Source organism: Rhizobium sp. BK316 (assembly GCF_014193695.1).
Classification (GTDB): Bacteria; Pseudomonadota; Alphaproteobacteria; order Rhizobiales; family Rhizobiaceae; genus Rhizobium.
Genome location: NZ_JACHZR010000008.1, coordinates 1 through 55,947 on the forward strand (window position 1 = coordinate 1; position 55,947 = coordinate 55,947).

55 protein-coding genes, 1 tRNA gene and 1 pseudogene (1 of these 57 only partly in view) are annotated in these 55,947 nt (G+C 60.6%); 29 read left to right on the forward strand and 28 right to left on the reverse strand.

The features are described 5' to 3' along the window. The coding region (locus FHT87_RS31050; RefSeq protein WP_210277928.1) for a hypothetical protein at positions 1–240 on the forward strand (240 nt) is incomplete at its 5' end. Positions 241–474: 234 nt separating this feature from the next. Further along, positions 475–2,418 (forward strand): M23 family metallopeptidase, encoded by a 1,944-nt coding sequence (locus FHT87_RS28290; RefSeq protein WP_183805975.1) that lies wholly within the window; start codon positions 475–477, stop codon positions 2,416–2,418. A 69-nt stretch (positions 2,419–2,487) separates the two neighbouring features. Here the strand turns inward: FHT87_RS28290 and clpB are convergent, their stop codons facing one another. The 7 genes and pseudogenes from clpB to FHT87_RS28325 all read right to left on the reverse strand — a co-directional run bounded on the left by clpB (position 2,488) and on the right by FHT87_RS28325 (position 12,188). Beyond that, on the reverse strand, positions 2,488–5,091 hold the full coding sequence (gene clpB / locus FHT87_RS28295; RefSeq protein ID WP_183734222.1) for an ATP-dependent chaperone ClpB: 2,604 nt from the start codon (positions 5,089–5,091) through the stop codon (positions 2,488–2,490). Between the two features lie 200 nt (positions 5,092–5,291). Beyond that, positions 5,292–5,461 (reverse strand): annotated as a pseudogene (locus FHT87_RS28300) (DUF1214 domain-containing protein); the annotation flags it as partial. Between the two features lie 84 nt (positions 5,462–5,545). Continuing rightward, the gene (locus FHT87_RS28305; RefSeq protein WP_183734224.1) at positions 5,546–6,235 is read right to left on the reverse strand and encodes a DUF4167 domain-containing protein; all 690 of its coding nucleotides are present in this window, start codon (positions 6,233–6,235) and stop codon (positions 5,546–5,548) included. Positions 6,236–6,581: 346 nt separating this feature from the next. Beyond that, positions 6,582–7,451 (reverse strand): peptide chain release factor N(5)-glutamine methyltransferase, encoded by an 870-nt coding sequence (prmC, locus tag FHT87_RS28310; RefSeq protein ID WP_183805977.1) that lies wholly within the window; start codon positions 7,449–7,451, stop codon positions 6,582–6,584. After that, the gene (gene prfA, locus FHT87_RS28315) at positions 7,448–8,527 is read right to left on the reverse strand and encodes a peptide chain release factor 1 (RefSeq protein WP_183805979.1); all 1,080 of its coding nucleotides are present in this window, start codon (positions 8,525–8,527) and stop codon (positions 7,448–7,450) included. Before prfA ends, prmC begins: the two co-directional genes overlap by 4 nt. 28 nt (positions 8,528–8,555) lie before the next feature. Continuing rightward, positions 8,556–10,823, reverse strand: coding sequence for a phosphoenolpyruvate--protein phosphotransferase (gene ptsP, locus FHT87_RS28320; protein ID WP_183734229.1), 2,268 nt, complete (start codon positions 10,821–10,823; stop codon positions 8,556–8,558). A 90-nt stretch (positions 10,824–10,913) separates the two neighbouring features. Continuing rightward, positions 10,914–12,188: an aspartate kinase gene (locus tag FHT87_RS28325; protein WP_183734231.1), complete on the reverse strand. Its 1,275-nt coding sequence runs from the start codon at positions 12,186–12,188 to the stop codon at positions 10,914–10,916. Between the two features lie 410 nt (positions 12,189–12,598). Here FHT87_RS28325 and FHT87_RS28330 point away from each other — a divergent pair, with 410 nt between their 5' ends. Continuing rightward, complete coding sequence (locus FHT87_RS28330; RefSeq protein ID WP_183734233.1) at positions 12,599–13,075, forward strand: BA14K family protein; 477 nt, start codon at positions 12,599–12,601, stop codon at positions 13,073–13,075. A gap of 168 nt (positions 13,076–13,243) precedes the next feature. Continuing rightward, positions 13,244–13,990 (forward strand): bifunctional 2-polyprenyl-6-hydroxyphenol methylase/3-demethylubiquinol 3-O-methyltransferase UbiG, encoded by a 747-nt coding sequence (ubiG, locus tag FHT87_RS28335; RefSeq protein ID WP_183805981.1) that lies wholly within the window; start codon positions 13,244–13,246, stop codon positions 13,988–13,990. 47 nt (positions 13,991–14,037) lie between these two features. Here ubiG and FHT87_RS28340 read toward each other — a convergent pair whose 3' ends face one another. Genes FHT87_RS28340 through FHT87_RS28355 form a run of 4 tightly spaced genes read right to left on the reverse strand, consistent with a single transcriptional unit; the run spans position 14,038 to position 16,397 of the window. Next, on the reverse strand, positions 14,038–14,466 hold the full coding sequence (locus FHT87_RS28340; protein WP_183805982.1) for a DUF1178 family protein: 429 nt from the start codon (positions 14,464–14,466) through the stop codon (positions 14,038–14,040). After that, positions 14,463–15,320 (reverse strand): carbon-nitrogen hydrolase family protein, encoded by an 858-nt coding sequence (locus tag FHT87_RS28345; RefSeq protein ID WP_183734239.1) that lies wholly within the window; start codon positions 15,318–15,320, stop codon positions 14,463–14,465. The genes FHT87_RS28340 and FHT87_RS28345 overlap by 4 nt, the downstream gene beginning before the upstream one ends. Before the next feature lie 9 nt (positions 15,321–15,329). Beyond that, complete coding sequence (gene grxC, locus FHT87_RS28350) at positions 15,330–15,587, reverse strand: glutaredoxin 3 (RefSeq protein WP_183734241.1); 258 nt, start codon at positions 15,585–15,587, stop codon at positions 15,330–15,332. A gap of 33 nt (positions 15,588–15,620) precedes the next feature. Next, positions 15,621–16,397 (reverse strand): ComF family protein, encoded by a 777-nt coding sequence (locus FHT87_RS28355; RefSeq protein ID WP_183805983.1) that lies wholly within the window; start codon positions 16,395–16,397, stop codon positions 15,621–15,623. 77 nt (positions 16,398–16,474) lie between these two features. Between FHT87_RS28355 and FHT87_RS28360 the strand changes: the two genes are divergently transcribed. Continuing rightward, the gene (locus FHT87_RS28360; protein ID WP_183734642.1) at positions 16,475–17,359 is read left to right on the forward strand and encodes a methyltransferase domain-containing protein; all 885 of its coding nucleotides are present in this window, start codon (positions 16,475–16,477) and stop codon (positions 17,357–17,359) included. Between the two features lie 15 nt (positions 17,360–17,374). Here the strand turns inward: FHT87_RS28360 and FHT87_RS28365 are convergent, their stop codons facing one another. From FHT87_RS28365 to FHT87_RS28390, 6 genes are all read right to left on the reverse strand, one after another. After that, positions 17,375–17,542 carry a Flp family type IVb pilin gene (locus FHT87_RS28365; protein ID WP_183734245.1) on the reverse strand — a complete coding sequence of 56 codons (168 nt, stop codon included), beginning with the start codon at positions 17,540–17,542 and terminating at the stop codon, positions 17,375–17,377. A gap of 66 nt (positions 17,543–17,608) precedes the next feature. Beyond that, positions 17,609–17,947 carry a hypothetical protein gene (locus FHT87_RS28370; RefSeq protein ID WP_183734247.1) on the reverse strand — a complete coding sequence of 113 codons (339 nt, stop codon included), beginning with the start codon at positions 17,945–17,947 and terminating at the stop codon, positions 17,609–17,611. A gap of 125 nt (positions 17,948–18,072) precedes the next feature. Next, complete coding sequence (gene mutT / locus FHT87_RS28375) at positions 18,073–18,486, reverse strand: 8-oxo-dGTP diphosphatase MutT (RefSeq protein WP_183805984.1); 414 nt, start codon at positions 18,484–18,486, stop codon at positions 18,073–18,075. After that, positions 18,483–19,289: a GNAT family N-acetyltransferase gene (locus FHT87_RS28380; RefSeq protein ID WP_183734250.1), complete on the reverse strand. Its 807-nt coding sequence runs from the start codon at positions 19,287–19,289 to the stop codon at positions 18,483–18,485. Before FHT87_RS28380 ends, mutT begins: the two co-directional genes overlap by 4 nt. Further along, the gene (argJ, locus tag FHT87_RS28385; protein ID WP_183734252.1) at positions 19,270–20,511 is read right to left on the reverse strand and encodes a bifunctional glutamate N-acetyltransferase/amino-acid acetyltransferase ArgJ; all 1,242 of its coding nucleotides are present in this window, start codon (positions 20,509–20,511) and stop codon (positions 19,270–19,272) included. Before argJ ends, FHT87_RS28380 begins: the two co-directional genes overlap by 20 nt. A 117-nt stretch (positions 20,512–20,628) precedes the next feature. Continuing rightward, the gene (locus tag FHT87_RS28390) at positions 20,629–21,513 is read right to left on the reverse strand and encodes a peptidylprolyl isomerase (protein WP_183805985.1); all 885 of its coding nucleotides are present in this window, start codon (positions 21,511–21,513) and stop codon (positions 20,629–20,631) included. A 248-nt stretch (positions 21,514–21,761) separates the two neighbouring features. On the opposite strand from FHT87_RS28390, the gene secA reads away from it, so the two are divergent. The 3 genes from secA to FHT87_RS28405 all read left to right on the forward strand — a co-directional run bounded on the left by secA (position 21,762) and on the right by FHT87_RS28405 (position 27,329). After that, a complete protein-coding gene (gene secA, locus FHT87_RS28395; protein ID WP_183805986.1) occupies positions 21,762–24,479 on the forward strand; it encodes a preprotein translocase subunit SecA in 2,718 nt (905 codons plus the stop codon). A gap of 156 nt (positions 24,480–24,635) precedes the next feature. Beyond that, positions 24,636–26,051: an oligosaccharide flippase family protein gene (locus FHT87_RS28400; protein ID WP_183805987.1), complete on the forward strand. Its 1,416-nt coding sequence runs from the start codon at positions 24,636–24,638 to the stop codon at positions 26,049–26,051. Then, positions 26,052–27,329, forward strand: coding sequence for a GNAT family N-acetyltransferase (locus tag FHT87_RS28405; protein ID WP_183734260.1), 1,278 nt, complete (start codon positions 26,052–26,054; stop codon positions 27,327–27,329). Here FHT87_RS28405 and FHT87_RS28410 read toward each other — a convergent pair. Then, positions 27,326–28,957, reverse strand: coding sequence for an AMP-binding protein (locus tag FHT87_RS28410; protein ID WP_183805989.1), 1,632 nt, complete (start codon positions 28,955–28,957; stop codon positions 27,326–27,328). The genes FHT87_RS28405 and FHT87_RS28410 overlap by 4 nt on opposite strands. A gap of 222 nt (positions 28,958–29,179) precedes the next feature. Here FHT87_RS28410 and FHT87_RS28415 point away from each other — a divergent pair, with 222 nt between their 5' ends. Continuing rightward, positions 29,180–30,160, forward strand: coding sequence for an aldo/keto reductase (locus tag FHT87_RS28415; protein WP_183805991.1), 981 nt, complete (start codon positions 29,180–29,182; stop codon positions 30,158–30,160). 117 nt (positions 30,161–30,277) lie between these two features. On the opposite strand, the gene FHT87_RS28420 is transcribed toward FHT87_RS28415, so the two are convergent. Next, positions 30,278–30,856, reverse strand: coding sequence for a TetR/AcrR family transcriptional regulator (locus FHT87_RS28420; protein WP_183805993.1), 579 nt, complete (start codon positions 30,854–30,856; stop codon positions 30,278–30,280). Between the two features lie 124 nt (positions 30,857–30,980). Here FHT87_RS28420 and FHT87_RS28425 point away from each other — a divergent pair, with 124 nt between their 5' ends. After that, positions 30,981–32,276, forward strand: coding sequence for an MFS transporter (locus FHT87_RS28425; protein ID WP_183805995.1), 1,296 nt, complete (start codon positions 30,981–30,983; stop codon positions 32,274–32,276). An 85-nt stretch (positions 32,277–32,361) separates the two neighbouring features. Continuing rightward, a tRNA-Leu gene (locus FHT87_RS28430) sits at positions 32,362–32,446 on the forward strand. Between the two features lie 115 nt (positions 32,447–32,561). On the opposite strand, the gene FHT87_RS28435 is transcribed toward FHT87_RS28430, so the two are convergent. Continuing rightward, a complete protein-coding gene (locus tag FHT87_RS28435) occupies positions 32,562–32,867 on the reverse strand; it encodes a hypothetical protein (protein WP_183805997.1) in 306 nt (101 codons plus the stop codon). A gap of 158 nt (positions 32,868–33,025) precedes the next feature. Between FHT87_RS28435 and FHT87_RS28440 the strand changes: the two genes are divergently transcribed. Then, positions 33,026–34,771, forward strand: a complete 1,746-nt coding sequence (locus FHT87_RS28440; RefSeq protein ID WP_183734270.1) for a cation:proton antiporter — start codon at positions 33,026–33,028, stop codon at positions 34,769–34,771. A gap of 132 nt (positions 34,772–34,903) precedes the next feature. Here FHT87_RS28440 and FHT87_RS28445 read toward each other — a convergent pair whose 3' ends face one another. Beyond that, on the reverse strand, positions 34,904–35,206 hold the full coding sequence (locus FHT87_RS28445; RefSeq protein WP_183805999.1) for a hypothetical protein: 303 nt from the start codon (positions 35,204–35,206) through the stop codon (positions 34,904–34,906). A gap of 200 nt (positions 35,207–35,406) precedes the next feature. Between FHT87_RS28445 and FHT87_RS28450 the strand changes: the two genes are divergently transcribed. Together FHT87_RS28450 and FHT87_RS28455 are read left to right on the forward strand one after the other, a co-directional pair. Next, positions 35,407–35,997, forward strand: coding sequence for a YqaA family protein (locus FHT87_RS28450; protein ID WP_183806001.1), 591 nt, complete (start codon positions 35,407–35,409; stop codon positions 35,995–35,997). 22 nt (positions 35,998–36,019) lie between these two features. Beyond that, positions 36,020–36,535, forward strand: a complete 516-nt coding sequence (locus FHT87_RS28455; RefSeq protein WP_183734274.1) for a disulfide bond formation protein B — start codon at positions 36,020–36,022, stop codon at positions 36,533–36,535. A 72-nt stretch (positions 36,536–36,607) separates the two neighbouring features. Here the strand turns inward: FHT87_RS28455 and FHT87_RS28460 are convergent, their stop codons facing one another. Together FHT87_RS28460 and FHT87_RS28465 are read right to left on the reverse strand one after the other, a co-directional pair. After that, entirely contained in the window at positions 36,608–37,165 is a 558-nt protein-coding gene (locus FHT87_RS28460; protein ID WP_113299070.1) for an HNH endonuclease, read from the reverse strand. Positions 37,166–37,505: 340 nt separating this feature from the next. Continuing rightward, on the reverse strand, positions 37,506–38,192 hold the full coding sequence (locus FHT87_RS28465; protein WP_183734275.1) for a DNA-3-methyladenine glycosylase 2 family protein: 687 nt from the start codon (positions 38,190–38,192) through the stop codon (positions 37,506–37,508). Between FHT87_RS28465 and gluQRS the strand changes: the two genes are divergently transcribed. Beyond that, positions 38,191–39,072 (forward strand): tRNA glutamyl-Q(34) synthetase GluQRS, encoded by an 882-nt coding sequence (gluQRS, locus tag FHT87_RS28470; protein WP_183806003.1) that lies wholly within the window; start codon positions 38,191–38,193, stop codon positions 39,070–39,072. The two genes, FHT87_RS28465 and gluQRS, sit on opposite strands and share 2 nt — an antisense overlap. On the opposite strand, the gene FHT87_RS28475 is transcribed toward gluQRS, so the two are convergent. After that, positions 39,037–40,008 carry a YihY/virulence factor BrkB family protein gene (locus FHT87_RS28475; protein ID WP_183806005.1) on the reverse strand — a complete coding sequence of 324 codons (972 nt, stop codon included), beginning with the start codon at positions 40,006–40,008 and terminating at the stop codon, positions 39,037–39,039. The two genes, gluQRS and FHT87_RS28475, sit on opposite strands and share 36 nt — an antisense overlap. Before the next feature lie 68 nt (positions 40,009–40,076). On the opposite strand from FHT87_RS28475, the gene FHT87_RS28480 reads away from it, so the two are divergent. The 7 genes from FHT87_RS28480 (at position 40,077) to FHT87_RS28510 (ending at position 45,462) form a co-directional block, all read left to right on the forward strand. Next, positions 40,077–40,910: an SDR family oxidoreductase gene (locus FHT87_RS28480; RefSeq protein ID WP_183806007.1), complete on the forward strand. Its 834-nt coding sequence runs from the start codon at positions 40,077–40,079 to the stop codon at positions 40,908–40,910. Positions 40,911–40,928: 18 nt separating this feature from the next. Then, the gene (locus tag FHT87_RS28485; RefSeq protein WP_007825545.1) at positions 40,929–41,132 is read left to right on the forward strand and encodes a twin transmembrane helix small protein; all 204 of its coding nucleotides are present in this window, start codon (positions 40,929–40,931) and stop codon (positions 41,130–41,132) included. Between the two features lie 14 nt (positions 41,133–41,146). Continuing rightward, the gene (locus FHT87_RS28490; RefSeq protein WP_183734280.1) at positions 41,147–41,725 is read left to right on the forward strand and encodes a cob(I)yrinic acid a,c-diamide adenosyltransferase; all 579 of its coding nucleotides are present in this window, start codon (positions 41,147–41,149) and stop codon (positions 41,723–41,725) included. 37 nt (positions 41,726–41,762) lie between these two features. Continuing rightward, positions 41,763–42,548, forward strand: coding sequence for a rhomboid family intramembrane serine protease (locus FHT87_RS28495; protein WP_183806009.1), 786 nt, complete (start codon positions 41,763–41,765; stop codon positions 42,546–42,548). A gap of 183 nt (positions 42,549–42,731) precedes the next feature. Then, positions 42,732–43,481 carry an electron transfer flavoprotein subunit beta/FixA family protein gene (locus tag FHT87_RS28500; RefSeq protein ID WP_183806010.1) on the forward strand — a complete coding sequence of 250 codons (750 nt, stop codon included), beginning with the start codon at positions 42,732–42,734 and terminating at the stop codon, positions 43,479–43,481. A 23-nt stretch (positions 43,482–43,504) separates the two neighbouring features. Continuing rightward, positions 43,505–44,434 (forward strand): electron transfer flavoprotein subunit alpha/FixB family protein, encoded by a 930-nt coding sequence (locus FHT87_RS28505; RefSeq protein WP_183734283.1) that lies wholly within the window; start codon positions 43,505–43,507, stop codon positions 44,432–44,434. 146 nt (positions 44,435–44,580) lie between these two features. Continuing rightward, positions 44,581–45,462, forward strand: a complete 882-nt coding sequence (locus FHT87_RS28510) for a 3-hydroxybutyryl-CoA dehydrogenase (protein ID WP_183734284.1) — start codon at positions 44,581–44,583, stop codon at positions 45,460–45,462. 180 nt (positions 45,463–45,642) lie between these two features. On the opposite strand, the gene FHT87_RS28515 is transcribed toward FHT87_RS28510, so the two are convergent. Continuing rightward, the gene (locus FHT87_RS28515) at positions 45,643–46,305 is read right to left on the reverse strand and encodes a TlpA disulfide reductase family protein (protein WP_183734285.1); all 663 of its coding nucleotides are present in this window, start codon (positions 46,303–46,305) and stop codon (positions 45,643–45,645) included. Positions 46,306–46,331: 26 nt separating this feature from the next. Here FHT87_RS28515 and argH point away from each other — a divergent pair, with 26 nt between their 5' ends. The 4 genes from argH to FHT87_RS28535 all read left to right on the forward strand — a co-directional run bounded on the left by argH (position 46,332) and on the right by FHT87_RS28535 (position 52,138). Continuing rightward, entirely contained in the window at positions 46,332–47,735 is a 1,404-nt protein-coding gene (gene argH, locus FHT87_RS28520) for an argininosuccinate lyase (RefSeq protein WP_183734286.1), read from the forward strand. Between the two features lie 134 nt (positions 47,736–47,869). After that, complete coding sequence (locus FHT87_RS28525; protein ID WP_183734287.1) at positions 47,870–48,064, forward strand: lipoprotein; 195 nt, start codon at positions 47,870–47,872, stop codon at positions 48,062–48,064. A gap of 12 nt (positions 48,065–48,076) precedes the next feature. After that, positions 48,077–49,345, forward strand: coding sequence for a diaminopimelate decarboxylase (gene lysA / locus FHT87_RS28530; RefSeq protein ID WP_183734288.1), 1,269 nt, complete (start codon positions 48,077–48,079; stop codon positions 49,343–49,345). A 168-nt stretch (positions 49,346–49,513) separates the two neighbouring features. Next, positions 49,514–52,138: a TIGR02302 family protein gene (locus FHT87_RS28535; protein ID WP_183806011.1), complete on the forward strand. Its 2,625-nt coding sequence runs from the start codon at positions 49,514–49,516 to the stop codon at positions 52,136–52,138. A gap of 57 nt (positions 52,139–52,195) precedes the next feature. Here FHT87_RS28535 and FHT87_RS28540 read toward each other — a convergent pair whose 3' ends face one another. The 3 genes from FHT87_RS28540 to FHT87_RS28550 all read right to left on the reverse strand — a co-directional run bounded on the left by FHT87_RS28540 (position 52,196) and on the right by FHT87_RS28550 (position 53,992). Next, positions 52,196–52,555: a response regulator gene (locus tag FHT87_RS28540; RefSeq protein ID WP_112545534.1), complete on the reverse strand. Its 360-nt coding sequence runs from the start codon at positions 52,553–52,555 to the stop codon at positions 52,196–52,198. Positions 52,556–52,674: 119 nt separating this feature from the next. After that, positions 52,675–53,217, reverse strand: coding sequence for a hypoxanthine phosphoribosyltransferase (gene hpt, locus FHT87_RS28545; protein WP_007825075.1), 543 nt, complete (start codon positions 53,215–53,217; stop codon positions 52,675–52,677). Positions 53,218–53,329: 112 nt separating this feature from the next. Then, positions 53,330–53,992: a hypothetical protein gene (locus tag FHT87_RS28550; RefSeq protein WP_183734290.1), complete on the reverse strand. Its 663-nt coding sequence runs from the start codon at positions 53,990–53,992 to the stop codon at positions 53,330–53,332. Positions 53,993–54,197: 205 nt separating this feature from the next. Here FHT87_RS28550 and ftsE point away from each other — a divergent pair, with 205 nt between their 5' ends. The 3 genes from ftsE to FHT87_RS28565 all read left to right on the forward strand — a co-directional run. Beyond that, on the forward strand, positions 54,198–54,857 hold the full coding sequence (gene ftsE, locus FHT87_RS28555) for a cell division ATP-binding protein FtsE (protein ID WP_007825071.1): 660 nt from the start codon (positions 54,198–54,200) through the stop codon (positions 54,855–54,857). Next, entirely contained in the window at positions 54,850–55,869 is a 1,020-nt protein-coding gene (locus FHT87_RS28560; RefSeq protein WP_183806012.1) for an ABC transporter permease, read from the forward strand. Before ftsE ends, FHT87_RS28560 begins: the two co-directional genes overlap by 8 nt. 66 nt (positions 55,870–55,935) lie before the next feature. Beyond that, positions 55,936–55,947 carry the 5' end (the start) of a YdcF family protein gene (locus FHT87_RS28565; RefSeq protein ID WP_183734292.1) on the forward strand. 702 nt of this gene lie beyond the right edge of the window, so only the first 12 of its 714 coding nucleotides appear in the window; it begins with the start codon at positions 55,936–55,938; its stop codon lies off the right edge, out of view.

Genomic DNA, 55,947 nt, shown 5'->3' on the forward strand with positions numbered 1-55,947 from the left:
AACCAGCTACCCGCCAATCCGCTTGATTTCTTCAGAACGAGGAACTTCGTCGCCAGCAGCGCCGCCGCCCTCGTCAGTGACTGGGCTTATAATCCTCACACATCGAAACAGTCAACAGGCGTTTTCAGAAAAAATCATCTTTCTTGTATCCAATTGTTTTTTCAGAGAAATTTACATGGGTCCTCAAACCTCGCTTGTTTTCCGGATTCCGATCGCCGCGGAGAGCCCAGGGAAACGTGACTGTCGTTCAGTTTTCTTGTGGAAGATACGATTTTGATCATATTCGCCCCGACATCATCACATTCTGCTGGTCATGAGGAAACACGCACGATTCACGCAGGCATGCGCACGTAAGGTGCCCATTCCGGTGTGATTTGACTTCAGTGCCCAAAATATGCACATCTTTCGCCCCAGCCAGGATGGCCCGCGGATGCTCAGAACGACATCGAATGTAAGGATGCGAACTCCACTGCCATGATGACGGAGAAAATGATGATCCGCTCGCTCGGCAGCGAGCCTCCGCTTCTGGCAGACGGGCGACGCGCACCCGACCGGCGCGAGGTTTCGCTGCGCTGGCTTTCGGGCACGTTCCTCACTGGCATCACTTCTTCGATCCTTATGGGTGTTGCGCTTTTTGCCGCCCTGGACGGCCGTCAGCAGCTGGCAATCCCCGCGGAAGCCTATGCGAGCGCCTCCGCCGACGCGCATCAGGATACGTCTGTTACCCGCGGCGGCCGTCTGATCGCCCCCGTCATCGCAGCCAAACCATCCGACCGCGCCGTCATGGAAGTCTCGACCGTCGTGCATGACGGCGAGAAGGAAGTCGTACGCCGCCAGCCCTTCTCCCATGTGAAGATGATGTTGGCTGCCAATCACGTCGCGACCGAGGATTATCCAGACTTCGATCCGCTGGCGATCTTCTCGGCCGACGAACCCCAGCCGGCACCGCAAAGCCGCACCGGCGCAATTTACGGCTCCGATGTCGAATCCGAAGTGGCGCTGAAGACCGTTCCCTTCCCGACCAACAAATCCGACCTGAACATGGCCCCCGGCCTGTCGCTTGACGAAGTCGAGGAAAATGTCCGCTCCAACGGCTCCGTTCTGACGGACGGAAATGCTCAGCTTGCCGCTCTCTATTATGTCGATCCGCGCCGCTTCTCCACCGAGGACAACGACGTCGATCTGACCGCCGGCCTCGCGGCGCGCGTGCTTGAGCAGAATATGACGGTCTCGGCGCCTGAATCCATCACGCCACAGACCGAGGAATTCGCCGACGACATTCTGCCGGTGCGCCAGGATACGACGATCGCCAAGGCACTCACCGATTCCGGCTATCCGCAGCCGCAGGCAGACGGCATGTCCGGTTACATCGCCCCGCTGCTCGGAACCGATAAGCTTTCGAAGGGTGACGTCCTGCGTATCGGCATCATTCAGAAGGGCGAACAGGCGAAGATCATCCGCGCCAGCGTCTATCGCAGCACCCGCCATCTCATCACCGTCGCGCTCGACGACAGGGGCCGTTTCGTTGCCGGCAGCGAGCCGCCGATGCTGGATGCGATAGCCACCGCCTTCGAAGATAATTCCTTCGCTCCTCCTGCCGGCCAAAATCTGCCGCGCGTCTATGACGGCATTTACCGCGCATCTCTTTCCTATGGCATGACCAAGGACATGACAGCGCTGATCATCAAGCTGCTCGCCAGCAATGTCGACTTCCAGGCGCAATTGAAACCGTCGGATTACCTCGAAGCCTTCTTCTCCGTCGCCGACAGCAACGGCCAGGCGACCGAGGATTCCGAGCTTCTTTACGTCAACGCCCGCTTCGGCGATACGCTGACCCGTTTCTATCGCTTCCAGGACCCGGAAGACGGCACGATCGATTACTTCGACCAGGACGGAAAGAGCATCCGTCAGTTCCTGCTGCGCAACCCTGTTCCGAACGGCATCTTCAAGTCCGGCTTCGGCATGCGCCGTCACCCGATCCTCGGCTTCGCGCGCATGCACACCGGCGTCGATTGGGCAGCCCCGCGCGGCACCGCGATCATCGCCGCCGGTAATGGTACGGTCGAAAAGGCCGGCTGGGATTCCGGCGGTTACGGCAACCAGACGATCATCCGCCATGCCAACGGCTATGAATCCTCCTACAACCACCAGAGCGCCATCGCTAAGGGCATCGTGCCAGGCGCCAAGGTACGACAGGGCCAGGTGATCGGCTGGGTAGGAACGACAGGCGAATCAACAGGCCCGCACCTTCACTACGAACTGATCGTCAACGGCACCAAGGTCGACCCGCTGCGTATCCGGCTGCCCGGTGGCAAATCGCTGCAGGGTGATGCGCTCGCCAAGTTCGAGGACGAGCGCAAGCGCATCGACACACTGCTGAACAACCAGCCGGCCTCAGACCAGGTCGCAAGCAAATAATTCTCGCATACCGCGGAAACAAAAACGGCGGCCCGAGAGCCGCCATTTTCAATTCTCGTCTGTGCAGCCTTACGCTGCTTCACTGACCGGCTGTTTCGTCCGGAACAGCAACCGGTCCGAACCACTGGCGATCTTCACCAGTGATCCATCCGGCACCTGCCCCGACAGGATCTGTTCGGCAAGCGGATCCTGGACGAATTTCTGGATAACCCGCTTCAGCGGACGGGCACCATAGACTGGATCATAGCCCTTGTTGGCCAGCCAGTCGCGGGCTTCCTCGTCGAGATCGAGCGTGATCTTGCGTTCGGACAGCAGCGACAACAGCCGCTTGAGCTGGATATCGACGATCGCCCCCATTTCCTCGCGCTTCAGGCGGTGGAAGAGGATGATCTCGTCGATACGGTTCAGGAATTCCGGCCGGAAGTGACCGCGAACCACATCCATCACCTGCTCTCGAACCATCTCGCTGTCGTCGCCCTCACGCAATTGCGTAAGGTATTCGGCACCAAGGTTCGACGTCATGATGATCATCGTGTTGCGGAAGTCGACCGTCCTGCCCTGGCCGTCGGTCAGGCGACCGTCATCCAGCACCTGCAACAGGATGTTGAAGACATCGGGATGCGCCTTCTCAATCTCGTCGAACAGCACGACCTGATAGGGCCGGCGGCGAACGGCTTCCGTCAACGCGCCACCTTCATCATAACCGACATAGCCCGGAGGGGCACCGATCATCCGGGCCACGGAGTGCTTCTCCATGTACTCCGACATGTCCATGCGCACCATCGCCGACTCGTCGTCGAAGAGGAAGCGGGCGAGCGCCTTGGTGAGCTCCGTCTTGCCGACGCCGGTCGGGCCGAGGAAGATGAACGAGCCGATCGGCCGGTTCGGATCCTGAAGACCGGCACGCGCACGGCGCACGGCGCGGGATACGGCCTGAACCGCATCGCCCTGGCCGATCACCGACTTCGCCAGCTCGTCTTCCATCCGGAGCAGCTTGTCACGTTCGCCTTCCAGCATCTTATCGACGGGAATGCCGGTCCAGCGGGAGACGACGTGGGCGATATTGTCGGGGGTCACGACCTCCTGCACCATCGCGTTTCGGCTGTTGTCCTCCTTGTTTTCGGCGTCGGCCAGCTGCTTTTCGAGACCCGGGATCACGCCATAGGCGAGCTCGCCGGCGCGCTGAAATTCGCCTTTGCGCTGGGCGATCGCCAGTTCGTTGCGGGCGTCGTCAAGCTGCTTCTTGAGGTCAGCAGCAAGGCCGAGTTTCTGCTTTTCCGCCTGCCAGCGGGCCGTCAGCGCATCAGCCTCTTCCTCGAAAGAAGCAAGCTCACCTTCCAACCGCTTTAGCCGGTCGGCGGATGCCACGTCGGTTTCCTTCTTTAGTGCCTCGCGTTCGATCTTCAGCTGGATGATGCGGCGGTCGAGTTCGTCGAGCTCTTCCGGCTTCGAGTCCACCTGCATGCGCAGGCGGGCAGCGGCCTCATCCATCAGGTCGATTGCCTTATCCGGCAGGAAGCGGTCGGTGATGTAACGGTTCGAAAGCGTTGCAGCGGCAACCAGCGCGGCATCGGCGATGCGCACCTTGTGATGCTGCTCGTACTTTTCCTTCAGACCGCGCAGGATCGAAATCGTATCCTCCACCGTCGGTTCCTCGACCATGACCGGCTGGAAACGGCGGGCAAGGGCTGGATCCTTTTCGACATGTTTGCGGTACTCATCGAGCGTGGTCGCGCCGACACAGTGCAGCTCGCCACGGGCAAGGGCAGGCTTCAGCAGGTTGGAGGCGTCCATCGCTCCATCCGCCTTGCCGGCGCCGACCAGCGTATGCATTTCGTCAATGAAGAGGATGATTTCGCCGTTCTCGGACTGAACTTCGTTCAGCACGGCCTTCAAGCGCTCTTCGAATTCGCCGCGAAATTTTGCACCGGCAATCAAGGCACCCATGTCGAGCGCCATCAACTTCTTGTCCTTCAGGCTTTCCGGCACGTCGCCATTGACGATGCGTAGCGCAAGACCCTCAACGATCGCCGTCTTGCCCACACCCGGCTCACCGATCAGAACAGGATTGTTCTTGGTGCGGCGTGAGAGAACCTGGATCGTCCGGCGAATTTCGTCGTCGCGACCGATGACCGGATCGAGCTTGCCTTCGCGGGCATCACTCGTCAGGTCGCGCGCATATTTCTTCAGGCTGTCAAAGCCCTGCTCGGCGCTCGCCGTGTCGGCAGTGCGGCCCTTGCGGATGTCGTTGATGACCTGATTGAGCGCCTGCGCGGTCACGCCGGCATTCTTCAACGACTGATAGGTCGAGGCAGAGGTTTCGATCGCCAGCGCCTGCAACAGACGCTCGACCGTCACGAAACTATCGCCAGCCTTCTTTGCAGCCTCTTCGGCAGTGGAGAAGACCTTGGCGAGCGGCTGGGCGAGATAGATGTTGCCGTTACCGCCGGAAATCTTCGGCAGCTTGGCAAGAGCGGCGTCATTGGCAAGCCGCGCGGCTTTGGCGTCACCGCCGGCGCGCTCGATCAGCGACGCAGCCATGCCCTGATCGTCGTCGAGCAGGACCTTGAGAACATGTTCTGCGGTGAACTGCTGGTGTCCCTGCGCCAACGCATAGGTCTGGGCAGACTGAACGAAACCGCGCACCCGCTCGGAGTATTTTTCGATATTCATACGTTACCTCCATGAATCGCCCCGCCCTTCATAAGGCACAGACCGATGATTGAGATTGAGCTCCCTCAATAGGCAAGCCCCGTTTGTCGCCATTGAGATTTGCAGCAAACCAAACTGTGCAGGATATGGTGGAGAATCCCAGGAGTTTAAAGGGGTGAGACACGCGAAAACTGTCGCCCGCGCCTCATCCTTCGCAGCCGCTATTTGCCCATCAACACAACGTCCGGCAACACCCGCTTCTTGTCGAAAAATCCTTGGTCGGGCCGTTGGCACGAAACATTAGCTCGAACTGCCGCTTGGGGTCCGTCGGCAGCCAGTTGGCTTCCTCGCCCCTGGGGGCTTTCGGTCCGAAAGAAAGGTCGATGGAGCCGCCGCAGTCGGCCGACGGGGCTTCACAAATGGAAAAGGCCGCCTGGTGAGGGCGGCCTTTCAAATCACGCATTCGAAGACGTGCTTATTCGGAAGCGGCTTCTGCCAGAACCGGCGCCTCAGCGGAAGCACCGTCCTCACCGGCTGCCTCGCCTTCAGCGCCGCGACGCGGACGGCGCGGGCGACTGCCGGCGTTGCGGCGGCGGGGCTGACGCTCGCGCTGCGGTGCAGCTGAGCCTTCCTCTTCCATCACAACTTCAGCCGGAATGCCTTCGATTTCCGGCTGCGGGCCGGTTCCGTCAATTGCTTCCGCCTGCTGCACGGGCGCTGCCGGAGCGGCCTGCTGCTGTTCGCGCTGCTGCTGGCGAGGCGGCTGAACGATGACGACGTCGTCATTATCTGCCGTATCCAGTTCGTCACCATCGCGGTCCGCATTGTCACGATCATTGTAATCGCTGCGGTCATCGCGCTGGAAGCGTTCCTGCATCTGCGCCTGTGCGGCCGCAATGATGCGGTTGTAGTGTTCGGCGTGCTGCAGATAATTCTCAGCTATGACGCGGTCACCGGAACTCTGTGCGTCACGGGCGAGCTGCGCATATTTTTCAGCTATGTGCTGAGCAGTACCGCGGATTTTCACATCGGGGCCGGAACTGTCGTAGGTCCGGGTCAGCGGGTTTCCACCCTTGCGGTTGAAATTGTTGTTATTGTTGTTTCCACCGCCGCCATTGTTATTGCCACGCCCTCGACCGCGCTTGTTCTGCTGTCCTGGCCTCATCGATCGTTCACCTGAATTCTTCTGTTTGTGATTGGATACATGGCACCAATCGCCAAGACCGGTTCATCCGGATCAGGGCCTTCGTGCCGCAAGCATAGTGCGCCTTCGCGCCGACCTGCCGCTTGTCTTCAAGTCAGTTTGACTGATTCACGCATTGGGTCGTGTTCAACCTTTGAAACTCTCGTCTAAAAGAGCAGACCCCCGAGGCTGAGCAAGTACCGAACGAATCTCGTTCATTCCTATGCGCCCAACGCGTAAGGGCAACCTATATTGCTTCCTCAGGAAATCCAAGCCTTTTCTTCGCAATAGCAACAATGTCCAGTTCGATGCTGCAATTTGTCGCCGGTCATGCCGGCGAGAACACGAGCACTCTGTCATTCTGACCATAATCTCTCACGGATTTGAGGCACTTGAAGCCTTGCGCTTCAAAGATCGCCGTCACATCGTTTCGCTGATCGTAGCCGATTTCTAGTCCGACGACTCCATTTGGCCGTACGAACCTCGCCGCATCCTTTGCTATGGCTTTGTAAGCGTCAAGCCCATCCGAGCCACCGTCCAGAGCTGCAGCCGGATCAAATTTCGTCACTTCGGGAGCGAGATCGTGAATGATACTGGAAGCAATATAGGGCGGATTTGAGACAATCGCATGAAACGTCCCGCGGATGTTCTCGAACCAGCTCGATCGAATGGTCGTGAATCGATCCTGCAATCCGTTTCTTTCTGCGTTTGATCTTGCCGTCTCAAGTGCATCGGTCGAAATGTCGCTGCCGATGCCTGATGCTTCCGGACATTCGCTGAGGAGCGCAAGGCAAATCGCTCCGGTCCCAGTTCCTACATCGAGGATATGGAGATTGCCCTCCGTCTTTGCAAGATCGCGCAAATAAGGAATGATCGTATCGACGAGAATTTCCGTATCTGGCCGCGGCTCAAGCGTGCCGGCGGAAAGCCAAAGCGGCAGGCCGTAGAACTCCCGCTCTCCAAGAATGCGGTGTACCGGTTCGTGATTCAATCGCCTTTCGATGGCCCGACCGATACTGCCTGCCTGCTCTTCCGACACCGGCTCGTGTCCGGCTGTCAGCATCTCGGTCGGCGAAAGCTTCAGAAGTCCCGAAATCAGCAGCCGCGCATCGGTCTGCGGATCGTCGATGCCCGCTTCCGTGAAGCGACGCCGGGCCTCGGCAAAGATCTCTGAAACCGTCGGCCCGGATAGGATCATTGCTGTTCGCCAAGCTGTGCGAGCTGGCTCGCCTGATAGTCGGCAAGCAGTGCATCCACCACTTCGTCGATCTCGCCGACCATCATTCGGTCGAGCTTGTAGAGTGTCAGGTTGATGCGGTGGTCGGTTACGCGCCCCTGCGGAAAGTTATAGGTGCGGATGCGCTCGGAGCGGTCGCCCGAGCCGACCTGGCTCTTGCGGTCGGCAGAACGTTCGCTGTCGGCCCTCTGCCGCTCGGCATCGTAAAGTCGCGAACGCAGCACCTGCATGGCCTTGGCGCGGTTCTGGTGCTGTGACTTTTCCGAGCTGGTCACGACGATACCCGTCGGCAGGTGGGTGATGCGCACCGCCGAGTCCGTCGTATTGACGTGCTGGCCGCCCGCACCCGAGGAGCGCATCGTATCGATGCGGATATCCTCTGGCCGTATTTCGATATCGATCTCCTCGGCTTCCGGCAGAACGGCAACGGTCGCCGCCGAGGTATGAATACGCCCGCCCGCTTCCGTCTCCGGCACACGCTGCACGCGGTGCACGCCGGATTCGAACTTCAACTTGGCGAAGACGCCCTTGCCGGTGATCGTCGCGATGATTTCCTTGTAGCCTCCAGCTTCCCCATCGCTCGCCGACAACACTTCGACCTTCCAGCCGTGTGCGGCCGCATAACGCTCATACATGCGGAAGAGGTCGCCGGCGAAAAGGGCCGCCTCATTGCCGCCGGTGCCGGCGCGGATTTCCAGGATCGCGCTTTTCTCGTCGGCTGCATCCTTCGGCAGCAGCAGGACCTGGATTTCATTCTCCAGCGCCTCGATCCGTTCTTTCACGTCAGGCAGTTCGAGCTCGGCAAGGTCGCGCATTTCGCGGTCGACGGATTTGTCCTCGAGCAGGATCTCCAGATCGGCAAGCTCGTCCACAGCCCTTTGATAGGCGCGGATCTTGGTCACCACCGGCTGCAGTTCGGAATATTCGGATGCGAGCTTTACATAGACATCGGCCGACGGGCCGGCCGACATGCGCGCCTCGATCTCGCCGAAGCGGCGCTCAAGCTCGCGCATCTTTTCAATGGGAAGCTTCGCCACCCCTTGCTCCTGTTCTTCTAATATACGTCTAAAGGGGAATATTGTGGCTCTCGGCGAAGCGGGCAAGCACTTCGCGCATCGGCGTCGTTGCATGCCGGTCGTCCAGCGCCTCATTGACCGCCGCCGCCAGCGCCCCGACATCAAGCCCAAGAAGCATCGCCTTGACCGGTCCGATCGAGGCCGGCGACATGGAGATGGAGCGGAAGCCGACGCCGAGCAACGCCATAGCCGAGAGCGGCTTGCCGGCCAGCTCACCGCATAGCGTCACCGGCGTCTTGTTGCGGTCCGCACCACGCACAATGTCACGCAGGATGCGCAGGAACGGCCGCTCCAGCGGATCGAAGCGCTCGGAAACCCGCGCATTGCCGCGGTCGACCGCCATCGCGAACTGAAAGAGGTCGTTGGATCCGACAGAGACGAAGTCGACCGCATCCATCAGCTCGTCGAGCTGCCAAAGCAGGGCCGGCACTTCCAGCATCGCGCCGAACTGCAACTTGCGCGGAAGGCCATGGCCGAAGCGCGACAAATGCTGCACTTCCTTTTGCAGCAGTTCACGCACTTGCCGGAGTTCCGAAACCTCAGTCACCATCGGTACCATCAGCTTCAACTCGGCGCCGGCAGCAGCCTTCAGCAAAGCGCGCAACTGCGTGCGCAAGAGCCCCGGCCGGTCGAGCGAAAGGCGGATCGCCCGCCAGCCGAGCGCCGGGTTTTCCTCCTCGTGACCGCGGAAATAAGGCACCACCTTGTCGCCGCCGATATCGAGCGTGCGGAAGGTTACGACGCGACCGCCCGCCTGCTTCAGCACATTGCGGTAGAACATCTCCTGCTCTTCCGCTTTCGGCATAGTGGAGGCGATCATGAATTGCAGCTCGGTGCGGAAAAGCCCGATGCCCTCGGCTCCCGATTCTGCCAGCTGCGGCAGGTCGACCAGCAGCCCTGCATTCATCTGAAGCTGTATGCGCTGCCCATCCCGGGTAACCGGTTCGACGGACCGTAAAGCCCGGAACTGCTCCTGCCGCCTTGCACGGAAACGAACCTTTTCTTCGTAGGAGCGCTGGTGCTCCGGCATCGGCCGGATATGCACATGACCCTCGTCACCATCGATGATGACGGCATCGCCGTTTTCCGCCAGTGCCACGACACCCGCTGCCTGGCCGATGACCGGAATGCCCATGGCGCGCGCGACGATCACCACATGGCTCGTCACCGCCCCCTCTTCCAGCACCAGACCGCGAACATTGGCACGCGGATAGTCGAGGAGCTCCGCCGCGCCCATGGCGCGCGCCAGGATGATTGCATCGTTCGGAAAGCCCTCCGCGGTCGTGCGGCCGGTATAGCCGGTCAACACGCGCAGCAGCCGGTTCGCCAGATCCTCGAAATCATGCATCCGCTCGCGCAGATAAGGGTCCGTCAGGCGCATCATGCGCGCCTTGGTGTCGCTCTGGACCTTCTCGACCGCCGCTTCCGCCGTCAGGCCGTTGCGGATCGCCTCCTCCAGCTTGCGCACCCAGCCCTGATCGTGGGCGAACATGCGGTAGGTTTCCAGCACCTCGCGATGCTCGCCTTCCATGGAAACGTCACGCCGCGACAGCATGTCGTCGATGGAGATCCTGAGCGAACCCATGGCTTCCGCCAGCCGCCGGATTTCCTTCTCCGCATCCTCGTTCAGCAGATTGGTAACAACGATACGCGGCTCGTGCAGCACGACGTAGCCGAGGCCGATCCCGTCATTATACGTATCGCCGTCGACCGTGACCGAGCGGGTGAGGTCGAGTTCGAGGCCCGGCTTGGCGATCTTCTTGAGTTCGCCGGTGGCGATCATCTCGGCGAGAACCATCGCCGTCGTCTCGAGCGCTTCCAGCTCCTCTTCGCGATAATTGCGGCTCGCCTTGTTCTGCACGACAAGAACGCCTAGCGAGCGGCCCGTGCGCAGGATCGGCACGCCGAGGAAGGAATGATAGATTTCTTCGCCCGTTTCCGGCAGGTAACGGAAAGCCGGATGCGACTGTGCGTCGGAAAGATTGAGCGGCTGAGCCGATGCGGCGATCGTGCCGACGAGGCCCTGTCCCATCTTCAGCTGCGAGAGGTGGACGGCTTCCTTTTTGAGACCTTCGGTAGCATAGAGCTCAAGAACGCCATCGGCGCGCAGCACATAGACGGAGCAGACCTCCGCCACCATGTTGCTGGCGATCTGGCGCACGATCCGGTCGAGTCGCTCCTGCGGCTCCAGCGGCTCCGCCATCAATTCGCGCAGCCGCTTGAGCAGCACGCGCGGACCGCCGGAAAGGTCTCTCATTGCGTCTCAAGCTCCCCGAAATAAACGCTTAGTGCGGCCAGAAGGACCGGCCGCATCTTCAACCTGAAGGGGCAGACCGCCCGCTGGGAATCAATTCTTATCCAGACCGTAGCAGGAATGCAAAGTTCTGACAGCGAGTTCTGCATAAGGACCATCGATCAAGATCGAAATCTTGATCTCTGAGGTTGTAATTGCCTTGATGTTGATGCCTTTTTCGGCAAGTGCCCGGAAGGCAGTCGCTGCAACGCCCGCATGACTGCGCATGCCGATGCCAATGACCGAGACCTTCACCAGACCCGATTCGCTCTGTGCGACGTCGTAGCCGATCTTCTCCTTATTATCGGAAAGGACCTTGATGGCCTTCTCGACATCACCAGAGGGAACGGTAAAGGTCATGTCCGTCTTCGAACCATCCTCAGAGATGTTCTGAACGATCATGTCGACGTTGATGTGGCTTTCAGCGAGCGGCCCGAAGATCGCGGCGGAAACGCCTGGCCGGTCGGCAAGACGGCGAAGCGAGATCTGAGCCTCATCCTTGGCATAGGCGATGCCGGTGACTACTTCCTGTTCCACGATTTCATCCTCGTCACAAATCAGCGTTCCGGGCGGATTCAAGAGGTCGCCCATGCCCGGAGCATCGGGATCCTCGAAAGACGAACGCACGAAGGTGCGTACCTTGTGCACCATGGCAAGCTCGACGGAGCGTACCTGAAGAACCTTGGCGCCGAGCGACGCCATTTCCAGCATTTCTTCGAAAGCGATCTTCTTCAGGCGCCGTGCCTTGGGTTCGATGCGCGGATCGGTCGTATAGACGCCGTCGACATCGGTATAGATATCGCAGCGATCAGCCTTCACAGCAGCCGCAATCGCCACGGCAGACGTATCGGACCCGCCGCGTCCGAGCGTCGAGATGCGGTTGTCAGGGCCAAGACCCTGGAAGCCGGCAACGACCGCGACCTGTCCCTCGCCCATGCGCTTGATGATATCGGTCCCTTCGATTTCCATGATGCGCGCCGCGCCATGGGCGTTGTCGGTGCGGATCGGGATCTGCCAGCCCTGCCAGGAACGGGCGTTGATGCCCATGCTCTGCAGCGCAATCGCCAGAAGGCCTGACGTGACCTGCTCGCCGGAGGCGACAATAGCGTCATATTCGCGCGCATCGTAGAAAGGAGAGTTCGCGCCGATCACCTTCGGCGTGTTCTGAACCCAGCCAACCAGCTCGTTGGTCTTGCCCGACATGGCGGAAACGACGACCGCCACTTCATGGCCGGCATCGACTTCGCGTTTTACGTGGCGGGCAACGTTCTTGATGCGGTCCAGATCAGCGACGGAGGTTCCGCCGAATTTCATAACGATGCGTGCCATAAGCCTCTACCACGACCCGCGCGAGATTGCCGGAAACGGGATTTGCTTCTCCGGTACGCCACGCGCCATTCACAAACCGCCGGGAGACGCATTGCCCTCCCGGGCATCAGAAAACCCCGACTGTCGAATGGCCGAAGAGCCCGGAAATACTGGTTTCTGGAACGCTTCTAAAGCCCCGCCAACCAAGGACGAAAGTTGGCGCGTCTCTTAGCGAGTTTGACAGGGGGTGGCAAGGGCGGGGACAGGGCGAAGTGGAGGCGGCGGGATTTCGTCAGAAACGGTCCCTGCGACTGCTGTAAAAGCGCCTACTTACCATGTCGGTAAATCAGGGGCATGGAGGCGGTTGAACTTAACGGCCCCAAATGCGTTTAAATCGCAATAGATGCGTCACAAGAAAGCTGGTGAGTAGAATGAGAAAATTAGCGATAATTGCACTGTCGATAGCAACCGCATTCTCAGGAATGCCTGCTTGGGCAGGACCGGCTTACACGGCGAACCCGGCCCAAGGGGCGGTGCAGACCGAAGGCAGCCAAACCGACCTTTTGCAGGTAGGCTGCAACAATTTCACGAACTGCCCTCGTTATGACCGAGGCTGGGGCGGCTATAATTATCGTTATTCGGATCGTTATCGCTATAATCGCGGATGGGACCGCCGCTATTATGGCGACCGCTACTACCGCGACCGCTATTATCGCCGCTATGACAATACCGGCGCCATTATCGGGGGTCTGGCTGTCGGGGCGATCATCGGTGGCATCATAGCCTCGCAGCCGCGTGTGCGTACAGGCAGTTCGCATGCCGATTACTGCTACAGCCGTTATCGCTCGTACCGCGCGTATGATAACACGTACCAACCCACATACGGCCCGCGCCGTCAGTGCCGCTGAATCGACATCCCCTTTGATACAAACCCCGCGAAGACGCGGGGTTTTTTTAGTGTCTTCAGGCTCACTCGATTTTTTACGGTCCTTGCCAAGCTTCCAGTGCGACCTGAGCACCCTTGACTTATCGCCTCGATCGTCCGACTTCACTGACAGGACATGAAGGAGCGGCAGATGAACGAAGCGGCAAAGACCACCATCGACCAGGCTGAAGTCGATCGCTTTTCCGCCATGGCAGCGGAGTGGTGGAGCCCAACCGGCAAGTTCAAGCCGCTGCATAAGTTCAATCCTGTTCGCCTGGCCTATATCCGCGATAAGGCAGCCGAGAATTTTTCGCGCAGTCCGAAGACTGCCAAGCCGCTTGAAGGTCTGCGTGTGCTCGATATCGGCTGCGGCGGCGGCCTCTTGTCGGAGCCGGTCGCCCGTATGGGCGCTAAAGTCGTCGGCGCCGATCCCTCGGAAAAGAACATCGGCATCGCCTCCACCCACGCCAAGGCATCGGGTGTTGCGGTCGACTATCGCGCCGTCACCGCCGAGCAGCTCGCCGAGGCAGGCGAGACCTTCGATATCGTGCTCAACATGGAAGTGGTGGAGCATGTGGCCGATGTCGAGCTTTTCATGAATACCTGCGCCAGCATGGTCCGGCCGGGCGGCCTGATGTTCGTCGCCACGATCAACCGCACCATGAAGGCGGCCGCACTTGCCATTTTCGCTGCCGAAAACGTCCTGCGTTGGCTGCCGCGCGGCACGCATCAGTATGAGAAGCTGGTACGCCCGGAAGAACTGGAAAAGCCGCTTACGGCAAGCGGTCTCGATATTGTCGACCGTACCGGCGTCTTCTTCAATCCCCTGGCAAACCAGTGGAACCTGTCGAAGGACATGGATGTGAATTACATGCTGCTGGCAAAACGGCCAGCCTGATCGCGCCGCATGCAGGCCAAAATTATGAAAGACCAGCCGCCCGCATATCAGTTCACGTCTTCGGGCAGAATCGGCAGGGCAGCAATATCAATGCCCTCTTCCACCAGCGACTGCGCTTCATCGGGTGTCGCCTGGCCGATAATGCCGCGGGCATCCGCCTCACCGTAGTGGATCTTGCGAGCCTCCTCGGGAAAGCGGGTTCCGACATCTTCGGAATTCGCCTTGATCGCGGCAACGGCTTCCTTCAGCTTCACAAAGGCTTCGCGGCGGGCCGTATCCATGGCGACGACCTGCATCTCATCCTTCTTGCGTGCGGTCGATACGGAAGGCGCCATGAGCGACTTGGAGATGGAGCCGGAATTGCAAACAGGACAGGTCAGAAAACCGCTCGCGACCTGGCGATCGAAATCGGCACTTTCGGAAAACCAGCCTTCGAACTCGTGGGCATTCTCGCAAATAAGGGAATAGCGGATCAAGCTGCTACGCCTCCTGAAATTTCCCCCGCAATCCTCTCGATGGAAAACTCCCGACCGTTCTTAAGGTTCGGAATCTTGTCATGCGCAGCCTTCACGGCGGCCGGATCGATCTCCGCCAGTATGACCGCCTCGCCGGCCAAGCCGGCCGAAGCGAGCACCTTGCCCCAGGGATCGACGATCATCGAATTGCCGAATGTCTCACGGCCATCCTCATGCAGGCCGGCCTGCGCGGCGGCGATGATGAAGACGCCGTTTTCGATGGCGCGCGCCCGCAGCAGAATTTCCCAATGCGCCTCGCCGGTCTGCTTCGTGAAAGCGGCCGGAACCGTCATCACCTCTGCGCCGGCAACCGCCTGCGCACGGAAAAGCTGCGGAAAACGCACATCATAGCAGATGGCGAAACCCATCTCGGCGAAAGGCAGCGACAGCACGCGTGCCTCAGACCCCGGCCGGTAGGCGGCGCTTTCGCGCCAGCTTTCGCCATTGTCGAGATCGACATCGAACATGTGGATCTTGTCGTAGCGGTTCAGGATCTTGCCGTCAGGTCCGAAGAGGAATCCGCGATTGGCCATCTTGCCGTCATCGAGTGCAATCGCCGTCGAGCCGACATGCATGTAAATGCCGAGTTCGGCAGCGAGCGCCGAGCCGGTCTTGACGATGATGTCATTGCTCTCGTCGCGCAGCACTTCCTTTGCCGCTGCGCGGTTGCGCTGCAGCATACCGGTCATTTCGGGCGTCTGCACATAAGTCGCGCCCTTTGCGGCGGCTTCCCGGACGAGGCGCACCATCGAAGCAGCATTCCGCTCCGGATCGACACCGGAGCACATCTGGATGGCGGCGGCCGTGAAACTCATCGCTTTTCCTCAGGCAGCCAGCAGCGGATCGAGCTTGCCGGCACGATCGAGCGCGTAGAGATCGTCGCAACCGCCGACATGCGTGCCGCCGACGAAAATCTGCGGAAAGGTGGTGCGGCCGTTCGACTTGCCGAGCATTTCCTGACGAAGCTCAGGCGAGAAGGTCGCGTCATGCTCGACATAGTCCACGCCCTTCTCTTCAAGCAGAGATTTGGCGCGTGCACAAAAGCCGCAGAATTGCCGTGTATAGATGGTAACGGGTACCATGAATGGTCTCCAGACGGTGCTGTTTTCTTACTGTCATATAGTTTCTGCAAAGGCCCTTGCAAAGGTCAAAACCGTTATATCGGCGGCACCTGCCTTGCGCAGCACCCGCGTTGCCGCATCGACTGTTGCACCTGTCGTATAGACATCGTCGACGAGGACGATGCGCTTGCCGAAGACATCATTTTCTTTGCCCCTGGCAATCGCAAAGGCGCCTCGAACATTGTCTTCTCGCGCCCGCACACCAAGACCGACCTGCTGGTTGGTGCGCTTGACGCGCAGAAGGGTCGCCGGCAGTAGCGGCTTGTCCGCAAGCCGCGCGAGATGCCGGGCAAGTTCCGCCGCCTGGTTGAACTTGCGCGAGACCATACGCGTGCGATGCAAAGGGATCGGAACGATGGCGTCACAGCACTCGACCATGCCGTCCGAGGCACGCAGCATCCAGCCCGCCATCATCGGCGCGAGATCCGTGCGATCCCGGTATTTGAGGCCATGCACGAGACTGCGCACGGCAGTGTCATGGACGGCTGCCGAACGCAGCCGGTCGAAGGGCGGCGGATTGGCGATCGCCTCGGCGCTCAGGATGCCGGCGCCGAGATCATGAGAAAAGGGAAGGCCGAGCACCTCGCAATAAGGCCGCTCGATGAACCGGACTCCGGCCCAGCATTTGGGACAAAGCCCGCGATGGCCACCCGTCGAAACACCACAGGCCGCACAGGCCGGCGGATAGACGAGATCGGCAAGCACGGAGAGCGGCCGCAGCAGCTGCGCCCACACGCGTCCTTTCTCTCTTTCCGTCTCGATCATCCCCATATGACGCAGACTAGCGCGTCACGAGCCAAAGGAAAATCGCCTTGCCGCCTGCCGGACAGGGGAATATGGACATCGCCATGGATATCATCTTCGACAAGGCGCAGATCGCCGCAAATCGTCACCGCGCGCTCGCAAATAATGATCTGAAGGCAGGTTTCCTGCTCGATATCGCCGCCGAGGAACTGGCAGACCGCCTGGCCGTCGTCGAGCGCACCTTCGAACATGCGGTGGAACTACATGGCGCAACGGGCGCAGCTGCCCGTGCGGCGATGGCGACCGGCAAGATAGGCAGTCTCACCCGCGTGGAAAGTGACATCAGCTATGTCACTTCGGGCGAACTCTTTCTCGAAGCGCCGCTCGAAGACGTGCCGCTCGCCCCCCAATCCGCCAATCTGGTAATTGCGCCGCTCAACCTACACCTGACCAACGACACACCCGGCGTCTTCATCCAGATCCGCCGCGCGTTGAAGCCGGACGGCCTGTTCCTGGCTGCCATTCCGGGCGCCGGCACGCTGCAGGAACTGCGCGACGTACTGCTGGCGACTGAGATCGAGATGACTGGTGGCGCAAGCCCACGCGTGATCCCCTTCGCCGATGTCCGCGATGTCGGCGGCCTGCTTCAGCGCGCGGGCTTTGCCCTGCCCGTCATCGACGCAGAGAATTATACTGTCCGCTATGATTCAATTTTTCCGCTGATGCGCGATCTGAGAGCGATGGGCATGGCTAATCCACTGGTAGCCCGCAGCCGCAAGCCGCTGACGCGCGCCTTCTTCCTGCGCGCAGCTGAAATCTATGCCGAGCGCTATTCGGACCCCGACGGCCGTATCCGCGCGACATTCTCGTTGATCTACGTGTCGGGCTGGGCGCCGCACGAAAGCCAGCAGCAGCCGCTGAAGCCGGGATCGGCCAAGGCACGACTTGCTGACGCTCTCAAAGTGGAAGAGCAGAAGCTCAAGCAGTGAACCCAGTGGATAGGCTCAATTAATCGTCAGGTTATTCTCGACGGTGTTGAATACGCCTAACAGGCCATTGGTGAACACACCCAGGCCCCCAATGAGGGCAGCCGCCATAAGCGCTGCGATCAATCCATATTCGATCGCCGTTGCACCACGTCCGTCTGCCAGAAATTTCTTCAGCAAATTCATCAACCCAACCCTTTGCGCAAGACGGCAATGAAATTCACGGCTCTCCGTGACGGGAGCTTCATTTCCTCAGCAGCCGGCGCCGACGCCGTAGCCCTGGACGACACAGATCGACCCAGGCGTATCCTGGAGGACGCTGCGGCGGATCGTATAGCGCTTGCCGTTCTCGCTTTTCGGGCCATTCTCGGTCTTCGGGATGGAGCCGGTGGTGATCGTGTCGAAATCAGCCGGCGCGCTGGCGAGCACGCTCTTCTTGGAAGAATCCGCCAGCATAGGCGTCAGGATGAGGGTGAGCGCCACCACGGCCGTGCCGAACAGAAGGGCAATATTGAGCGCCCCCGTCCTGCGCGAAGCAGACGAAGAAGCGCGTTCCTTCTCGCGCACAGCTTTCCAGAAATCGTCGTCCATGACGTCAAGCCCTTAAATACACACACGCCAGTTGCTTGAGTGAGGCCGATCATTGCCAGAAGGTGCTAAATGATCGATTAATATCCACAGGCGAAATCGACGTTTCGCATTAATAATCAGAAAAGCTAAAGTAAATCCTGCAGCACCGGGATGAGCGGCTCGTCGGCCGGCGGCATCGGGTAATCGCGCAGCGCCTGCGGGCGCACCCATTTGATCGCCTGTCCCTCACGACCGTGTGGAATGCCTTCATAACGGCGGCAGACGTAAAGCGGCATCAGCAGATGGAATGTATCGTAGCTGTGACTGGCGAAGGTCAGCGGCGCAAGACATGGTACCTTGGTCGTGATGCCGAGTTCTTCGTTCAACTCGCGTACCAGCGTCTCCTCCGGTGTCTCGCCGGATTCCACCTTGCCGCCGGGAAACTCCCACAGGCCGGCAAGCGACTTGCCCTCCGGCCGCTGCGCCAGAAGGATACGCCCGTCCGTGTCGATCAGCGCGCAGGCGGCGACCAGAAGCAGCCTCTTTCCGGCTTCGCTCATTCGCAGCGCTCCTGCCAGTAGCAGTAGTGATAGGCATCACGGAAACCAAGACGCTCATAAAGCGCAATCGCCGGCGCGTTGGAAAGCTTCACCTGCAGCCAGGCGGTGCGGGCGCTACGCATCCGCGCCCAGCGTAAGGCCGAGGTCAGGATTTCTACGCCGAGACCCCTGCGGCGATGCCCATCGGCAACCGAAAGCGACATGATGCCGGCAAGATCGTTGTCCTGCACGCAGAGAACCGTTGCCAGCGAGCCAAGGATGGCATCCTCGATCATGAAAAGGCCTGATGGCGGCTTGATTGCCGAGATGATCTCGGCAAGCGCCGGCTTCAGCGATACTGGCGCCTGATCGACTGCAAGATTGGCATCGACGAACCGGCCGACATCGTGGGTCGGAAGATGATCGAGCGTATCGGGCAGATCGGCCTGCGAGAGATCGCAGACCATGACCGCCGTTTCATCGAAACGCTCCCATCCCTGCTCCTTGAGCAGGCCGATCAGAACAGGCGAGGCAAGAGGCGTCTCACGCACGATAGCGGGACGGCCATAGGCCTCGAACTTGCGGCTTGCCTTCTCCAGCCTGATTTCGACATCACGATGGTCGGAAGGATCGAGCGGCACGATGGAGTTCAGGCGGTTGGAAGGATGGCCCGCGGTCAGGCGGACCTGCCAGCTTCCGTCATATTGCACGGACGCAGCCGGCCAGGCACGAAAGCCCACGGCCTCCAGCCGCCGGACCAACGGCAGGTTCTGCTTCGGAAGAGATGCCTGCATCAACGAACGGTCAGCTCCGGTAGTCGCCATTGATCGCAACATATTCCTTGGTGAGGTCGCAGGTCCAGACCGTAGCCTTGCCCGAGCCAAGACCAATGTCGACTTTGACAGGAATATCCTGCTTCTTCATCACGGCGGATGCGGCATCCTCGGAATAGGCTGGATCGCGCTCGCCGTTGACGGCGACGCGCACGTCACCGAACCAGATGGCGAGCCGATCGCGGTCGGCCATTTCGCCGGCCTTGCCGACGGCCATGACGATACGGCCCCAATTGGCATCTTCGCCGGCAGCCGCAGTCTTGACCAGCGGCGAATTGGCGATGGAGAGAGCGATCGTCTTGGCGGCGGCATCGCTCTCCGCACCGGTCACGGTGATCTCGAGCATCTTCGTGGCGCCCTCGCCGTCGCGGGCGACCTGGATCGCCAGATCCTTGAGGAGTTCGTTGAGGGCTGCGCGGAATGCGCCGAGCTGCGGATCATCCGCGCTCACGATGCGCGCCTGTCCGTCAGCTGCCGCTGCACCCGTCGCAAAAAGCATCAGCGTGTCCGAGGTCGAAGTGTCGCTGTCGACGGTCATCGAGTTGAAGCTCGGCTCGACGCCGGCAGACAGCAGCGACTGCAGGGCAGAAGAAGCGATATCGGCATCCGTGACGACGAAAGAAAGCATGGTCGCCATGTCGGGCGCGATCATGCCGGCACCCTTGGCAATACCGTTGATCGTCACCTTGACGCCGCCGATTTCGGCAGTGCGGGTTGCAACCTTCGGATAGGTGTCGGTGGTCATGATGGCCTTGGCGGCCTCGAACCAGAAATCACCGGTGGCATCGGCATGCATCTTGTCGAGCACGCCGGAAAATTTGGTGGCGTCGAGCGGTTCGCCGATGACGCCGGTCGATGCAAGAAAGATCTCATTTTCGCTGCAGCCGACTGCTGCAGCGGCCGACTTTGCCGTCAGCTCGGTCGCAGCGCGGCCCTTCATGCCGGTAAAGGCATTGGCATTGCCTGAATTAACGACGACGGCGCGCGCCGTGCCATGCGGCAGGTTGGTCCGGCAGAAATCGACCGGTGCGGAGGGGCACTTCGACTTCGTGAAGACGCCGGCAACGGCAGCCGGAGCGTCGAAGACCATCATCAGCACGTCCGTCCGGCTCTTATACTTGATGCCGGCTGAAGCGGTTGCCATGCGCACACCGCGAAGTGCTGGCAGCGAGGCAAAGGTTTTCGGGGCAAGCGGAGAAACGGTAGCGGACATGGAATGTGACCTGCCAATGAGCATTTCCAGGCGAAATGAAAACCGGTGCGCCATCCGGAAATGCGACAACAACAATGATAGTGAAAGGTCCGGAAGAACCGGACCCAAATCTAATGATTACTGCTGCGGTGCGGGTGCCGGCGCGGGTTCGGCACCCGGCTCAGGCTGCTTGTTCGCGTCTTCGTAACCCTTGCGGAGCGTTTCGTCCATGATATCGACCTTGGCCGAAGCCTTCGCCTGGTTCAGGAGCGCAAGATACTTGTCGCGCATGACGAGCTGACGAACCTGATCCTTGACCTGGTCGAACGGCGGCGGCGGAGCGTCACGCTTATCTTCTACCTTGATGACATGGTAGCCGAAATCGGTCTTCACAGGGGTCTTGGAATGGGTGCCCTTCTCAAGCGCGAAGGCTGCGTCCTCGAATTCCTTGACCATGCGGCCGCGGCTGAAATAGCCGAGGTCGCCGCCATCATCCTTATTCGGATCGGTGGACTTTTCCTTGGCGAGTTCGGCAAAATCCTTGCCGGCGTCGAGCTGCTTGATGACGTCCTTGGCCTCGTCCTCGGTCTTGACGAGGATATGGCGGGCGTGAACTTCTTCCTGCTTCGGCAGCGCGGCGACTTCCTTGTCGTAGCGTGCCTTCACATCGGCATCGGTCACGGTGTCGACGACATGCTTCTTGAAGTAGGCGTTGTGAAGTTCGCGGTCGGTCAGATACTGCATGCGCTTCTTGAAATCATCAGTCTGGTCGAGCTTCTCGGCAGTAGCGTCGGCAGCAAGCAGCTTCACGTCGATGGCGGCAGAGAGTGCCGCGACCTTCTTCTGGTCGTCGGGGAGTTGCGCGAGCTGCGGATCGAGATTGGCCACAGCCAGATCGAGCTCCGACTGGTGGATTTCCAGATTGCCGACTTTGGCGACGACGGCATCATCGGCATAGGCCGGAGCCTGGAAGGCGACGAAGGCCGTAAACGCCAGCGCAGCAAGTTTGTTGGTGCTCAACATCAAATAACCCTTCACAATTATACCCGCCGGCTTCAGCTTTCGTGAATCCAGCCCGAAAACAGCCTTCAACACCGGAATGTGGCCTTTCTATATCAGCCAAATCCGTTGACATCATTTGCCCCCCCTCTTATCTGTCACGCAACCTCGCGTCCAGAACAGTTTCCGGGCGTTTTCAAGCGTGCGCCTGTTTTTCGGCTGGGTAGCGAATAAGAAACGTCGGGGAAGAATATTCAGAAAGGACCAGTCATATGGTCAGCTTTGGCGGTATTGCCCGCAAGTTATTTGGCTCTGCCAACGATCGTCGCGTGCGGTCCTTCCAGCCGAACGTCGCCGCAATCAACTCTATTGAAGAGAAGACCAAGGCGCTGACGGATGATCAGCTTGCCGCAAAGACGGTGGAGTTCCGTGCTCTCCTCGCAGAAGGCAAGACGCTGGACGACATCCTGATCCCGGCCTTCGCGGTCGTGCGCGAGGCCTCCCGCCGCGTCCTTGGCCTGCGACCTTTTGACGTACAGCTCGTCGGTGGCATGATCCTGCATTCCAACGCCATTGCCGAAATGAAGACCGGCGAAGGCAAGACGCTGGTCGCCACCCTGCCGGTCTATCTGAACGCGCTTGCCGGCAAGGGCGTGCATGTCGTCACCGTCAACGACTACCTGGCTCAGCGTGACGCGGCGACCATGGGCCGCCTCTACGGCTTCCTCGGCCTGACCACTGGCGTCATCGTCCACGGCCTTTCCGATGAAGAACGCCGCGACGCTTACAACTGCGACATCACCTACGCGACCAACAACGAACTCGGCTTCGATTATCTGCGCGATAATATGAAATACGAGACGAACCAGATGGTCCAGCGCGGCCACAACTTCGCGATCGTCGACGAAGTGGACTCGATCCTCGTCGACGAAGCCCGCACGCCGCTGATCATCTCCGGCCCGCTCGATGACCGCTCCGACCTCTACAACACGATCGACACCTTCATTCCGCTGCTGTCACCGGAGGATTACGAAATCGATGAAAAGCAGCGCTCGGCGAACTTCTCCGAAGTCGGCACCGAGAAGCTGGAAAACCTGCTGAAGCAGGCCGGCCTCCTGAAGGGCGCTTCGCTCTATGACATCGAGAATGTCGCGATCGTCCATCACGTCAACAATGCGCTGAAGGCCCACAAGCTGTTCCAGCGCGACAAGGATTACATCGTCCGCAACGGCGAAATCGTCATCATCGACGAATTCACCGGCCGCATGATGCCGGGCCGCCGTTATTCGGAAGGCCAGCACCAGGCGCTCGAAGCCAAGGAAAAGGTGCAGATCCAGCCGGAAAACCAGACGCTGGCCTCGATCACCTTCCAGAACTATTTCCGCATGTACGACAAGCTTGCCGGCATGACCGGTACGGCTCAGACGGAAGCGGAAGAATTCGGCAACATCTACAACCTCGATGTTCTCGAGGTGCCGACCAACCTGCCGATCAAGCGTATTGATGAAGACGACGAGGTCTACCGGACCGTCGAGGAAAAATACAAGGCGATCATCGCCGAGATCCTGGACGCTCACAAGCGCGGCCAACCGGTGCTCGTCGGCACCACCTCGATCGAGAAATCGGAGTTTCTGGCAGAGCTGATGCGCAAGCAGGGCTTCTCGAACTTCCAGGTTCTGAATGCCCGCTACCACGAGCAGGAAGCCTATATCGTCGCCCAGGCCGGTGTGCCGGGTGCCGTGACGATCGCCACCAACATGGCCGGCCGCGGTACCGACATCCAGCTCGGCGGCAACCTCGACATGCGTATCGAGCATGAGCTTGGTGAAGTCGAACATGGTCCCGAGCGCGACGCCAAGGTCGAGGCAATCCGCGAAGAGATCAAGCAGCTCAAGGAAAAGGCGCTTGCCGCCGGCGGTCTTTACGTCATCGCCACCGAGCGTCACGAAAGCCGGCGCATCGACAACCAGTTGCGCGGCCGTTCCGGCCGTCAGGGCGACCCCGGCCGTTCCAAGTTCTATCTGTCGCTTCAGGACGACCTGATGCGCATCTTCGGCTCCGACCGCATGGACAGCATGCTGCAGAAGTTGGGCCTCAAGGAGGGCGAGGCGATCGTTCATCCCTGGATCAACAAGGCTCTGGAGCGCGCGCAGAAGAAGGTCGAAGCCCGCAATTTCGATATCCGCAAGAATCTTCTGAAGTACGACGACGTCCTGAACGACCAGCGCAAGGTCATCTTCGAACAGCGCGTCGAGATGATGGAAGCTCCGAATATTTCCGAGACCGTTTCCGACATGCGTCGCGAAGTGGTCGACGATCTGGTCACGACCCATATCCCGGAACGCGCTTACGCCGAACAGTGGGATGCCGCCGGCCTGAAGACGCAGGCCGCCAACATCCTCAATCTCGACCTTCCGATCGAGGACTGGGTGAAGGAAGAAGGCATCGGCGAGGACGACATCCGCGAACGCCTGATGGAAGCCACCAATGCTGCCTTCAATGAGAAGGTCGAGCGTTTCGGTCCTGACATCATGCACTATGTCGAGCGCCAGGTCGTCATGCAGACGCTCGACCATCTGTGGCGCGAGCATATCGTCAATCTCGACCATCTGCGTTCCGTTATTGGTTTCCGTGGATATGCCCAGCGCGATCCGCTGCAGGAATACAAGTCGGAAGCCTTTGAGCTCTTCCAGTCGCTGCTCAACAACCTGCGCCAGGCCGTCACCGCGCAGCTGATGCGCGTCGAGTTGGTGCAGCAGGCTCCGCCGCAGCCGGAACCGCCCGTCATGCAGGCGCATCATCTGGACCCGACGACCGGCGAGGATGAATTTACGAACACGACCTATCAGGCGCTTGAGATCACGGTTCCGCCGGAAAACCGCAACCCCGACGATCCCGCGACCTGGGGTAAGGTCGGCCGCAACGAAGCCTGCCCCTGCGGCTCCGGCAAGAAATACAAGCACTGCCACGGTGCTTTCGAACAGGTTTGAGAATGGCGCCTTCGGGCGCCATTTTCTTTCGTCTTTCTCCCATTTTTGGACATCAGCCACAGGTACTCTGGTAATCGTCGCAATACCGTTTCTTAACCCTGCTCTGGCAAGACTTGTCGGTGCGAATGCCCTGCCCTTAGAGTTTTGCGTGTTAAAATGGCGGTCATAGAAACAGCGGAAAAGATGCTGCCCGCAGGGCTGCGGCCGATCGCCGGCCGTGCGTTGCGCATGCTTGCCGCAGTGTTGACCGAACGGGGCGACAAGGCGACCGCGCAGCGCATGGCGTTGACCGCCTTCTCGATCCGCATCCTGAGCGCCGCACTCGCTTTCCTGTCACAGATCGTGCTCGCCCGGCTGATGGGTGAATATGAATACGGCATCTTCGTCTTCGTCTGGGTGCTGATCGTCCTCTGCGGCGATCTTTCCTGCCTCGGTTTCCACACCGCGATCGTCCGCTTCCTGCCGCAATATCGCGCGGCCGGTGCCTTTGCCGAAATCCGCGGCCTGACGGGCACTGCCCGCATCTTTTCAATGCTCTCGGGCACGACCGTTCTCATCGCCGGCATGCTCGGCCTGCATTTCTTCGGCGACAGGATCGAAAGCTATTACCTTGTGCCGATCTTCCTCGGCCTTATGGCCATGCCGATGATCGCGCTCGGCGATATCCTCGAAGGTACGTCACGGGCCAACCATTGGCCGGTCATGGCGCTCAGCCCGGTCTACATCGTCAGGCCGATCCTCATTATCCTCTTCATGCTGGCTGCCATCCTCTTCGGCGCGCCGCACACGGCGGTTACCGCCATGCAGGCAGCCCTTGCGGCAACCTTCGTCACTGCTCTCGGCCAGTACGCTGCCACGCTCTACCGGATGCGCAAGCACTATGATGCCGGCCCACGCAAAGTGGATTTTCTGGAATGGCTGGGTGTCGCCTTCCCGATCTTCCTGATCGAAGGCGTGAGCTTTCTGCTGACCAATTCCGACGTCATCGTCGTCGGCATCTTCCTGGAGCCACATGACGTCGCGATCTATTTCGCAGCCGCCAAGACCATGGCTCTGGTGCATTTCATCAATTTCTCGGTGAAAGCTGCCTCCGGCCCCCGCTTCTCCTCCATCATCGCCGAAGGCAACCAGACCGATCTTGCGGCCGCCGCTGTCGATGCCGCCCGCTGGACGTTCTGGCCGGCTCTCGGCGTCGGTCTCGCGGTCGTGGCGGCCGGGCATCTGCTGCTGTCGCTTTTCGGCGGTGCCTTCACGGCTGGTTACATGCTGATGGCGATCCTGCTTGCCGGCATCCTCGCCAAGGCGCTGGTCGGTCCCGCCGAGACGCTTCTGATGATGGCGGGCAAGCAGAACCTCTGCGTCGCTCTCTATGCCGGAGCGCTCGCCGCCAATGTCGGCCTCAATATCCTGCTGATCCCGCACTACGGTATCGTCGGCACGGCGATCGCCACGGCCTCCGCCATGGCCGTAGAAGCGATCCTGCTGCATGTCTTCGTGCGCCGCGCGCTCGGCTTCACGCTTTTCGCCTTCGCAACCCCTTCCGCCGCAACGCCAGAAATGAGAGCCCGATAGATGGTACGCGTACCACCCATCACCGAGAGCACCGACAGCATCGCGAACCGCATGGTTCACGATCTTGCCGCGCTCAAGTTCGAAGCGCCACAGGCCGAAGCACGGATCGAAATCGGCCGGCCGGGCCGTGAACTCTGCCTTTACCCCGGCAAGCTCGGCTACGATCTGCAGGAGGAACTGGACTTCCTCTCCAACCGCGCAATGGAGCCGAACGTCTTCTTCAGCGGCCGTTTCCTGGCGCCTGCCATGCCTCGGCTGGAAGACCGGCAGGTCAATTTCGCCATTATCAGAGATCAGAACGAACATCGCAGCCGCATGCGCCTGCTCATGCCCTTCTCGGTCGACAAACCCGGTTTCGCCGTCGGCCCGTCGATCATCCGCGGCTGGGCAAACAGCTTTGGTCCGCTCGGCACCCCCTTGGTCGATGCCGAGGACGCGGCCGAGACGCTGGACAATCTCTTCGAGGGCCTGATCACGCCGGACCTCGGCCTGCCGGGCACGCTGGTGCTGCCGGACGTACGGCTGAACGGCATCTTCGTGCGCATGGCAAAGGCGGTGGCGCTCAGCCGCAACCTGCCGTTGACCATCGCCAATCCCTATGAACGGCCGATGCTGCAGAGCGATGACGACGCCGTGGTCTATCTCGGCCGCACCGTATCCTCCTCTCATTTGCGCGAGATGCGCCGCCAGTGGCGGCTGCTCGAAGAGCTCGGCACGGTCGTCCACACCGTTGCCCGCCAGCCTCGCGAGATCCACATGCGCTTCGAGGAATTCCTGGCGCTGGAGGCCGGCGGCTGGAAGGGCAAGCGCCGCAGCGCGCTTGTGACCGACCGCTATCACACCGCCTTCGCCCGCGAAGCCGTCTCCAACCTGGCGGAAGTCGACGCCGTACGCATCCACACGATCGACCTCAAAGGCAGGGCGATTGCCTCGGTCGTCGTGCTGATGATGGGCGGCGAGGCCTATACCTGGAAGACAGCCTATGACGAGAGCTATTCCCGCTATTCGCCGGGCAAGCTGTTGATGAGCGAACTGACGGAATGGCATCTCGACGACGCCAATGTCATGCGCTCGGATTCATGCGCCGTCTCCGATCACCCGATCATGAGCCGCTTCTGGCAGGAGCGCGAGGAGATGGGCACGCTGGTGATCGGCCTGACGCAAAATGGCGACCGCGACATGCGCCAGGTCGCCGCCCAGCTTCACATGTACCGCAGCACCCGCAACATGGCGAAAATGCTGCGCGAGAAGATCATGTCGCTTGCCGGCCGCGGCTAATCTTCTGCCGCAGCCCTTTCCCGCAACAGCCGGCGGATCACCTTGCCCGTGGTCGTCAGCGGCAGGGCATCGACGAATTCGACCTCGCGCGGATATTCGTGCATCGAAAGCCGCGTCTTCACCCAGTCCCGGATTTCCACTGCCAGTTCTGCATTCGGGCTGTAACCTGGCGAAAGCACGATATAGGCCTTGACGATCTCCGTACGCAGCGGATCGGGCTTGCCGATGGCCGCCGCAAGCTGCACGGCCGGATGGCCGATGAGACAGTCCTCGATCTCCGCCGGCCCGATGCGATACCCCGACGACGTGATCACATCGTCGTCGCGGCCGGCGAAGGTAACATAACCTTCCTTGTCCTGCCGGCCGATATCGCCGGTCAGCAACCAACCCTTGGCATATTTCCTCTCCGTCGCGTCAGGATCGTTCCAGTAGCCGAGGAACATCACCGGGTCGGGACTGGCAATGGCGATCTGCCCCTGCTCGCCGATCGGCAGCTCATCACCTTCATCGCTGACAACAGCCACTTTGTGGCCGGGTGAAGCACGCCCGATCGCTCCGGCCTTCGTCACGCCGAAGGCAGCGCTGGAGGACAACACGAAATTACATTCCGTCTGCCCGTAGAATTCGTTGACGATGATACCGAGCGTGCGGCGCGCCCATTCATAGGTTTCACGTCCCAGCGACTCGCCCGCCGAGCCGACGGTGCGCAGTACGAGATCATATTTCGAGCGCGGTTCCTCGACGGATTTCAGGAGGCGCAGCGCCGTCGGCGGAATGAAGGCGTTGCGCACCTTCATCTCGGCCATGATGCGATAGGCCATGTCGGCATCGAACTTCTGAGCCGGTGACGAGACGACAGGCACGCCGAGCAGCAGGCTCGGCAGCAGCGCATTGAGCAACCCACCGGCCCAGGCCCAGTCGGACGGCGTCCAGACCTTGTCTCCGGCCTGCGGGAAACCTTCATGGGCGAACTGCATACCGGGAATGTGGCCGGCGAGAACCCGGTGACCGTGCAGTGCGCCCTTCGGCGGCCCCGTCGTGCCCGACGTGAAAATCATCAGCGCCGGCTCATCCGGTCCCGATTGCGCGATGTCGAAGACAGGCGGATAGGCCGAAACCAGATCGGCAAAGCCGAGCGTGCCAGCCGAGGCTCCCTCGATGCTGACGACATGTTGAATGTCGGGCAGACGATCGCGGATCTGGTTGATGCGTGCAAGCCCGAAGCCGTTGGTGACGACAGCTTTCGCACCCGCAGTCTTCAGCCGGTATTCCAGCGCCTCGACCCCAAAGAGCAGCGCAAGCGGCAACGCGATCGCGCCCATCTTGTAGATCGCCACATGCGAAATGACCGTCTCGAAGGATTGCGGCAGGAGCAGCGCCACACGATCTCGCCTGCCGATACCAAGTGCTGCGAGCGCGTTGGCGAGGGACGAGGAGCGAGCGGCAAGTTCGCCGTAGGTCAACGACAGGTGATGGCCGTCGGGGCTGAAATGCTCGAGGCAGACGCGGTACGGATCACGCACGGCCCAATCGTCGCTGACGGCGCGGCCGATATTGAAATCCTCTGATATCTGCCAGGAGAAATCGCGGTAGAGCGTGTCGTATCGATCGCCGGGCGGCAGTTTCATAAGCATGATCCAGTAGAATGCTGCACCAGCTAACACCTCACCGTGCAGATGCGCAAGCGATGTAATCCGCAAGGATGAGACGACATTCCGCCCGCTCATCACGTATTATTGCGCTAACGGCAGAACACATTCTCCGCGTGCTCACTGAGACTTCGACGATTTCTGCACTACATCATGCGCATGCGTCTGGGGAGTCGCTGAAGTTCATTACGGAGCACTTTCATGGAATATGTAAAACTCGGGAAGACCGGTCTCGAAGTCTCGAAGATCTGCCTCGGCTGCATGACCTATGGCGATCCCAACCGCGGAAATCACGCCTGGAGCCTGCCGGAAGAGGAAAGCCGCGCGCTCCTCAAACAGGCGATCGATCTCGGCATCAATTTCCTCGATACAGCCAACACCTATTCCAATGGTTCCTCCGAGGAGATCGTCGGCCGCGCAATCAAGGATTTCGCCAAGCGCGAGGATATCGTACTCGCGACCAAGGTGTTCAACCGCATGCGGCCCGGGCCGAACGGCGCCGGCCTGTCGCGCAAGGCGATCTTCGACGAGATCGACAACAGCCTGCGCCGCCTCGGCACCGACTATGTCGACCTCTACCAGATCCACCGCTGGGACTACACGACACCGATCGAGGAAACGCTGGAAGCCCTCCATGATGTCGTAAAGGCCGGTAAGGCGCGTTATATCGGCGCCTCCTCCATGTATTCCTGGCAATTCGCCAAGGCGCTCTACATTTCCCGCCTCAACGGCTGGACAGAATTCGTCAGCATGCAGGACCACCTGAACCTGCTCTACCGCGAGGAAGAACGGGAAATGCTGCCCTTCTGCGAGGATCAGAAGATCGCCGTCATTCCCTGGAGTCCGCTTGCCCGCGGTCGTCTGACCCGTGACTGGGACGAGACGACCAACCGCAGCGAGACCGACGAATTCGGCAAGACGCTTTATAGGCAGGCCGAAGATGCCGACCGCAAGATCGTCGAGAAGGTCGCCGAGATCGCCAAGGCCCATGGCATCTCCCGCGCGCAGGTCGCCACAGCCTGGATCCTACAGAAGAGCGCCGTTACAGCACCGATCATCGGCGCATCCAAGCCGAACCACCTGAGGGATGCCGTCGGTGCGCTGACGGTGAAACTGAGTGCTGAGGATATCGCCGCGCTCGAAGCCCCCTACATTCCGCACGATGTCGCCGGCTTCAAATAAGCCGCCGTCCCGCCGCTTGAAGGGTGGTTGAGGCCCGCAGGCGGCGATCCGATCACGCCCGCCAAACACCGAAGATCATAAGACAAGTAGTTTCAAGTGTGATAGATCGCACACGGTTTAAGGTTGCTGCTCCGGGTCGAGCTTGCGGCGCATCGTGACCAGAAACTGTTCGGCAAGTGCCCGGTCCTCGACCGCCCGGGCAAGGATAACGGCTCCCATCATCGAGGAAAGCGTTGTCGTCGCATTAGCGCGGCGCGCCTCCCTGGTTTCGCCAGGCATAATATCCTGGAGCACATCGACCAGCGTCGACAGCCCTTCGCTGAAAGTCGCGCGCACTGCGCCTTCGCTGCGGCTGACTTCCTGGATCAGCGAGGCGAACACGCAGCTTCCGCCGGGATCATCGACCGTACGCCAGTGGATGTAGTGATCGAGAAGCGCCTGCAGTGGCCGGTCGGGGTGGTCGGCAATCTGCTCACGCCAGCGCTCTTCCACGCGCTCGATCAGCTTGCGGCTGACCTCCAGCGCAAGATCGTCCTTCGATTCGAAATGGCCGTAAAACCCGCCATGCGTCAGGCCAGCAGCCTTCATGATGTCGGCAACACCGACGCCGTCGAACCCGTTTTCGCGGAAGAGCACGCTGGCAGCCGTCAGGATCTTCTCGCGGTTTTCTGCAAATTTTTCGCGGCTGACCCGCATTTTTTGTCTCCGGAAATGGTCGCTTGACAATTTATATGATGTCCATCATCAATACGCAACAAATATGATGGCCGTCATCTAAAACACTCTTGTATGGTCCCCACGTCACAAACGGAATTTGCCCATGGTCTCTGCAGTCCTTGCATCATCCCTTGCCCGGCGAAACATTCACTATGGATGGGTCGTCGTCGCTGCCACCTTCCTGACCATGCTGGTAACCGCTGGCGCAATGGGCGCGCCGGGCGTCCTCATCAAGCCGCTGCAGGATGAATTTGGCTGGGAAACCTCGCAGATCTCGTCTGCCCTTGCCATCCGCCTGATCCTCTTCGGCCTGATGGGTCCGTTTGCAGCAGCCTTCATGAACTATTTCGGCGTCCGCAAGGTCATCGTCTTTGCGCTCGCGCTGATCGGTGCAGGCTTCATCGGCTCGTTGTTCATGACCAAACTTTGGCATCTGCTGGCGCTCTGGGGCATCGTCGTCGGCTTCGGCACCGGGCTGACGGCAATGGTACTGGCGGCCACGGTTTCCACACGCTGGTTTGTCAAGCATCGCGGCCTCGTCGTCGGTATGCTCTCGGCAAGTTCGGCAACCGGCCAGCTCGTTTTCCTGCCGCTGATGGCGGAATTGACCGAACGCTATGGCTGGCGCGCCACGGTCTTCTTCGTCTGCGCCATGATCATGGTCGCCGCCCTTCTCGTGCTGCTCTTCATGCGTGACCGTCCCTCGGATGTGAATCTGCCCTCGGTCGGCGAAACCCAGGTTGCGCCGGCTCCGACGCGCGGTACCCTCGGCGCAGCACTTGCAACGCCGATCACGGTTCTCAGGGACATTTCAACGACATCAACCTTCTGGATCCTATTCGCCACCTTCTTCATCTGCGGTCTCAGCACCAACGGCCTCATCCAGACGCATTTCGTTACACTCTGCGGCGATTTCGGTATCATGCCGGTCGCAGCCGCCAGCGTTCTCGCTGTCATGGGCATTTTCGATTTCTTCGGGACGATCGGTTCCGGCTGGCTCTCCGACCGCTTCGACAATCGCTGGCTGCTCTTCTGGTATTACGGCCTGCGCGGTCTCTCGCTGCTTTTCCTGCCCTTCAGCGATTTCAGCTTCTACGGCTTGTCGATCTTCGCCGTCTTCTATGGCCTCGACTGGATCGCCACCGTGCCACCGACCGTCAAGATCGCCGCCGACCGCTTCGGCCGCGAAAAAGCCGGCCTCGTCTTCGGCTGGGTCTTCGCCGGCCACCAGCTCGGTGCTGCAACCGCGGCCTATGGTGCCGGCCTGTCACGTACGGCCCTGGAAAGCTACCTGCCCGCTTTCTTCATCGCCGGCGCCTTCTGCCTGCTGGCCTCGATCCTGGCGATCACGCTGAAGAAATCCGGCCTTACCGGACCGGGCGCAACGGTCGCCCACTAAACACCGAATTCGAAACAGCTAAACTTCGCCCGCCGTCTTGCACGCGCGGGCGAACGCATGTTAGACAGCCGCCTCGTATTTCGCTGCCCCATTGGCGGAATTGGTAGACGCGCTCGACTCAAAATCGAGTTTCGAAAGAAGTGCTGGTTCGACCCCGGCATGGGGCACCAAATATCTCTTAAATGGCTTTATGCTTCGCCCGCGCCCCGAGGGGCGAGGGCATAAGCCTTGGTGATCGATGTTGAGATTCCAGCGAAGTGGAATGCCGAGCCCTCAGTTCAGTCTTTAGTCACAACGGCGCACCGTTTTTGTGACAGTGCCTTCGTCGGTCTGACGGGTGATGCTACGCGTGTAACAGCGGTCACGGTCCCGATCGCGCCAGCGATCCCGTTCGCGCACCGCGCCGAACGTAATGCCGCGATCGCTGATGGTAACGCCGGGGCGAGCCCGGTCACGGTCATAATGGTCATAACGGTCATATCCGTCATAGGAGCGCTCGCGGGTGACGGTCACGCTGTCTGCCATTGCAGGCGCTGCAGCCGAGCCCAGGGCAAGGGCAGCGATTGCGCAGTTGATGATGATCTTTCGCATCTGTCTTCTCCTTGTCTTCATGTAGAGGCAACGACACGCAAGCTTAGTGGTTCCGCCCAAAAAGTCGGCCATTTAGGCCTAATCTATTCAAATCAACTCTTTAACTTTGCCGGCGCTTCATCCTAAAGTGCCGGCAGCGGGGCATTTTGAGAGGGCTGATGCATCAGGAAGCGGGACTCATTGCGACGGTAGCCATAAGCTTCGTCTTTGCGGCGGTTCTTGGCTATTGCGCCGACAGGCTGCGACTGCCGCCACTGGTCGGCTATCTCTTCGCCGGCATTCTCATGGGACCATTCACACCGGGCTTTGTGGCCGACACGGAGCTTGCGAGCCAACTCGCCGAAATGGGTGTGATCCTGCTGATGTTCGGCGTCGGCCTGCACTTCTCCGCATCCGATCTTTTGGCCGTGCGCGGTATCGCCGTACCGGGCGCCATCGGCCAGATCCTGCTTGCCACTCTACTCGGCGTCGGTCTCGGCGAACTCTGGGGCTGGAGCCTCGGCGCCGGCATCGTCTTCGGCCTCAGCCTTTCGGTCGCCAGCACGGTCGTGCTTCTGAAAGCGCTGGAAGAGCGCAACCTCGTCAATACCGCCGGCGGGCGCGTGGCTGTCGGCTGGTTGATCGTCGAGGATCTCGCCATGGTACTGGCGCTCGTGCTGTTGCCGGCGCTCGCGGAACTTCTGGGCGGGCATGCAAGCGACGCCACCTCGCATGGCCTTGATCTGCCGCTTTCTGCCACCATCGCACTCACCTTGCTGAAAGTCGCATCATTTGCCGCCATGGCGATCTTCCTGGGGCCGCGCATCGTGCCCTGGCTTCTGACGCTGATTGCCCGTACCGGCTCGCGTGAACTCTTCACGCTCACCGTGCTCGCCATCGCGCTCGGCATTGCCTTCGGTTCGGCGGCAATCTTCGGCGTTTCCTTTGCGCTCGGTGCTTTCTTCGCCGGCGTGGTCATGAGCGAATCCCATCTCAGTCATCGCGCCGCCGCCGATTCCCTGCCGCTGCAGAATGCCTTCTCTGTGCTGTTTTTCGTTTCTGTCGGCATGCTCTTCGATCCGTCGATCATTGTGCAGCACCCTCTGGCTGTGATCAGTGCTCTGGCACTGATCATCGTCGGCAAGGCAATCATCTCCTTCGGCATTGTAGCCCTGTTGCGCTATCCGATCGGCATGGGCCTGACGGCAGCCGGCGGCCTTGCCCAGATCGGCGAATTCTCCTTCATCCTCGCCGGTCTCGGCGTTTCGCTCGGGCTCCTGCCGCATGAAGGACAGGATCTGATCCTCGCCGCCGCGATTCTCTCCATCACACTGAACCCGATCGTCATCTTCGTAGCGGAGAAGCTAAACCGCAACATCAAGGTGAAGTGGCCACGCCTCTACGAAAGCTACGGCCGAAGGAACCAGGATGCCCTGGCACGGGAACTGGAAAAGATCAGGGCGCTCGGCGAGGAGCGCGCGCGCCAGCATCATCTGCGGATCCAGCAGTTGGTCGAGACCTTCCCGCTCTTTTCCGAAGCCGACGAGGATGCGCTCGAGGAACTGCTCCTGCTGTTCAACCCCAAACTCGCCTCGCCCGGCGAACGCGTCATCCGCCGCGGAGATCGCGGCGACAGCATGTATTTCATCTCCTCCGGCGCGGTCGAAGTACGGCTGGCAAGCGGAGCAGTGCGGCTGGAGCCTGGTGCCTTCTTCGGCGAAATGGCGCTGCTCAGCGGCGGACGCCGCACGGCCGATGTCATCGCCGTCGATTTCTGCCAGTTCGAAGTGCTGGAGCGGCGCGACTTCAACATGTTCATGTCACGCCATCAGCACCTGCGTGCGATCGTCAGCGAAATGGCACAGAAGCGCACCGAGATGAACGTGATGCGCCAGCAGTGGGAAAAATCCATGGATCTGTCATAAAAAACGCCAAGGCACGCAGGCCGCAGCGCTCAGGCAGGTTCCATCAAGGTAGGATCACTTGTTATCCGGGCAAGCGTCGCTCGTCGGGGCACCGCTGTTCCCACACATCTCACGATCAGCAGGCAGACCTGATCACACTGTCGCGATGTCGTCCATCTTCGGCCAGTAGAGATCCGAAGTGTAATCGGCCGGAATCGGATCGAGCCTGGAAATCGCCTCGGCGGCAAAATCGATCTGCATGGCAAGATATTTGAGCACGGCCGGCATCGGCGCACCGACGGCAAATTCCATGACCCGTGATTGGCTATAGCCGCTGGCACCAAGGCGCCGCGCCGCCTCGCGGCGAACATCCTCACGATCCGGCCTCCGGCTCTCGGCTTCGCTGTCCTGCTGTTCGGCCACGCCGAGCCCGCCCTCTATTACCCTCAATCGCATGGCATGCCACCCAATATTTCGACTCGTATAAAGCTTGCCGCAGATTCGCCGGATTGCCATCTCGCGAAATCTTGGGAGACATGCCCACGACAGATCACAAAAATTTTTCAACGAGAACGCCCGGAAGCCGCAGGCCGAGCATTTACAGCGTCATGATCGCCCCCTAATGCTTTGTGCATCGCAACAAGGAAAGGAAACGGATGCTCCGCAGACTTTACGACTGGACCATGTCTCTGGCCTCGAAAAAATCGGCCGAAGTCTGGCTCGCCGTCATCGCCTTCGTCGAAAGCTCCGTCTTTCTGGTCCCCGCTGACGTGCTCTTCCTGCCGATGGCGCTCGCCAAGCCCGAGCGCTCCTATCGCTATGCGATCGTTGCCACCATCGCCTCGGTACTCGGCGGCATAGCCGGCTGGGCGCTTGGCTACTACGCTTATGAGACCGTCGCGCGCCCGGTTCTGGAGTTCTATGGAAAGCTCGATCAGTTCGAGCAGATGAAATCCTACGTCACCTACGGGACCATCCTGCTGCTGCTCGTCACCTCGGGTCTGGCGCATCTGCCACCAATCAAGATCGTGACGATCCTGTCCGGCGTCATCCATGTCAGCCTGCCGCTCTTCATCGTTTCGGCGATCATCGCCCGCGGCGCCCGCTTCCTGTTCCTTGCATGGCTGCTGCGCCGTTACGGTGAGCCGATCCGCCATTTCATCGAGAAGCGTCTCGGCCAGATCGTCGGCATCGGCGCGGCGGTCGTGATCGTGCTATATCTAGCCTACCGATACTTTGCCCACTGAGCCAACTTCGCGGAGTTCCGCCATGAATGCCACCACCTCGCCGCTTGCCCGCCCGGGCTTCGCTCTCTCGCTGCTGCTTGCCATCGGCATGGCCGTGGTGGTCGGAACGGCCCTCGGCTTCCAGTATATCGGCGGTTACATTCCCTGCGCACTCTGCCTGCTGCAGCGTCAGCCCTATTACTACGGCATTCCGATCGCGATCGTCGGCGCGGTGGCCGCCCTCGTCGGTCTGCCCAACTGGATGACGCGCGCCATCATTCTTGCCGTCGGCATCCTGATGCTCGTCGGCGCAGGCATGGGCGTCTATCACGCCGGCGTGGAATGGCATTTCTGGCCCGGCCCCGCCACCTGCTCGACCACGGCCAGCAGCATGACCACCAATGCCGGCGATCTCCTAGGCGAGCTGAACACGATCAAAGGCCCGTCCTGCACGGATGCAGCACTGCGGGTTCTCGGCCTGTCCTTTGCAGGCTGGAATGTGATTGCGAGCCTGATCCTCGCAGCCTTCGCATTCTGGAGCGTGAAGAAGACAGCGTAAGCGCTTAAAGCAGGTCGCGCAAAAGTGCGCAGCGGTTTTGCGATGACGACTGCATAAACCAAGGACTTTGAATCAGGGCTGCAGCTCGGTATCCCAATAGAGGTAGTCGAGCCAGCTGTCATGCAGATAGTTCGGCGGGAAGAGCCGGCCGTTATTGTGCAGGTCCTGCACAGTCGGCTGGTACGGCTTTTGCGCCGGGAACATGCCTGCCTGCTTCGGAAGCTTGCTGCCCTTGCGCAGATTGCAGGGCGAACAGGCCGCCACGACATTCTCCCAGGTCGTCTCGCCGCCATGAGCGCGCGGGGTGACGTGGTCGAAGGTCAGATCGTCATGAGCGCCGCAATACTGGCACTCGAACCTGTCGCGCAGGAAGACGTTGAAGCGGGTGAAGGCGGGATTGCGGGACGGCTGAACATAAGTCTTGAGGCACACGACACTCGGCAGCCGCATCGAGAAGCTCGGTGAGGAAACCTCGTGCTCATATTCCGCGATGATATTCACACGGTCGAGAAATACCGCCTTGATCGCGTCCTGCCAGGACCAGAGCGACAAGGGATAATAACTCAGCGGCCGGTAGTCAGCGTTCAGAACGAGCGCCGGCAGGGCCTGTGGGGAGACTGCAATCGTCAAGGAGCCCTCCTGGATCGATTCGGCATCTGCACCTGTATATTAGGCCGGTTGTTACAGGATTGTGAAGTCCAATAAATTCAGGGAATAAAGGCGAATCGAGGGACAGTGCCGTTAGAGCCTTTCCTGATTGGATTGCAGCATTCTGCCGGGGCAGGTTTGTGTCAGGGCAAAGATGCCCGGCCCTAGCTGGTTTGCAAGCAAACCACCGGGGTTGGCTGAAACGGGCCGTCTGATCGACAGGCCGGCTTGGCCGTAGATCTGGGATACGACGCGCGCCGGCCGGTCGACCATCCGACTCCGTTTGAGCCAACAGAATGCTGCAATCTAATCAGGAAAGGCTCTAACCGATCGGCAGCACGTCCCGACGCATTTTTGCGGCGTAATAAGCCCAGAAAAGCCGGGCTGCCACAGAGCGCCAGGGCGACCAGATTTCTGCAAGCCCTGCAAGCACTTTGGCCTGCGGGCGCTCCACGAGACCGAATGCCGCAGCAACCGCTGCCTGGAGGGCCACATCACCCGCCGGAAAAACATCCACATGCCCGCCGCAGAACATCAAATAGACCTCTGCGGTCCATGGCCCGATTCCCTTCTGCGCCGTCAGTTCCGCGAGCGCCTCGGCGGGCGGTTTTTGGACCAGGGCTTGCAGATTGATTCGTCCGGAAGCGACGGCTTGCGCAATCCGCGTCAGCGTGTCGGCCTTGGCACGGGAAAGCCCGAATTCGCGCCAGGCTTCGGGATGAAGCAGTATGTAAGTCTCCGCGCTCAGCGATCCGCTCTCGGGCTGCATCCGCCGCCAGATCGCCTCCGCACTGGCACGCGAGACCATCTGCGAAACGATGATATGGGCAAGGCCGGCAAAACCCGGCTCGCGCAGCCTGAGCGGCACAGGCCCCGCTTCTTTGGCAATCGAAACGAGCCGTGGGTCGAGAACAAGAAGAGCGGCGAGCCCCTCCTCGATATCCTTTTCATTGCTGATGACCTGCACCTTGCCTCGCGATCGCTTCAAATCCGTGCCAGAAGAAAGCATGATCACGACACCGCGTCAAAAACCCGTCTTCCGTTTCGCGCCGAGCCCCAATGGACCTTTGCATCTCGGTCACGCGCTGTCGGCTTTCCTCAACGACGACATGGCAAGAGCCATAGAAGGCCGGCTGCTGCTGCGCATTGAAGACATCGATCTGACGCGCTGTACACCCGAATTCGAAGCCGGCATCTACGCCGATCTCCAATGGCTTGAGATCGAATGGGAGCAGCCGGTGCGCCGCCAGTCGGAACATTTTTCCGAATATCAGGCAGCCCTTCATTCGCTGATCGAACGCGGATTGGTCTACCCTTCCTTCCTGACGCGCGGCGAGGTCAAAACCCGCGTTGCGGCTTACGAGCGGGTAAACCGCCCCTGGCCGCGCGATCCCGACGGCACGCCGCATTATCCCGCTGATGACCGCGACCGCAGCGAGGACGAGCGCGGCACAATGCTGGCCTCCGGCCTGAAACATGCTTGGCGTCTGGACATGCACCGGGCAATGGATCTGGTCGGCGAACCGCTGTTCTGGACGGAAACCGGCGACGAAAGAAAAGGTGAAATCCTGGCCGAGCCCGCCGCCTGGGGCGATGTCGTTCTCTCGCGCTCGGATGCGCCCTCCAGCTACCATCTGTCGGTCGTCATCGATGATGCGCTGCAGGGCGTGACCCATGTCGTGCGCGGCCTGGACCTTTTCCACGCCACCTCGGTGCACAGGCTGCTGCAGAGGTTGCTCGACCTGCCGCAACCGGCCTATCACCATCATCGCCTCGTCGTGGACGCAGATGGTCGGAAGCTTTCCAAAAGCCAGGGCGATACCGGCCTTGCGGACCTGCGTGCGAAGGGACTGTCAGTTGCCGGTATTCGCCGCCTTGTCGGACTTTGAATCGGCAGCGCGGTCACGCCCGACCACCGAGAAGGTTCGCGAGAAATTGCGCAGCACCCGGAACTTCATCAGAGCCGCATTGATCTCCGCGCCGACGATGAAGATGACGCCCACCATGTAGAGGAAGATGAGTGCGATCATGACGGACGCCAGACCGGCATAGGTGGCAGTGTAATTGGCGAAGGTCGCCAGATAATAGGCGAAGATCAGCGCGCCGACGAGCCAGGACAGCAAAGTCAGAAACACGCCGGGAATGACATCGAAGACACGGCGCTTGCCGGCGGGCAGCCAGAGATGGACGACGAGCAGGGCGATGGTGAGCATGACGAGCGTACCATAGATGCGCCAGCCGAAAACGATTTCGAGTGTGTCTACGATGATGGGCAGCCATTGACGGATCGTCGCAGGAAGCCATTCGAGACTGTCGTTATGCAGCAGCCAATCGCGCGCGTAATCGAGGCCGACAGGAACCGCCACGAGCAGAATGCTGATGGCCGCGACAATGATGACTGCGACAAGGACATAGCCGAGGCTGAAAAGACGTGTCAGGTACCATGGCCTGGTTTCCTGTACTCGATAGGCACGGTTGAGCGAGATGCGTAGCGCCTCAACACCGTTCGAAGCAAAATAGGCGGCCGCCAGCACAGAGATCGTGAGAAGCCCGCCACGCGGGATTGTCAGAACTTCGACGAGTTGATCCGAAAGCGGTTTGGCGATGGCCGCCGGCCAAGTGTCGAAGATGAAATGGATCGCGTAATTCGAAAACTGGTCCGCACCAAGAAAATTGGCAAGCGCCGTCCCGAAGATCAGAAAGGGGAAAACCGCAAGCAGGCTGGAGAGCGCCACATGACTTGCCATGGCAAAGCCGTCATCGTCAATGAGGTGGCAGATGGCGTCGTAGACCACGTCATAGAGCGTGCGCAGGGCTTTCGGCATTCGGCTTCCCAATGGTATCCTTCCGGCGAATATGGGAAATGAGTCCCATTTTGTACAGGAATCATTGAATGGCCGACCAGCGCACCATCGTCGTGACCGGATGCTCTTCCGGCATCGGCGCTTATTGCGCGCGCGCCTTGAAGGCGGATGGCTGGCGGGTCTTTGCGACCGTGCGCAAGACCGATGACCTAACAGCGCTGGAAGCCGACGGCGTCGAAGCCTTTCTGATGGACTACACGCAGCCCGACACAATCTCGGCTCTGGTGGGCGCCGTGGCTGAACGCAGCAACGGCCGGATCGATGCGCTGTTCAACAACGGTGCCTATGGGCAGCCGGGCGCGGTCGAGGATCTCTCGACGCAGGCGCTGCGCGACCAATTCGAAACCAATGTCTTCGGCTGGCACGAACTGGCCAGGCAGGTCATTCCTTTCATGCGCCGGCGCGGCCAGGGCCGTATCGTGCAGTGTTCCTCGATCCTCGGCCTAGTGCCCTATCGCTATCGCGGCGCCTACACAGCCTCGAAATTCGCGCTCGAAGGCCTGAGCATCACCCTGCGCATGGAACTGCAGGGAAGCGGCATTCACCTCAGCCTGATCGAGCCGGGGCCGATCACCAGCCGCTTCACGGCAAACGCGTTGGCGAAGATCAAAGAACATATAGACCTGGAAAACTCGCCCCATGCCGTCGAGTACCGCCGGCAGCTTGCCCGCCTTGAAGGCTCAGGTCCGGTGAACCGCCACAAACTTGGCCCCGAGGCGGTCTATGCAGTATTGACGCGTGCATTGAACTCGAAAAATCCGAAGCCACATTATCCCGTAACGACTCCGGCCAAGCAGGGCATATTGCTGAAGAGGCTGCTTCCGGCCGACCTCTTCTACCGCCTGATGCGCTGGACGGACTGAAAAAGAAAAGAGATTGCCATGTCCACGGTCACCTACGTCATCGCGATCATCGTCATGGGCCTCGTTGCCCTGGTGCTGATCCGCGGCCTGTTCAACATGATGAAGGGTGGCGATGCGAACCTTTCCAACAAGCTGATGCAGCTTCGCGTGCTGCTGCAGGCGATCGCCGTCATCCTGATCATGCTGACGCTCTGGCTGACCGGCGGCGGACGCCCGAGCTGATCCGAGAGCAGGCAATGGTAAAGCTCAACAAGATCTACACCAGAACCGGCGATAACGGCACGACCGCGCTGGTCTCTGGCCCACGCCGCACCAAGCACGATCTGCGTGTCGAAGCCTACGGCACGATAGACGAAACCAATTCGGCGATCGGCGTCGCAAGATTGCATACGACGGAGCTAGCCGAACTCGACGCCATGCTGGCGCTGATCCAGAATGATCTCTTCGATCTCGGCGCAGATCTCGCCACGCCTGAAACCGGTGAGCCGCCAGCCTACGAGCCGCTGCGTATCGTAGAGAGCCAGGTCATCCGCCTGGAGCAGGATATCGACAGGCTGAACGCCGACCTTGAACCGCTGAAATCCTTCGTTCTTCCGGGCGGCAGCGCCGCGGCCGCCCATCTGCACCTTGCCCGCACGATTGCGCGCCGCGCCGAACGGCTGATGGTAGCGCTTACCCGCAGCGATGGAGAAATCGTGAGTGCCGCGGCACTCCAATACGTCAACCGCCTCTCCGATTTCCTGTTCGTAGCCGCCCGCCATGCAAATAATGATGGCAAGGCGGATGTGCTTTGGGTTCCTGGAAAAAACAGGTAGGTTCGCAGCCATCACGATCGCCCGGGGGCAGGCCTTCATGTTCATACCACTACACGATGCCAATACGCTGAAACACATCAGGGTTCAGTGGGTCACACTCGGCCTGATGGCGGCGAACATCGCCGCCTGGATCTTCACGACATTTGAAAGCGAACAGGCCGCGCAGGCCGCAACCGTTGGCCTCGGTTATATTCCAGCCGTCGTCTTCGGCTATCGGGAGCTGGCGCCGGGACTGGAAATCGTGCCGGAAACGGCAACCTACATCACCTACTCCTTCATCCATACGAGCTTCTGGCATCTTGCCGGCAACATGATCTTCCTCTGGGTCTTCGGCGACAATGTCGAGGATGCGATGGGGCACCTGCGCTTCCTCGTCTTCTACCTCGCCTGCGCTGCGGCCGGCGCCCTTTGCCATGGCCTGCTGATGACGACGTCGGAAGCACCGCTCGTCGGCGCATCGGGTGCGATTTCAGGCGTGGTCGCTGCCTATCTCATGCTGCATCCGCGCGTGCGGGTCTGGGTCCTGGTCTTCTTCCGTGTGCCATTGCCGCTGCCGGCTTTCATTCCGCTCCTGCTCTGGGTCGGCCAGCAGTTCTTCATGCTGCTGATCGATCCCAACGGCAACGTCTCCTGGGGTGCGCATGTCGGCGGCATCATCGCCGGCGCCCTGCTCGTGCTTGTGCTGCGCCGGCCCAACGTCCCGCTCTTCGACCGTCAGATCGTCACGCCGCGTGCCGTCCGCGACCAGCCGATCCCCGTCCGCGTCACCGCCTCAGGCATGCCCGTGCCGCCGCGCCTGCCCTGGGGGCGGGACAAGCTTTAATATTGACGTGAACGTAAACGTTAATATATTGCCATTCAAATCGACCGGCCGCGTCACGGAAGCGTTGTATTTGGAGGAAAAACGCGTATCCATGTCGCCATTCGACAATCGGAGCGGCGTCCAAGCGCGCATTTTCCCAGACGTCTCTGTTGAAGGCCCATCTCTGTTCGAAGGAAGGACCCCATGAAAATTCTCGTCCCAGTCAAGCGCGTTGTCGATTACAACGTGAAGATCCGCGTCAAGCCGGATGGATCGGGCGTCGACCTTGCCAACGTCAAGATGTCGATGAACCCGTTCGACGAGATTTCGGTCGAGGAGGCCCTTCGCCTGAAGGAAGCCGGCAGGGCCGAGGAAGTGGTCGTCGTCTCGATCGGCCCCGCCAAGGCCGAGGAAACACTTCGCACGGCGCTTGCCATGGGTGCCGACCGCGCCATCCTTGTCGAGACCGATGATGCCGTCGAACCACTCACCGTGGCAAAGATCCTCAAGGGTGTTGCCGACGCTGAAAAGCCGGGTCTGATCATCGTCGGCAAGCAGGCGATCGACGATGATTCCAACCAGACCGGCCAGATGCTCGCGGCCCTCCTCGGCTCCGCCCAGGCGACTTTCGCATCCAAGGTCGAAATTGATGGCGACAGCGCCACCGTCACCCGCGAAATCGACGGCGGCCTGCAGACGATCAAGGTCAAGCTTCCGGCCGTCGTGACGACCGACCTGCGTTTGAACGAGCCGCGCTACGCAACGCTGCCGAACATCATGAAGGCGAAGAAGAAGCCGCTTGACAAGAAGAGCCCGGCTGATTTCGGCGTTTCCACCGCGCCGCGCCTCAAGGTGCTGAAGACGGAAGAACCATCCGGCCGCAAGGCGGGCGTGAAGGTGAAGTCGGTCGCCGAGCTTGTCGACAAGCTCAAGAATGAAGCCGGCGTCCTCTAAGGTTCGAGAAAGGAATTACGACCATGGCCATTCTTCTTCTGGCTGACCACGACAACGCAACCCTTTCCGACCAGACTGCCAAGGCCCTGACGGCTGCGTCTCAGATCGGTGGTGACATCCACGTTCTCGTCGCCGGCAAGGGAGCAAAGGCTGCCGCCGACGCGGCTGCCAAGCTTTCCGGCGTCTCCAAGGTGCTGCTCGCCGAAAGCGACGAGCTCGCCAACAATCTCGCCGAGCCGCTTGGCGACCTGATCGTCTCTATGGCCAGCAGCTACGACACGATCGTCGCCGCTGCGACCTCCACCGGCAAGAATGTCATGCCGCGCGTCGCAGCTCTGCTCGACGTCGCCCAGGTCTCCGAAATCATCGAAGTGGTTTCGCCCGACACCTTCAAGCGCCCGATCTATGCCGGCAACGCGATCCAGACGGTGCAGGCGAGCGACGCCAAAAAGGTCATCACCGTGCGCACCGCTTCCTTCGCCTCCGCTTCCGGGGGCGGCTCGGCTGCCGTTGAAGCAATCCCCGCCGTTTCCGGTCCGGGCCTTTCGAATTTCGTGTCCGACGCGCTGTCGGCCTCCGAGCGTCCGGAACTGACCTCCGCCAAGATCATCATTTCCGGCGGCCGCGCGCTCGGCTCCGCCGAGAAGTTCAAGGAGGTCATCCTGCCGGTCGCCGACAAGCTCGGTGCAGCCGTCGGCGCCTCGCGTGCCGCCGTCGATGCCGGTTACGCCCCTAACGACTGGCAGGTCGGCCAGACCGGCAAGGTCGTCGCCCCGCAGCTCTACATCGCCTGCGGCATCTCCGGCGCCATCCAGCATCTCGCCGGCATGAAGGACTCGAAGGTCATCGTCGCCATCAACAAGGACGAGGAAGCTCCGATCTTCCAGATTGCCGACTATGGACTTGTGGCCGATCTCTTCGACGTCCTGCCGGAGCTCGAAAAAGCCCTCTGATCGGGCAGATTGCCTTCTTTTCGCACTTGCGAATGACTGGAAAATTGTCTTCTATCGGTCTACTACTTTTGCCGGGCGATCTTTCGTCCGGCAATTTCATATAAAAATACCGGCAGCGCGGGGGTGGTGCCGGGCGGGGGTTGGAGATGAGTGCGGTGTTGAAGAATATTGGTATCATCGGTGCGGGTCAGATGGGCTGCGGCATCGCGCATGTTTCGGCCGCCGCAGGATATAAGGTTCACATCTACGATCTCTCTCAGGACCGCATTGAATCCGGCCTTGCCACCATCAACGGCAATTTTGCGCGCCAGGTGACGAATGGCAAGATGACTGACGAAGAGCGCAGCGCGGCGCTTTCGCGCATCACCGGCTCCGCGGATGTCAACGACCTCGCCCCTTCCGATCTCGTCATCGAGGCGGCGACCGAGGATGAAAACGTCAAGCGCAAGATCTACACGCAGGTCTGTCCGGTGCTGAAGCCGGAAGCGATCCTTGCCACCAACACATCTTCACTGTCGATCACCCGGCTCGCGGCGGCGACCGATCGCCCCGAGCGCTTCATGGGCATCCATTTCATGAACCCGGTGCCGGTCATGAAGCTGGTGGAACTGGTACGCGGCATTGCAACGGAAGAGACGACCTTTTCCGCCGCCCGGGAATTCGTCGCGTCGCTGGAAAAGACCGTCACGGTCGCCGAGGATTTCCCGGCCTTCATCGTCAACCGCATCCTGCTGCCGATGATCAATGAAGCGATCTATACGCTTTACGAGGGCGTCGGCACTGTCGATGCCATCGATACCGCCATGAAGCTCGGCGCCAACCATCCGATGGGTCCGCTGCAGCTTGCCGATTTCATCGGCCTCGATACCTGCCTCTCGATCATGCAGGTGCTGCATGACGGTCTCGCCGACAGCAAATACCGCCCCTGCCCGCTGCTGGTGAAATATGTCGAGGCTGGCTGGCTTGGCCGCAAATCCGGCCGCGGCTTCTACGACTATCGTGGCGAAACACCTGTTCCGACGCGCTAAGCTGGCCATAGCCTGAACAGGCGAGTGGAACAAATGCCCGCGACGTGCTTTCCTTGCCGTGAACGGAAGGAAAATGCCATGTCGAGCGAATTGCCGATGTTCCTGCTGCAGTGCTGCGTCCTGATCGGACTTGCAGGCGTTTTCCTCATTCGCGGCGCCGGCGACCCCTGAAGGCCGCTCCTACAAACCTACAGCACCCTTGATCAGCGCCTTGGCGTCCTCGCTGTCCCACGCAGCCGGACCGTTCATGGCGGAGATCAGGCAACCCTTGTCATCCAACAGCAGAGTGACCGGAAGGCCGAAGGCAAGGCCTTCCTTCTTCAAACTGTTGAAGACGCCGATCGTGTTGTCGCGATAGAGCTGCAGCGCATCGACACCGATTTCGCTGAGAAACGCTTTCGGCTTCTCGTCGTCGCCGGTGTCGATATTGACCGGCACGACTTGGAATTTGTCGCTGCCCATTTCCTTCTCCAGCGCATTCAGCGCCGGCATCTCCTCGCGACATGGCACGCACCATGTGGCCCACAGATTGAGAAGCACCGTCTTGCCCGAGAAATGATCGAGCGTCATCGGCTTGCCGTCGGGACCGTTGAAGGCCACGGTTTCAAGCTTCTTCGGCGGGTTGGCAGCGACCATCGCGGCGACCTGACCCTTCATGAGCGGCGTCAGACTGGCGGCGCGCTCCTTCGTCAGCGGGCATTCGGCCGAGGCGGCATCACCGACGCCATTGCCAATGCCCGTCTCCTTCACGTATACCGCTGCCGCACCGGCAACAACGCCTGCAACGGCGGCGATTGCGATCAGTTTCACGGACGGCAGGCCGAAGGGTTTTTTCGTCGTCATTACATTCTCCAGGACGGGCATCTTCCATGGCCGAGGACAACACGGACACCAAATCCTCCAACCAGATGTGGGGCGGACGTTTCGCCTCCGGCCCCGATGCGATCATGGAGGAGATAAATGCCTCGATCGGTTTCGACAAGAAGCTGTTTGCCCAGGATATCCGCGGATCGATCGCCCACGCCACGATGCTTGCTCATCAGGGCATCATTTCGGCTGACGATAAGGACAAGATCGTTCACGGGCTAAACACGATCCTGTCAGAGATCGAAAGCGGCAATTTCGAATTCTCCCGCCAACTCGAAGACATTCACATGAACGTCGAGGCCAGGCTTGCGACCCTGATCGGCCCGGCCGCCGGCCGCCTGCACACGGCCCGCTCGCGCAATGATCAGGTAGCGCTCGACTTCCGCCTCTGGGTGAAAGAAGAGCTGCAGAAAACCGAGGCCATGCTCACCGATCTGATCGCAGCCTTCCTCGATCGTGCCGAAGAACATGCCGACAGCGTCATGCCCGGCTTCACGCATCTGCAGACCGCTCAGCCGGTCACCTTCGGCCATCACTGCATGGCCTATGTGGAAATGTTCGGCCGTGATCGTTCACGTGTGCGCCACGCCATCGAACACCTCGACGAAAGCCCGATCGGTGCGGCAGCGCTCGCCGGCACCGGCTACCCGATCGATCGCCACATGACGGCCAAGGCTCTCGGCTTCCGCGAGCCAACCCGCAACTCGATCGACACGGTTTCCGATCGTGACTTCGCCATCGAATTCCTGGCGATTGCCGCGATCTGCGCCGTGCATCTGTCGCGCCTTGCCGAGGAGATCGTCATCTGGTCGACGCCGCAATTCGGCTTCGTGCGCCTTTCCGACGCCTTCTCCACCGGCTCCTCCATCATGCCGCAGAAGAAGAACCCCGATGCGGCCGAACTGGTGCGCGCCAAGACCGGTCGCATCAACGGCTCGCTGATCGCCCTGCTGACGATCATGAAGGGCCTGCCGCTTGCCTATTCCAAGGACATGCAGGAAGACAAGGAACAGGTCTTCGATGCCGCTGAAAGCCTGGAACTGGCGATTGCCGCCATGACCGGCATGGTACGCGACATGACGATCAACACGATCAGAATGAAAGCGGCCGCCGGCTCCGGTTATTCGACGGCGACCGATCTTGCCGACTGGCTGGTGCGCGAGGCAGGCCTTCCGTTCCGCGACGCCCATCATGTCACCGGCCGTGCCGTCGCACTTGCCGAAAGCAAGAGCTGCGATCTCTCGGAGCTTCCGCTCGCCGATCTGCAGGCGATCAATCCCGGCATCACCGACAAGGTCTATGACGTTCTGACGGTCGAAGCTTCTGTCGCCAGCCGCAAGAGCTTCGGCGGCACGGCGCCATCGGAAGTCAGGAAGCAGATCGCCTATTGGCGCGCCCGCAACTGACGCATATCCCGGCGGACCGGAAACTGGTTCACCGTTCGGAAATGCGCACGGGACGAAGCTTCAATAATCAGGGTGCACAAGGCAGATAAACTTCGCTATGAAGGTGCCAGCCAGTGCCCGATATGAGGATATCCATGCAGACGAGCTTGCCGCATTTCATCCGCCTTACGGTGGTTCTTGCCGTCATCGGCCTTGCCGTTGCCGGATGCGGCCGCAAAGGCGACCTCGATCCGCCGAGCGCCAATGCCACCAAGGGCGGCGATATTTCCAAGCCGACGAAACAACCAGGCTCCGTCGACAAGCCTTTCCTTCTCGATCCCCTTCTCTAAGGCCGGACTCCCGTGAACCATTTCGAGTATCGCGACGGTATTCTCTACGCCGAGAATGTTTCCGTTCCTGAGATCGCCAAGGCGGTCGGCACGCCTTTCTACGTCTATTCGACAGCGACGCTCGAGCGCCATTACCGGGTCTTCGCTGAGGCCTTCTGCGATGTCGATTCCATGGTCTGTTATGCGATGAAGGCCAATTCGAACCAGGCCGTGCTGAAAACGCTCGGCCGGCTCGGCGCCGGTATCGATGTGGTGTCCGAAGGCGAATTGCGCCGCGCGCTGGCCGCCGGCATTCCCGCCGACCGCATCATGTTCTCCGGCGTCGGCAAGACACCGAATGAGATGGATTACGCACTCGAAGCCGGCATCTACTGCTTCAATGTCGAATCCGAACCGGAACTCGAAATCCTCAACCAGCGTGCCACGCGTGCCGGCAAGAAAGCCCCTGTTTCCTTCCGCATCAATCCCGATGTCGATGCCCGTACCCATGCGAAGATTTCGACCGGCAAGAAAGAAAACAAGTTCGGCATCTCCTGGGAACGCGCCCGGACAATCTATGCCCGCGCCGCCAGCCTGCCCGGCATCGAAGTGACCGGCATCGACATGCATATCGGCAGCCAGATCACCGAGCTGCAGCCCTTCGACGATGCCTTCAAGCTGCTGCACGATCTGGTCAACACGCTGCGTGCCGATGGTCATGACATCCACCATGTCGATATCGGCGGCGGTCTCGGCATTCCCTATAAGGACGACAACAATCCGCCGCCTCTGCCGGACGCCTATGCCTCTGTTGTCAAGAACCAGCTTCGCGCCCTCAACTGCAAGATTGTTACCGAGCCCGGCCGCCTGATCGTCGGCAATGCCGGCATCCTCGTCACCGAAGTCATCTATGTGAAGGACGGCGGCGAGAAGACTTTCGTGATCGTCGATGGCGCGATGAACGACCTCATCCGTCCGACCCTCTACGAGGCTTATCATGAGGTCCGTCCCGTGGTGATTTCGGCTGCCAACGCTCCGCGCATCCGCGCCGACGTTGTCGGCCCCGTCTGCGAGACCGGCGACTACCTCGCGCTCGACCGGGAAATGCCGACCCCGAAGCCGGGTGACCTGCTTGCCGTCGGCACGGCCGGCGCCTATGGCGCGGTCCAGGCGGGCACCTATAACAGCCGCCTCCTGGTGCCTGAAGTGCTGGTCAAGGGCGACGAATTCCATGTGATTCGCCCGCGCCGGACCTATTCGGAACTGATCGGTCTCGATTCCGTTCCAGCCTGGCTGGACTAAAAGTCGCAATCACTTTTTGGCGACCGCATACGAAAAACCGGTATTCACAGGCCCTCGCCCTCGCCTTCGCCATAAAGAGTGTTATCCTTTTCCTTCGCGAGCGTATTGCCCAGCAATCGCCGGAAGCGCCCTCTGTTTCCTGAACGCCAGATCGCGGAGACCGGATTGATGACAAGCCCCGCAAGGCAGAAGAAGAAAGGCGCATTCGCGCTCCAACCCTCTCTGGCACGGCTGGTGGCGGCAAAACGTTTCCTGGCCCGGATCGTGCTTTTCGCCGAGCAGATCCTTCCGCTGCTGATGCCGGCTGTCTGCGTCATCGCGATCTATCTCTCCGTCTCCTGGTTCGGCTTTTTCCGCATTGTGCCGGACTGGCTGCGCATCCTTCTCCTGACTGCCTTTGCTGTTGGTTTCCTCGCTTCGCTGCTGCCAGCGCGTTTTCTTCGCTGGCCACGGGTGAGCGAGGCTGACCGCATGCTGGAAGAGCGCAACGGCCTGCCACATCAGCCCGTCATGGTGCAGGAGGATGAGCCGGCTTTCGATACGCCCTTCTCACGCGCCTTGTGGCGCGAACACCAGACGCGCATGGCGCGGAAGATCGCAACGCTGGACGCCGGCCTGCCGCGGCCCGATATCGCCAGGTACGACCGCTTCGCGCTGCGTGCCATTCCGGCGTTACTCGTCGTCACGGCCTTCGGCTACTCGCTGTCGATCAACGGCGGCTCGGTCGCCGACGCATTTCAGCCTGCACCCGCGCAGGTAACGAGCAATCCGGCCGTGCGTATCGACGCGTGGGTGACCCCGCCCGCCTATACCGGCCGGCCGCCGATCTACCTGACGGCAGATGGCAGCGAACAGGCGGCGATCGGCGTTCCGCAGTTCTCCAGCCTCACGGTGCGTGTCAGCGGCGGCCAGTCGACCGAGAAGGTCATCTTCAGGAAGGCCAACGGCGAAAGCCAGGAAATCGCCGTTCAGGAAGACACCCGGCCACAGCAGCCGACTGCAGAACAGGCCTCAGGTGCAGCCACAGCGCCCCAGTTGATGGCGCAGACGCATATCATGAAGCTTGACGAGAATGGCTCGCTGCAGGCGAACGGCCGCACCTGGAGTTTCGACGTGCTGCCCGACAAGGCGCCGGAAATCGCCTTTGACGGCATGCCACGCCGCGCCGTCAACGGTGCGCTGGAAATCGGCTTCACGGTGAAGGACGATTACGGCGTGCAGGAAGCCCGTGCCGAAATCGTGCCGGTCGAATCCGATCCGGCCGCAACGCCGCTCTATCCGCTGCCGGAATTCCGGCTGGACATTCCCCGCCGCAATGCGCGGGACGGCAAAGGCCTGACGAGCAAGAACCTGACCGAACATCCGCTCGCCGGCAAACGCGTGCGTATCACCCTCGTCGCCAAGGATGCCGCCGGGCAGACGGGTCGCAGCCCGCCCTATGAGATGGTCATGCCCTCGCGGCCCTTCAGCGAGCCGCTCGCTGCCGCCGTTGCCGAAGAACGCCAGACCTTTGCCCTCGACACCCGCAAGATGCCGGAAGCGATCGCGTTGAACGAAGCTCTGACGATCCGGCCCGAGGAGACAATCCCGAACACGACCCACTATCTGCTGATCGAATCAGCACTTGCGCGCATGAAGCTCGCCAAGGGTGAAGAACAGCTCAAGGATACGGCCCAATATCTCTGGGACATCGCCCTCGGCATCGAGGACGGTGACCTTTCGCTTGCCGAACGGCGGCTGCGTGACGCCCAGCAGAACCTTGCCGATGCGCTGAACCGCAATGCGCCTGATGCCGAGATCAAGAAGCTGATGGACGAGCTTCGCAAGGCGATGCAGGACTATATGAACGAGCTGGCCCAGCGCCTGCAGAACATGCCGATGCAGCCCAACCAGAATGCCCAGAATTTCCTGCGCCAGCAGGATCTGCAGCGCATGATGGACCAGATCGAAAACCTGGCCCGGTCAGGCAATCGAGATGCTGCCCAGCAGATGCTCTCCGACCTGCAGCGACTGATGAACAACCTGCAGACGGCCCGCCCGCAGCGCGGCCAGCAGCAGGAAAACAGCCAGCTGACGCAGCAGATGGACAAACTCGGCCAGATCCTGCGCGACCAGCAGAAGCTGATGGAGCAAACTTTCCGCCTCGACCAGCAGCTCCGCGACCGCATGCAGCGTGGCGATCCCAACATGGACGACATGATGCCGGGCGAGGAAGACCAGCAGCAACAGCAGCAGGGCCAACAGGAACAGCAGGGCCAGCAGCCCGGCGACCAGATGACGGCGGAGCAACTGCGCGAAGCGTTAAAGCAGCTCCGCGCCCAGCAGGATGCGCTCGGTAAACGGTTGCAGGAACTGCAGAAGAGCCTTGGCGATATGGGCATGAAGCCGGGCGAAGGTTTCGGTCAGGCACAGCGCGAGATGGAAGGTGCCGGCCGCGACCTCGGCCAGGGCAATGGCAGCAGCGCCCTGGAAGGGCAGGGCCGGGCTCTCGAAGCCTTGCGCAAGGGCGCTCGTGACATGATGAGCCAGATGATGCAGGCACAGCAGGGCCAGCAAGGGCAGCAGGGTCCGAACGGTCAACTCGGCCAGGGCAACCAGAACGGCCGCGATCCGCTCGGCCGCCCACGTCAGACCGATCTCGGGCCGGATATGAACAATGATGTGAAGATACCCGATGAGATCGATGTTCAGCGCGCCCGCGAGATTCTGGACGCTATCCGCGAAAAACTCGGCAACAATCCAACCCAGGCGATCGAGCGACAATATCTCGAGCGGCTGCTGGATATTCAGTAATGCTGGGAGAATGCGCGGCTATTGGCGTGCCGTGAGGCACGCCCGCGTCACAAAATGTCAGGCCACAAGCGCCCGCGCCACGGCTTTGCGGATGTCCGGCAGGGCGAAGGGTTTCGGCACGACATCGATGATCTTTTCGGCGAGGTCGTCGGCCCGTTCGCGCTGTTCGGCATAGCCGGTCATCAGCAGAATTTTCAACGCCGGAAAGGCGTCCTTCGCCTGATGCGCAAGTTCGATGCCGTCCATGACCGGCATACGGATATCGGAAAGCAGCAGGTCGTAACTGCCGCCCTTCAGCTTTTCCAGCCCTTCCGCCCCATCGGCGGCTTCATCGGTCTCATGACCGTCAAGGCGTAGTGCCCGGGCTACGAAAGTACGAAGGGAATCCTCGTCTTCCGTGATCAGAATTTTTGCCATCTGTGCATTGCTCCGTCGTCATGCCCCGCAACGGAGATCGCATGCGGTTCCCTAGCGATCGGTAAACGCGCCAAGCCGATCGACGGGATGGTTAACAAGCCGTCTTAGAGCAGGACGCCTTAAGCGTCACCGGTAACCACGCCGACGAAGGGCAGTTCGCGGAAGGCGTAGGCGACATCCATGCCGTAGCCGACGACGAAATAGTCGGGGCACTCGAAGCCCACATAGTCCGCCTCCAGCTCCTCCTTGCGCTTGACCCGCTTGTCGAGCAGTACGGCGATGGTGACGTTGCGTGCCCCGCGCTCGTAGAGCAGTTCCTTGGCAAACCGCAGCGTGCGGCCGGATTCGAGGATGTCGTCGATGAGCAGGACGTCGCGGTCCTTAACGTCGCTGTCGATGTCCTTGACGATACGCACGCCCTGCGAAACCGTACCCGCGCCGTAGCTTGAGAGCGTGATGAATTCGACCTCGGGAGCAAGGCCCGTATCGTGCAGGGCGCGCAGCAGGTCGGCCGCAAAAATGAACGAGCCCTTGAGCACGGCAATAACCAGGAGGTCCTTTGTCGGGCCGGCGGCGATATCCTGCGCCATGGAATGATTGCGCTCGGCGATCTGCTCGGCGGTGAAGAGCGGCTCGATGTTTTTTCCGCGCACGACAGGCATAAAGGCTTGCTCCACAAAAAAGAAGGGTAAGCCGTTAGCACATTAATTCCGGCGAAACACCCCGAAAGGACAGGTTTTTCCTGCCGATCAACCCAAAAACGCCTCTCGGCGCTCAAGGCATGAAGGAAAGCCGGACCTCAGGCACCTTGCCCCCGGCATGCTGCACGCGAGCGGAAAAGCCGCGGCTTTGGCCGGCGTAGATGGCATCCGTCGGCGGCGTAATGACGATGCTCGCCGTCAGCCGCTCGTCGGCGACGAGATCGGCGCGGATCGGCTGCACCGATTGCGTGACGCCGCTGTCATTCTCGATGATGCCGTTGATGAGCAGGATGCGCATACCATTGGCATCGCGCGGCGTGATCGTGACATGCGAGAAATGAAGGGTCGTTGTGGTGGAAGCCTCGCCCCGCGAAAGGCCGGAGAACCCGCCGGCAAGACCGAAGACCAGAACGAAGAGTGAAATCACCAGCGCCACAAAACCGCGCGCCGACGCGCGCTGCAGCCAGATCTCCATCCCACGCAGGATCGCGGCAGCAGCAAGCAGGACTGGCGGTTCGGTGTTGAGCGGGGCGCTGCGACGGCGATTATCGTTATGGGTCGTATCGTGGGCACCGGCAGACGCGCCTTGCGGCCGCGCCTTACCGACGACAATGAATTCGGCATCGGCAACGTCACCCCTACACGGCATGCGACGGGGCCGCCGGATAGCCGGTTCCGGCGGCAGAAAATCATAGGCTAGGCCGGCGGCCTGTCGTCTGAAGGAGGATGCTTCCATGGTGGCGACCTCTCGGATGTCCACATGGTTTCGCTGCCCAAGACAATCTTGGCATTGAAACGAATCCAGCCCAGTCGTAAATTTCAATGGTTAATGCTTCGCAAAGATCGCCATCAAACGGGCGTCTTTCCGGCAAAATTTACCGGCTGTTAACGGTGTTGGTTAACAAGTCATGCGGTGAAACCACGAAAGACTGAGCTGCCCGTTGATCCACTTCGAGAATGTCGGTTTGCGATATGGTATGGGACCGGAAATCCTCCGGGACCTGACCTTCGACATCCCGAAAAAGTCCTTCCAGTTTCTGACCGGCCCGTCCGGTGCCGGAAAGACCACGCTGCTGCGCCTGCTCTTCATGTCGCTGCAGCCGACTCGCGGCCTGATCCGCATGTTCGGACGCGACATATCCGAGATCCCCCGGCCGGAGTTGCCGCTGCTGCGCCGCCGCGTCGGCATCGTCTTTCAGGATTTTCGTCTTCTCGACCATCTGACGACCTATGAGAACGTCGCCCTGCCGCTTCGCGTGCGCGGCAAGGATGAAAGCACCTACAAGACCGACGTGCTGGAGCTTTTGAAATGGGTCGGGCTCGGCGAGCGCATCAACGTACTGCCGCCCGTACTCTCAGGCGGCGAGAAGCAGCGCGCTGCAATCGCCCGCGCATTGATGGACCGGCCGGAAGTGCTGCTTGCCGACGAGCCGACCGGCAATGTCGATCCGCCGATGGCCAAGCGCCTGCTAAACCTCTTCATGGAACTCAACCGCCTGGGCACCGCAGTGGTGATCGCCACCCACGATCTCTCGCTGATGGACCAGGTGGAAGCCCGCCGCATGATCCTTTCGGAAGGGCATCTCGACATTTATGACTAAGACGCCCACCAGGACCCGCGCAAAGACGCCCGCCGCTGCCCCTGTCCAGCCCAAGCGGCCGGAGATGCGCGTGCGCCCGACAGCACCGATCCTGCCTCCGTCAAACATTCAGGGCAATGCGCTGACGGTGGTGATCGCCATCATGGCCTTCCTCGCCTGCCTGACGCTCGGCGGCGTCAGCATGGTCCGCTCGACCGCGGCAAGCTGGGAAAGCCAGATCTCCAGGGAGATCACCATCCAGATCAAACCTGACGACAACCTGGACATGGAAAAGGCTCTCGTTCAGGCCCGCGATATCGCGCTGACCTTCGTCGGCACCAAGAGCGGCCAGATCGTTGACGAGGCCGCCACCGCACGCCTTCTCGAGCCCTGGCTCGGCAGCGGGCTGGATATCAAGGAACTACCCGTACCGCGCCTCGTCATCATCACCATCGACGAGAGCCATCCGCCGGATTTCGCGGCAATGCGCGACCTGCTGAAAGAGAGCATTCCGCAGGCTTTTCTCGACGACCACCGCACCTGGGTCGACAGGTTGGTTGCGATGGCCCGCACCACGGTCATGATCGGTACCGGCGTCCTGCTGCTGGTTTTCACTGCCATGGTGCTGACGGTGGTCTTCGCCACGCGGGGCGTACTCTCGGGCAACCGTCACATCGTCGAAGTGCTGCATTTCGTCGGCGCCGAGAGCTCGTTCGTCGCAACGGAATTCCAGAAGCATTTTCTGAAGATCAGCCTCAAGGGCTCGGCGATCGGCAGCGCCCTGGCCGCCCTCTTTTTCGCAGGCGCCGGCTTCCTGCAGAGCAGGACGATCGCCACACCCGAGACAGATCAGGCAACGGCCCTCTTCGGTACCTTTTCGGTCGGGGCGCTCGGCTATCTCGGCATCTTCGCGACGATGATCGTGATCGCACTGCTGACAACCGTGACCGCACGGCTCACCGTCATGCGCACGATCTATGAAATCGATACATTGCGCTCCGATCCGACGCGCGCGGACGGTATAGCGAATTAGTGCCGCCATGCCGTTTTGCCATGAAAGCGTCTGTTCCGCGCCGCAATCAGCGTATAATCACGACTCATGACGATGGGC

Bases quoted from the DNA above. Each gene is read 5' to 3' on its own strand.
- FHT87_RS28290 (WP_183805975.1), top strand. From the start codon at position 475: ATGATGACGGAGAAAATGATGATCCGCTCGCTCGGCAGCGAGCCTCCG.
- clpB (WP_183734222.1), bottom strand. From the start codon at position 5,091: ATGAATATCGAAAAATACTCCGAGCGGGTGCGCGGTTTCGTTCAGTCT.
- FHT87_RS28305 (WP_183734224.1), bottom strand. From the start codon at position 6,235: ATGAGGCCAGGACAGCAGAACAAGCGCGGTCGAGGGCGTGGCAATAAC.
- prmC (WP_183805977.1), bottom strand. From the start codon at position 7,451: ATGATCCTATCCGGGCCGACGGTTTCAGAGATCTTTGCCGAGGCCCGG.
- ptsP (WP_183734229.1), bottom strand. From the start codon at position 10,823: ATGAGAGACCTTTCCGGCGGTCCGCGCGTGCTGCTCAAGCGGCTGCGC.
- FHT87_RS28325 (WP_183734231.1), bottom strand. From the start codon at position 12,188: ATGGCACGCATCGTTATGAAATTCGGCGGAACCTCCGTCGCTGATCTG.
- FHT87_RS28330 (WP_183734233.1), top strand. From the start codon at position 12,599: ATGAGAAAATTAGCGATAATTGCACTGTCGATAGCAACCGCATTCTCA.
- ubiG (WP_183805981.1), top strand. From the start codon at position 13,244: ATGAACGAAGCGGCAAAGACCACCATCGACCAGGCTGAAGTCGATCGC.
- FHT87_RS28345 (WP_183734239.1), bottom strand. From the start codon at position 15,320: ATGAGTTTCACGGCCGCCGCCATCCAGATGTGCTCCGGTGTCGATCCG.
- grxC (WP_183734241.1), bottom strand. From the start codon at position 15,587: ATGGTACCCGTTACCATCTATACACGGCAATTCTGCGGCTTTTGTGCA.
- FHT87_RS28355 (WP_183805983.1), bottom strand. From the start codon at position 16,397: ATGGGGATGATCGAGACGGAAAGAGAGAAAGGACGCGTGTGGGCGCAG.
- FHT87_RS28360 (WP_183734642.1), top strand. From the start codon at position 16,475: ATGGATATCATCTTCGACAAGGCGCAGATCGCCGCAAATCGTCACCGC.
- FHT87_RS28365 (WP_183734245.1), bottom strand. From the start codon at position 17,542: ATGAATTTGCTGAAGAAATTTCTGGCAGACGGACGTGGTGCAACGGCG.
- FHT87_RS28370 (WP_183734247.1), bottom strand. From the start codon at position 17,947: ATGGACGACGATTTCTGGAAAGCTGTGCGCGAGAAGGAACGCGCTTCT.
- mutT (WP_183805984.1), bottom strand. From the start codon at position 18,486: ATGAGCGAAGCCGGAAAGAGGCTGCTTCTGGTCGCCGCCTGCGCGCTG.
- FHT87_RS28380 (WP_183734250.1), bottom strand. From the start codon at position 19,289: ATGGCGACTACCGGAGCTGACCGTTCGTTGATGCAGGCATCTCTTCCG.
- argJ (WP_183734252.1), bottom strand. From the start codon at position 20,511: ATGTCCGCTACCGTTTCTCCGCTTGCCCCGAAAACCTTTGCCTCGCTG.
- FHT87_RS28390 (WP_183805985.1), bottom strand. From the start codon at position 21,513: ATGTTGAGCACCAACAAACTTGCTGCGCTGGCGTTTACGGCCTTCGTC.
- secA (WP_183805986.1), top strand. From the start codon at position 21,762: ATGGTCAGCTTTGGCGGTATTGCCCGCAAGTTATTTGGCTCTGCCAAC.
- FHT87_RS28400 (WP_183805987.1), top strand. From the start codon at position 24,636: ATGGCGGTCATAGAAACAGCGGAAAAGATGCTGCCCGCAGGGCTGCGG.
- FHT87_RS28405 (WP_183734260.1), top strand. From the start codon at position 26,052: ATGGTACGCGTACCACCCATCACCGAGAGCACCGACAGCATCGCGAAC.
- FHT87_RS28410 (WP_183805989.1), bottom strand. From the start codon at position 28,957: ATGAAACTGCCGCCCGGCGATCGATACGACACGCTCTACCGCGATTTC.
- FHT87_RS28415 (WP_183805991.1), top strand. From the start codon at position 29,180: ATGGAATATGTAAAACTCGGGAAGACCGGTCTCGAAGTCTCGAAGATC.
- FHT87_RS28420 (WP_183805993.1), bottom strand. From the start codon at position 30,856: ATGCGGGTCAGCCGCGAAAAATTTGCAGAAAACCGCGAGAAGATCCTG.
- FHT87_RS28425 (WP_183805995.1), top strand. From the start codon at position 30,981: ATGGTCTCTGCAGTCCTTGCATCATCCCTTGCCCGGCGAAACATTCAC.
- FHT87_RS28435 (WP_183805997.1), bottom strand. From the start codon at position 32,867: ATGCGAAAGATCATCATCAACTGCGCAATCGCTGCCCTTGCCCTGGGC.
- FHT87_RS28440 (WP_183734270.1), top strand. From the start codon at position 33,026: ATGCATCAGGAAGCGGGACTCATTGCGACGGTAGCCATAAGCTTCGTC.
- FHT87_RS28445 (WP_183805999.1), bottom strand. From the start codon at position 35,206: ATGCGATTGAGGGTAATAGAGGGCGGGCTCGGCGTGGCCGAACAGCAG.
- FHT87_RS28450 (WP_183806001.1), top strand. From the start codon at position 35,407: ATGCTCCGCAGACTTTACGACTGGACCATGTCTCTGGCCTCGAAAAAA.
- FHT87_RS28455 (WP_183734274.1), top strand. From the start codon at position 36,020: ATGAATGCCACCACCTCGCCGCTTGCCCGCCCGGGCTTCGCTCTCTCG.
- gluQRS (WP_183806003.1), top strand. From the start codon at position 38,191: ATGATCACGACACCGCGTCAAAAACCCGTCTTCCGTTTCGCGCCGAGC.
- FHT87_RS28465 (WP_183734275.1), bottom strand. From the start codon at position 38,192: ATGCTTTCTTCTGGCACGGATTTGAAGCGATCGCGAGGCAAGGTGCAG.
- FHT87_RS28475 (WP_183806005.1), bottom strand. From the start codon at position 40,008: ATGCCGAAAGCCCTGCGCACGCTCTATGACGTGGTCTACGACGCCATC.
- FHT87_RS28480 (WP_183806007.1), top strand. From the start codon at position 40,077: ATGGCCGACCAGCGCACCATCGTCGTGACCGGATGCTCTTCCGGCATC.
- FHT87_RS28485 (WP_007825545.1), top strand. From the start codon at position 40,929: ATGTCCACGGTCACCTACGTCATCGCGATCATCGTCATGGGCCTCGTT.
- FHT87_RS28490 (WP_183734280.1), top strand. From the start codon at position 41,147: ATGGTAAAGCTCAACAAGATCTACACCAGAACCGGCGATAACGGCACG.
- FHT87_RS28495 (WP_183806009.1), top strand. From the start codon at position 41,763: ATGTTCATACCACTACACGATGCCAATACGCTGAAACACATCAGGGTT.
- FHT87_RS28500 (WP_183806010.1), top strand. From the start codon at position 42,732: ATGAAAATTCTCGTCCCAGTCAAGCGCGTTGTCGATTACAACGTGAAG.
- FHT87_RS28505 (WP_183734283.1), top strand. From the start codon at position 43,505: ATGGCCATTCTTCTTCTGGCTGACCACGACAACGCAACCCTTTCCGAC.
- FHT87_RS28510 (WP_183734284.1), top strand. From the start codon at position 44,581: ATGAGTGCGGTGTTGAAGAATATTGGTATCATCGGTGCGGGTCAGATG.
- FHT87_RS28515 (WP_183734285.1), bottom strand. From the start codon at position 46,305: ATGACGACGAAAAAACCCTTCGGCCTGCCGTCCGTGAAACTGATCGCA.
- argH (WP_183734286.1), top strand. From the start codon at position 46,332: ATGGCCGAGGACAACACGGACACCAAATCCTCCAACCAGATGTGGGGC.
- FHT87_RS28525 (WP_183734287.1), top strand. From the start codon at position 47,870: ATGCAGACGAGCTTGCCGCATTTCATCCGCCTTACGGTGGTTCTTGCC.
- FHT87_RS28535 (WP_183806011.1), top strand. From the start codon at position 49,514: ATGACAAGCCCCGCAAGGCAGAAGAAGAAAGGCGCATTCGCGCTCCAA.
- FHT87_RS28540 (WP_112545534.1), bottom strand. From the start codon at position 52,555: ATGGCAAAAATTCTGATCACGGAAGACGAGGATTCCCTTCGTACTTTC.
- hpt (WP_007825075.1), bottom strand. From the start codon at position 53,217: ATGCCTGTCGTGCGCGGAAAAAACATCGAGCCGCTCTTCACCGCCGAG.
- FHT87_RS28550 (WP_183734290.1), bottom strand. From the start codon at position 53,992: ATGGAAGCATCCTCCTTCAGACGACAGGCCGCCGGCCTAGCCTATGAT.
- FHT87_RS28560 (WP_183806012.1), top strand. From the start codon at position 54,850: ATGACTAAGACGCCCACCAGGACCCGCGCAAAGACGCCCGCCGCTGCC.